Source organism: Pseudomonas fluorescens (assembly GCF_004683905.1).
Lineage (GTDB): Bacteria > Pseudomonadota > Gammaproteobacteria > Pseudomonadales > Pseudomonadaceae > Aquipseudomonas > Aquipseudomonas putida_A.
The window spans coordinates 2,180,113-2,237,783 of sequence record NZ_CP038438.1; the positions used below are offsets into that span (position 1 = coordinate 2,180,113).

Annotated in this window: 43 protein-coding genes and 1 pseudogene (2 of these 44 only partly in view); 21 read left to right on the top strand and 23 right to left on the bottom strand. The window is 62.2% G+C overall.

Translation table 11 applies throughout. From position 1 onward, the window contains the following. A protein-coding gene (locus E4T63_RS09765) for a patatin-like phospholipase family protein (protein WP_098968033.1) crosses the window boundary here: on the bottom strand, positions 1-735 show its 5' portion. It extends 345 nt beyond the left edge of the window; 735 of the gene's 1,080 nt are visible here — the first part of the coding sequence; it begins with the start codon at positions 733-735; its stop codon lies beyond the left edge, outside the window. A 261-nt stretch (positions 736-996) separates the two neighbouring features. Here E4T63_RS09765 and E4T63_RS09770 point away from each other — a divergent pair, with 261 nt between their 5' ends. Genes E4T63_RS09770 through E4T63_RS09785 form a run of 4 tightly spaced genes read left to right on the top strand, consistent with a single transcriptional unit; the run spans position 997 to position 3,598 of the window. Beyond that, positions 997-1,305 carry a PepSY domain-containing protein gene (locus tag E4T63_RS09770; RefSeq protein WP_027614000.1) on the top strand — a complete coding sequence of 103 codons (309 nt, stop codon included), beginning with the start codon at positions 997-999 and terminating at the stop codon, positions 1,303-1,305. Continuing rightward, positions 1,305-1,616, top strand: coding sequence for a PepSY domain-containing protein (locus E4T63_RS09775; protein ID WP_027613999.1), 312 nt, complete (start codon positions 1,305-1,307; stop codon positions 1,614-1,616). The genes E4T63_RS09770 and E4T63_RS09775 overlap by 1 nt, the downstream gene beginning before the upstream one ends. Before the next feature lie 3 nt (positions 1,617-1,619). Beyond that, positions 1,620-2,288, top strand: a complete 669-nt coding sequence (locus tag E4T63_RS09780) for a response regulator transcription factor (protein WP_003223514.1) — start codon at positions 1,620-1,622, stop codon at positions 2,286-2,288. Further along, on the top strand, positions 2,285-3,598 hold the full coding sequence (locus E4T63_RS09785) for a sensor histidine kinase (RefSeq protein WP_098968034.1): 1,314 nt from the start codon (positions 2,285-2,287) through the stop codon (positions 3,596-3,598). The genes E4T63_RS09780 and E4T63_RS09785 overlap by 4 nt, the downstream gene beginning before the upstream one ends. A 124-nt stretch (positions 3,599-3,722) precedes the next feature. Here E4T63_RS09785 and E4T63_RS28925 read toward each other — a convergent pair whose 3' ends face one another. Together E4T63_RS28925 and E4T63_RS28930 are read right to left on the bottom strand one after the other, a co-directional pair. Continuing rightward, on the bottom strand, positions 3,723-4,478 hold the full coding sequence (locus E4T63_RS28925; RefSeq protein ID WP_432431706.1) for a methyl-accepting chemotaxis protein: 756 nt from the start codon (positions 4,476-4,478) through the stop codon (positions 3,723-3,725). Positions 4,479-4,628: 150 nt separating this feature from the next. Continuing rightward, a pseudogene (locus tag E4T63_RS28930) lies at positions 4,629-5,969 on the bottom strand (cache domain-containing protein); the annotation flags it as partial. Positions 5,970-6,325: 356 nt separating this feature from the next. On the opposite strand from E4T63_RS28930, the gene E4T63_RS09800 reads away from it, so the two are divergent. Further along, on the top strand, positions 6,326-7,645 hold the full coding sequence (locus E4T63_RS09800; protein WP_097087731.1) for a Na+/H+ antiporter family protein: 1,320 nt from the start codon (positions 6,326-6,328) through the stop codon (positions 7,643-7,645). A gap of 195 nt (positions 7,646-7,840) precedes the next feature. Beyond that, positions 7,841-9,523, top strand: coding sequence for a methyl-accepting chemotaxis protein (locus tag E4T63_RS09805; protein ID WP_135295356.1), 1,683 nt, complete (start codon positions 7,841-7,843; stop codon positions 9,521-9,523). 217 nt (positions 9,524-9,740) lie between these two features. On the opposite strand, the gene E4T63_RS09810 is transcribed toward E4T63_RS09805, so the two are convergent. Next, a complete protein-coding gene (locus E4T63_RS09810; protein ID WP_135295357.1) occupies positions 9,741-10,676 on the bottom strand; it encodes a LysR family transcriptional regulator in 936 nt (311 codons plus the stop codon). 113 nt (positions 10,677-10,789) lie between these two features. On the opposite strand from E4T63_RS09810, the gene E4T63_RS09815 reads away from it, so the two are divergent. The 3 genes from E4T63_RS09815 to E4T63_RS09825 all read left to right on the top strand — a co-directional run bounded on the left by E4T63_RS09815 (position 10,790) and on the right by E4T63_RS09825 (position 12,868). Further along, positions 10,790-11,275, top strand: coding sequence for a DMT family transporter (locus E4T63_RS09815; RefSeq protein ID WP_135296912.1), 486 nt, complete (start codon positions 10,790-10,792; stop codon positions 11,273-11,275). Between the two features lie 4 nt (positions 11,276-11,279). Then, entirely contained in the window at positions 11,280-11,735 is a 456-nt protein-coding gene (locus E4T63_RS09820) for a DMT family transporter (RefSeq protein WP_135295358.1), read from the top strand. 965 nt (positions 11,736-12,700) lie between these two features. Beyond that, positions 12,701-12,868 (top strand): metallothionein, encoded by a 168-nt coding sequence (locus E4T63_RS09825; protein ID WP_003223525.1) that lies wholly within the window; start codon positions 12,701-12,703, stop codon positions 12,866-12,868. 22 nt (positions 12,869-12,890) lie between these two features. On the opposite strand, the gene E4T63_RS09830 is transcribed toward E4T63_RS09825, so the two are convergent. Both E4T63_RS09830 and E4T63_RS09835 read right to left on the bottom strand, forming a co-directional pair. Continuing rightward, a complete protein-coding gene (locus tag E4T63_RS09830) occupies positions 12,891-13,163 on the bottom strand; it encodes a hypothetical protein (RefSeq protein WP_135295359.1) in 273 nt (90 codons plus the stop codon). A 40-nt stretch (positions 13,164-13,203) separates the two neighbouring features. Continuing rightward, positions 13,204-13,431 carry a DUF6555 family protein gene (locus tag E4T63_RS09835; protein ID WP_027613849.1) on the bottom strand — a complete coding sequence of 76 codons (228 nt, stop codon included), beginning with the start codon at positions 13,429-13,431 and terminating at the stop codon, positions 13,204-13,206. Positions 13,432-13,567: 136 nt separating this feature from the next. On the opposite strand from E4T63_RS09835, the gene E4T63_RS09840 reads away from it, so the two are divergent. The 3 genes from E4T63_RS09840 to E4T63_RS09850 all read left to right on the top strand — a co-directional run bounded on the left by E4T63_RS09840 (position 13,568) and on the right by E4T63_RS09850 (position 15,716). After that, positions 13,568-14,344 (top strand): AraC family transcriptional regulator, encoded by a 777-nt coding sequence (locus E4T63_RS09840; protein ID WP_135295360.1) that lies wholly within the window; start codon positions 13,568-13,570, stop codon positions 14,342-14,344. Between the two features lie 212 nt (positions 14,345-14,556). After that, complete coding sequence (locus E4T63_RS09845; RefSeq protein WP_007969534.1) at positions 14,557-14,730, top strand: DUF1427 family protein; 174 nt, start codon at positions 14,557-14,559, stop codon at positions 14,728-14,730. Between the two features lie 29 nt (positions 14,731-14,759). Beyond that, positions 14,760-15,716 carry a quinone oxidoreductase family protein gene (locus E4T63_RS09850; RefSeq protein WP_135295361.1) on the top strand — a complete coding sequence of 319 codons (957 nt, stop codon included), beginning with the start codon at positions 14,760-14,762 and terminating at the stop codon, positions 15,714-15,716. Between the two features lie 120 nt (positions 15,717-15,836). Here the strand turns inward: E4T63_RS09850 and E4T63_RS09855 are convergent, their stop codons facing one another. Both E4T63_RS09855 and E4T63_RS09860 read right to left on the bottom strand, forming a co-directional pair. After that, positions 15,837-16,859 carry a purine-nucleoside phosphorylase gene (locus E4T63_RS09855; protein ID WP_135295362.1) on the bottom strand — a complete coding sequence of 341 codons (1,023 nt, stop codon included), beginning with the start codon at positions 16,857-16,859 and terminating at the stop codon, positions 15,837-15,839. A gap of 15 nt (positions 16,860-16,874) precedes the next feature. After that, positions 16,875-17,834 carry a nucleoside-specific channel-forming protein Tsx gene (locus E4T63_RS09860; RefSeq protein ID WP_135295363.1) on the bottom strand — a complete coding sequence of 320 codons (960 nt, stop codon included), beginning with the start codon at positions 17,832-17,834 and terminating at the stop codon, positions 16,875-16,877. Positions 17,835-18,288: 454 nt separating this feature from the next. Here E4T63_RS09860 and E4T63_RS09865 point away from each other — a divergent pair, with 454 nt between their 5' ends. The 4 genes from E4T63_RS09865 to mnmH all read left to right on the top strand — a co-directional run bounded on the left by E4T63_RS09865 (position 18,289) and on the right by mnmH (position 31,607). After that, entirely contained in the window at positions 18,289-28,809 is a 10,521-nt protein-coding gene (locus E4T63_RS09865; RefSeq protein WP_135295364.1) for an autotransporter-associated beta strand repeat-containing protein, read from the top strand. A gap of 98 nt (positions 28,810-28,907) precedes the next feature. Further along, positions 28,908-29,294: a DUF4440 domain-containing protein gene (locus tag E4T63_RS09870; protein WP_135295365.1), complete on the top strand. Its 387-nt coding sequence runs from the start codon at positions 28,908-28,910 to the stop codon at positions 29,292-29,294. A 175-nt stretch (positions 29,295-29,469) separates the two neighbouring features. Beyond that, a complete protein-coding gene (gene selD, locus E4T63_RS09875) occupies positions 29,470-30,504 on the top strand; it encodes a selenide, water dikinase SelD (RefSeq protein WP_096797393.1) in 1,035 nt (344 codons plus the stop codon). After that, on the top strand, positions 30,504-31,607 hold the full coding sequence (gene mnmH / locus E4T63_RS09880) for a tRNA 2-selenouridine(34) synthase MnmH (protein WP_135295366.1): 1,104 nt from the start codon (positions 30,504-30,506) through the stop codon (positions 31,605-31,607). The genes selD and mnmH overlap by 1 nt, the downstream gene beginning before the upstream one ends. Before the next feature lie 136 nt (positions 31,608-31,743). Here the strand turns inward: mnmH and E4T63_RS09885 are convergent, their stop codons facing one another. Then, entirely contained in the window at positions 31,744-32,418 is a 675-nt protein-coding gene (locus E4T63_RS09885) for a histidine phosphatase family protein (RefSeq protein WP_135295367.1), read from the bottom strand. A gap of 223 nt (positions 32,419-32,641) precedes the next feature. Between E4T63_RS09885 and E4T63_RS09890 the strand changes: the two genes are divergently transcribed. Both E4T63_RS09890 and hemB read left to right on the top strand, forming a co-directional pair. Next, positions 32,642-33,340, top strand: a complete 699-nt coding sequence (locus tag E4T63_RS09890; RefSeq protein WP_098968051.1) for a glutathione S-transferase family protein — start codon at positions 32,642-32,644, stop codon at positions 33,338-33,340. Positions 33,341-33,583: 243 nt separating this feature from the next. Continuing rightward, positions 33,584-34,558 carry a porphobilinogen synthase gene (gene hemB, locus E4T63_RS09895; protein WP_135295368.1) on the top strand — a complete coding sequence of 325 codons (975 nt, stop codon included), beginning with the start codon at positions 33,584-33,586 and terminating at the stop codon, positions 34,556-34,558. A 122-nt stretch (positions 34,559-34,680) separates the two neighbouring features. On the opposite strand, the gene E4T63_RS09900 is transcribed toward hemB, so the two are convergent. Together E4T63_RS09900 and E4T63_RS09905 are read right to left on the bottom strand one after the other, a co-directional pair. Beyond that, positions 34,681-36,216: an FAD-dependent oxidoreductase gene (locus E4T63_RS09900; protein ID WP_135295369.1), complete on the bottom strand. Its 1,536-nt coding sequence runs from the start codon at positions 36,214-36,216 to the stop codon at positions 34,681-34,683. A gap of 339 nt (positions 36,217-36,555) precedes the next feature. Further along, on the bottom strand, positions 36,556-38,760 hold the full coding sequence (locus E4T63_RS09905) for a TonB-dependent receptor (protein ID WP_135295370.1): 2,205 nt from the start codon (positions 38,758-38,760) through the stop codon (positions 36,556-36,558). Between the two features lie 324 nt (positions 38,761-39,084). On the opposite strand from E4T63_RS09905, the gene E4T63_RS09910 reads away from it, so the two are divergent. Continuing rightward, positions 39,085-40,176 carry a DUF1615 domain-containing protein gene (locus E4T63_RS09910; RefSeq protein WP_135295371.1) on the top strand — a complete coding sequence of 364 codons (1,092 nt, stop codon included), beginning with the start codon at positions 39,085-39,087 and terminating at the stop codon, positions 40,174-40,176. 7 nt (positions 40,177-40,183) lie between these two features. Here E4T63_RS09910 and E4T63_RS09915 read toward each other — a convergent pair whose 3' ends face one another. The 11 genes from E4T63_RS09915 to E4T63_RS09965 all read right to left on the bottom strand — a co-directional run bounded on the left by E4T63_RS09915 (position 40,184) and on the right by E4T63_RS09965 (position 53,062). Further along, a complete protein-coding gene (locus E4T63_RS09915; RefSeq protein ID WP_135295372.1) occupies positions 40,184-40,885 on the bottom strand; it encodes an anti-sigma factor in 702 nt (233 codons plus the stop codon). Next, complete coding sequence (locus tag E4T63_RS09920) at positions 40,882-41,415, bottom strand: sigma-70 family RNA polymerase sigma factor (protein WP_135295373.1); 534 nt, start codon at positions 41,413-41,415, stop codon at positions 40,882-40,884. The genes E4T63_RS09915 and E4T63_RS09920 overlap by 4 nt, the downstream gene beginning before the upstream one ends. Before the next feature lie 228 nt (positions 41,416-41,643). Continuing rightward, positions 41,644-42,165, bottom strand: coding sequence for a DUF3455 domain-containing protein (locus E4T63_RS09925; RefSeq protein ID WP_027613866.1), 522 nt, complete (start codon positions 42,163-42,165; stop codon positions 41,644-41,646). Between the two features lie 168 nt (positions 42,166-42,333). Then, positions 42,334-43,968, bottom strand: a complete 1,635-nt coding sequence (locus tag E4T63_RS09930) for an ABC transporter ATP-binding protein (RefSeq protein ID WP_135295374.1) — start codon at positions 43,966-43,968, stop codon at positions 42,334-42,336. A gap of 14 nt (positions 43,969-43,982) precedes the next feature. Then, positions 43,983-45,005, bottom strand: coding sequence for an ABC transporter permease (locus E4T63_RS09935; protein WP_134785930.1), 1,023 nt, complete (start codon positions 45,003-45,005; stop codon positions 43,983-43,985). Further along, positions 45,005-46,069 (bottom strand): microcin C ABC transporter permease YejB, encoded by a 1,065-nt coding sequence (locus E4T63_RS09940; protein WP_135295375.1) that lies wholly within the window; start codon positions 46,067-46,069, stop codon positions 45,005-45,007. Before E4T63_RS09940 ends, E4T63_RS09935 begins: the two co-directional genes overlap by 1 nt. Position 46,070: 1 nt before the next feature. After that, positions 46,071-47,936, bottom strand: a complete 1,866-nt coding sequence (locus tag E4T63_RS09945; RefSeq protein ID WP_135295376.1) for an extracellular solute-binding protein — start codon at positions 47,934-47,936, stop codon at positions 46,071-46,073. A 229-nt stretch (positions 47,937-48,165) separates the two neighbouring features. Next, positions 48,166-50,877, bottom strand: coding sequence for a TonB-dependent receptor (locus E4T63_RS09950; RefSeq protein WP_167797068.1), 2,712 nt, complete (start codon positions 50,875-50,877; stop codon positions 48,166-48,168). A gap of 206 nt (positions 50,878-51,083) precedes the next feature. After that, entirely contained in the window at positions 51,084-51,485 is a 402-nt protein-coding gene (locus tag E4T63_RS09955; RefSeq protein ID WP_003223575.1) for an ExbD/TolR family protein, read from the bottom strand. Further along, positions 51,485-52,192, bottom strand: a complete 708-nt coding sequence (locus tag E4T63_RS09960) for a MotA/TolQ/ExbB proton channel family protein (RefSeq protein ID WP_007966644.1) — start codon at positions 52,190-52,192, stop codon at positions 51,485-51,487. Before E4T63_RS09960 ends, E4T63_RS09955 begins: the two co-directional genes overlap by 1 nt. A gap of 51 nt (positions 52,193-52,243) precedes the next feature. Then, positions 52,244-53,062, bottom strand: a complete 819-nt coding sequence (locus E4T63_RS09965; RefSeq protein WP_135295377.1) for an energy transducer TonB — start codon at positions 53,060-53,062, stop codon at positions 52,244-52,246. Between the two features lie 1,093 nt (positions 53,063-54,155). Between E4T63_RS09965 and E4T63_RS09970 the strand changes: the two genes are divergently transcribed. Next, on the top strand, positions 54,156-54,779 hold the full coding sequence (locus tag E4T63_RS09970) for a glutathione S-transferase N-terminal domain-containing protein (protein WP_096797379.1): 624 nt from the start codon (positions 54,156-54,158) through the stop codon (positions 54,777-54,779). Between the two features lie 133 nt (positions 54,780-54,912). Here the strand turns inward: E4T63_RS09970 and E4T63_RS09975 are convergent, their stop codons facing one another. Then, positions 54,913-55,353: a CBS domain-containing protein gene (locus E4T63_RS09975; RefSeq protein WP_027613875.1), complete on the bottom strand. Its 441-nt coding sequence runs from the start codon at positions 55,351-55,353 to the stop codon at positions 54,913-54,915. A 329-nt stretch (positions 55,354-55,682) separates the two neighbouring features. Here E4T63_RS09975 and E4T63_RS09980 point away from each other — a divergent pair, with 329 nt between their 5' ends. After that, positions 55,683-57,671: the 5' portion of a DNA polymerase II gene (locus tag E4T63_RS09980; protein WP_167797069.1), read on the top strand. Its footprint extends 372 nt past the window's final position; 1,989 of the gene's 2,361 nt are visible here — the first part of the coding sequence; the start codon lies at positions 55,683-55,685; its stop codon lies beyond the right edge, outside the window.

The following is a 57,671-nucleotide window of genomic DNA, read 5'->3' on the forward strand; positions in this document are numbered from 1 at the left end:
CAGCCCGCCATCGCGGAACGTGCCGGCACCGGCACCCGGCAGGTCACGCACGCCTTCCATGACCATCGGGATCGATCCCGAGGCCAGCAGCGCCTGGCGCAGATTGCCGGCGTCGAGGGCGACGAAGCGCGACGGAAAGTCATTCAGCGCATTCAACGGCGGGGCAAGGCGCGGGTCGTGAATGATCAGGCGTTCGAAGTGCCGCGACAGCCGCGCGCGACCGCGCAGGTTATCGGCAATCACCGAGCCCAGCGCCAGACCGAGGCGGCCACGATGATCGTCGGCCAGGCGTCCGTGGCTTTTCACCACCATGATGTTCAGGCGGTAGTCGGCGTTGTTGAGGATGCTGGCGTCGCGGCCGTCGAGCAGGTCATTGAGCATGCGCTGCGAGCTCTGGCTGATCTCGGCCATGGTCACGCCTTTGTTGAAGTTCTGCTCGGCGTACAACTGACCGAGGCGGCGGATGCCTTCAGCGGCGTCCGGCAGACAGGCGCTGGCGAAGCGCCAGGAACCGACCGACGCACCGATCAGCGAGCGCTCACGCGGCGCGCTCGGCAGCCACTCACCGAACAACGCCAGATCCAGCCCTTGAATCCCCAATGCCTTCGGCCCGCCGGCCGCACCGGGCAGGGTGCCGACGTCAGCGGCGTTCAGGCCTTGGGCACGAATGCGCGCCATGGCCCGAGGGCCGGCCTTGAGGGTAAGGGCAGGGAACTTGATGTGGATGGCAGTCATACCGGTCTCGATCGTTAGCAAGCTTTGGATTATAGGCGCACTACTTGACCCTGTGGGAGCGGGCTTGCTCGCGAAAGCGGTGTGTCAGTCGCCATCATTATTGCTGACCAGCCGCCTTCGCGAGCAAGCCCGCTCCCACAGGGTTTTGCATGAATCTGCAAATGAGGTTGGTGTCAGGCGCAATGATGGCAATTCAGTTTCAGTTAAGTTCGCACCGCTATGGTGCAGACCGTAGCTGCACATAAAAACACGGAGACACCCATGAAAACCCTGACTGCCCTGTCCATTGCCTCGATCATCGGCCTGACCGCCAGCCTCGCCCACGCCCGCGATCTTGGCCCCGATGAAGCCCTGCGCCTGCGCGACGCTGGTACTATCGTCTCCTTCGAGAAGCTCAACGCCACGGCGCTGGCCAGACACCCGGGCTCGACCATCACCGAAACCGAGCTGGAAGAGGAGTACGGCAAGTATGTCTACCAGGTCGAAATGCGTGATCCGCAAGGGCTGGAGTGGGATCTGGAATTAGACGCGGTCACTGGGCAGGTTCTCAAGGATCATCAGGATACGTAATGAAGGTTAATGTTCGCGCCACCAGCCGCACGGCGTTGGCGCTTGTAATCGTTTGCTCGGCGGCGATGGCCCGCGACCTCGATCAGGACGAAGCGCTGAAGCTGCGTCAGCAGGGCGTGATCCTGCCGCTGGAGCAGGTGCTGCAACAGGCGCTGGATCGCTATCCGGGGGCCAAACTGCTGGAGGTCGAGCTGGAGGAAAAGCACGACGTTTATGTTTATGAAGTCGAGCTGCTGACGGTCGAGGGCGTGGCGCGCGAGCTGCACCTGAAAGCCGATACCGGCCAATTACTCAAAGACAAGGAAGATTGACCGATGCGTTTGCTTCTGGTGGAAGACCACGTGCCGCTCGCCGACGAACTGATCGCCGGCCTGCAGCGCCAAGGCTACGCGGTGGACTGGCTGGCGGACGGACGCGATGCGGTCTATCAGGGTAGCAGCGAGCCCTATGACCTGATCATTCTCGACCTCGGCCTGCCCGGCGTTCCCGGGCTGGAGGTGCTGGCGCAATGGCGTGCCGGTGGCCTGTCGACCCCGGTGCTGATCCTCACCGCCCGCGATTCCTGGGCCGAGCGCATCGAAGGCCTGAAGGCCGGCGCCGACGATTACCTGACCAAACCGTTTCATCCCGAAGAGCTGCATTTGCGGGTGCAGTCGTTGCTGCGTCGCTCCAAGGGCCAGGCCAATCAGCCGACGCTCAAGGCGGCCGGCCTGCATCTGGATGAAGGTCGCCAGTGCGTGATCCGCGACGGCAGCGAGATTCAGCTGACTGCCGCCGAATTCCGTCTGCTGCGTTATTTCATGCTGCACCCGGAACAGATCCTGTCGAAAACCCACCTCGCCGAGCACCTCTACGACGGCGAAACCGAGCGCGATTCCAACGTCCTCGAAGTTCACGTCAACCACCTGCGGCGCAAGCTGGGTAAAGCGGTGATCGAAACCCGTCGCGGCCAGGGTTACCTGTTCGGCGGGCAAGCTTCGTGAGGTCGATCCAGCGCCGTTTGAGCCTGGGCTTGATCAGTGTGATGGTGATCGTCGGTCTGGTGCTGGCGCAAACCAGTCTGTGGTTGTTCGAAGTCGGGTTGCAGCGTTATCTCGAGGCCGGTCTGCGCAACGACAGCGAAAGCCTGCTGGTCGCGCTGGTGCGTGGCCCGCAAGGTTTGCAACTGGATGAGCGGCATCTGTCACCGGCCTATCAGCGACCGTTTTCCGGGCATTACTTCCGCATCGATTTTGCCGACAGCCACTGGCGCTCGCGTTCGCTGTGGGATCAGGATCTGCCGCTGCTGGAGCACCCGGGTTTGCACAGCAACCTGCAACTGGGCCCGGACGGTCAGCAGTTGCTGGTATTGCGCTCGGACTATCGACGTCTGGGGCAGTCGATCTCGATCAGCGTCGCCCAGGATTACACCCCGGTGCGCGAGAGTTTCCAGCGCATGCGCCAGATCGGCCTCGGGCTGGGCCTGGCCGGTTTGCTGCTGATTCTGCTGCTGCAACGGCTGACGGTGCGCCGCGCGTTGAAGCCGCTGGAACGGGCGCGCGAGCAGATCGCCCAGTTGCAGCAGGGCCAGCGCTCGCAACTGGACGATCAGGTGCCGGTCGAGCTGGAGCCGCTGGTGGCGCAGATCAACCATCTGCTGGCGCACACCGAGGACAGCCTCAAGCGTTCACGCAATGCGCTGGGCAATCTGGGACATGCGCTGAAGACGCCGTTGGCGGTGCTTTTGAGTCTGGCGTCGAGCGAAAAACTCGATGCCCACCCGGAGCTGCGCAAGATCCTCAAGGAACAGTTGGAGCAGGTGCAACAGCGGCTCAATCGCGAGCTTAATCGCGCGCGGTTGTCAGGTGATGCGCTGCCCGGCGCGCTGTTTGATTGTGACGCGGAACTGCCGGGATTGCTGGCAACGCTGAACATGATCCACGGCGAGCATCTGGCGTTGAGTTACGTCGCGCCGCCGGGGCTGCAACTGCCGTGGGACCGCGAGGACTTGCTGGAACTGCTCGGCAACTTGCTGGACAACGCCTGCAAATGGGCGGACGCCGAGGTGCGTCTGAGTGTGATCGAAAGAACAGATGGCTACGCCCTGAGCGTTGAAGATGACGGGCCAGGGATTCCTGAGGAGCAACGCACTCAGGTGTTCAGTCGTGGCACGCGGCTCGACGAGCAGACTGACGGGCATGGCCTGGGGCTGGGAATTGTGCGTGATATCGTCGAGACGTGGGGCGGGTTGCTGGTGCTGGGCGAGAGTGAGTGGGGCGGGTTGAAGGTGGTGATCGAGTTGCCTAAACGCTAACCCCTGCCTGCCAAAGAACTGTAGGAGTGAGCCTGCTCGCGATTGCGCCGATACATTCGAAATCAATGTGTCTGACAAACCGCTATCGCGAGCAGGCTCACTCCTACAGGGACGGTGATGGTTTTCAGACCCGGAACTGATCCATCAGACTCTGCTGTTGATTCGCCAGGCTGTTCAGCGACTGGCTCACCCGCGCCGACTCATTGGCCTGTCCGGACAGCGATTCGGTCACGTCACGAATGGTCGCGACGTTGTTGTTGATCTCCTCGGCCACCGCGCTCTGTTCTTCCGCCGCGCTGGCGATCTGCAGGTTCATGTCGCTGATCACTGTCACCGCGTCGCCGATCTGGCGCAGTGCGGTCACCGCTTGCCCGACCTGTTCGACATTGCCCTGCGCCTGACGATGGCTGTTGCCCATCGACCCGACCACATCCTGGGTACCGGTCTGCAATTGCTCGATGACCTGACGGGTTTCTTCCACCGACTCTTGGGTGCGACGGGCGAGGTTGCGCACTTCGTCGGCGACCACGGCAAAACCACGCCCGGCTTCACCGGCACGCGCTGCTTCGATCGCCGCGTTGAGCGCCAACAGGTTGGTCTGTTCGGCGATGGCGCGGATGGTTTCCAGCACGGTGCCGATCTTCTCGCTGTTGGCAGCCAGGCCTTCGACCTGAACCATCGCCGCGCTCATGTCGGCGGCGAGGGTGTCGATGCTCGCGGTGGTGCGGTCGATCACGGTCAGGCCCTGACGGGTGGCGCGGTCGGCGTCCTTGGCGGCTTCGGCGGCTTGCGCGGCGCTGCGTGCGACGTCCTGCGCGGTGGCGCTCATTTCGTGGGAGGCGGTGGCGACCTGATCGACCTGACGGTATTGCTGCTCCATGCCGGCGCTGGTCTGGGTGGCGATAGCCGAAGACTGGTCGGCGGTGTTGCGCGCATCCTGCACCGAGTGCTTCACCTCGGCGATGATCGGCTGCAACTTGTCGAGGAACTTGTTGAACCAGCCGGCCAGTTGACCGAGTTCATCTTTCTTGTCATACGCCAGACGCCGGGTCAGATCACCTTCGCCACTGGCAATGTCTTCGAGCATGTGGGCCACGCCGAGGATCGGTTTGGTCACGCTGCGCGCCATCAGCCACACCAGCAGCAGGCCGACCAATGCCGCCAGCACGCCGAGGCTCAGCTCGATCAGGGTGCCGGAGTTGTTGCTCGCATCCAGTTGCTGCTTGAGCGCTTCGGCGCGGCTGACCAGCACCTTTTCCGGCACGTCGAGCAACACGCCCCACGACGGGCCGCCGGGGATCGGCTGGAACGGCGACAGCACTTTCAACTGGCCGTTGCTGTGCAGGCTGCTGACGCTGCTGCTGGCGGCGAGTTGACGCAGCAGTTCAGCGCCGCTGACGGTATCCACGGCATCCAGGCGCTTGTTCAGTTTGCTGGCGTCCGGGCTGTAGCCGGCGAGCAGGCCGGTGGGGCTGATGATGCTCACGGCGGTCTGGCCGTCGTAGAGCTTTTTGCTCGCGCCCTGGCTGATCGCCTGCAGGCTGTTGAGATTGATGTCCACCGACAGCGAGGCGATGACTTTGCCGTTGACCATCAGCGGGAAGACGATGCTGGTCATCAGCACGTTCTGGCCGTCGATCACATAGAAGTACGGTTCGATCACGCATGGCTTGAGCGTGGTGCGCGGACAGGTGAACCAGGCGTTGGCCGCCTGACCGCTGGGGCCGGTGCTGGTGTCGGCCATGTCGCTTTCCGGCAGGGCCATCGAGGTGACTTTGCCGGGAGTCGGCTGCGACCAGTACAGGGCGAAGCGGCCCTTGTCGTTGCTGCCCAGCTCGGCCTGACCGGCGAACAGCTCATCTTTGCCGTCCAGCGCATTGGCTTCGAACACCAGCGACAGACCGAGCAGATCCGGGTTGGCTTGCAGCGCGGACTTGACCTGACGGGTCATGTCTTCGCGCAGATCGAAGGCGTCGAGGAAGCGCTTCTCGGCCTGTTCACGCAGGAACAGCACCTGACGCGAGAAGCCGTGGCCGTACTGATAGGCATCCATGAACTGCTGGCGAATGCCGGCAGCCTGCACCTCACCCTGCGACTCAATGCGCGCCTGGGCCGACTCGGTCAGCATCTCCATGCTCGAAGCCTTCACCAGCTCGGAGCTGTGCTCCATGCGATACAGCGAAAGACCCACCAGCAGGGTCACGATGCCCGCCAGGCACAGGCCGGCGAGCAGGGTGATTTTCCATTGAATGGAAAGTTGTCTGAGCGACATGGAGACGTCCTTATTCGATAAATATCTGAGACTTTGCACTGTAACGGCCGCGTTTCGGCTTTCTTTATTGTTCAAGCGCAATATGACCAATTGCCGCATGCTGGCGATCAGATACCTGTGGTGAGGGGATTTATCCCCGATGGGGGGGCGAAGCCGCCCTCACAATCGTTCAGAGAAATTGCATAGTCAGGTTTGGCGACTGCTGCGCAGCCGATCGGGGATAAATCCCCTCGCCACACGGTTCTCCATTGCCCGTTACATTGATCTCCTTACCGCAGGGTTCTCCATTGCCCGTTACATTTCAGTTCAGCCGCTCGCTTTGACACCGCCGCCACTCTGCGGCACAGTGCGCGCCCTTCTAATAAGACCCTCTTTGCAAATCCGCCGGTTAACCGTTGGCGGACTCATCCTGTCTGGCGGTGATGATTTCATCGCAGTGTTTTTGAGGTAGTGAAATGAATGCAGTGATTGCTGCGGTCGGCGTCATGCTGATCCTCAGCCTGTCCCGTGTGCACGTGGTGATCGCCCTGATCGTCGGTGCGCTGGTTGGTGGCCTGACCGGTGGTCTGGGCATCGACGCCACGCTCAAGGCGTTCAACAGCGGCCTGGGTGGCGGGGCGACGGTGGCGTTGTCCTACGCATTGCTCGGCGCTTTCGCCGTGGCGATTGCCAAGTCCGGCCTGGCCCATGCGCTGGCCGACAAGGCCCTGGCGATGGTTGACCGCCAGCATTCGACCGGCGGCGGCAGCGTCAAGTGGCTGCTGATCGGTCTGCTGTGGGTGGTGGCGATTGCCTCGCAGAACATCCTGCCGATCCACATTGCGTTCATTCCGCTGCTGGTGCCGCCACTGTTATATGTGCTGACCAAGTTGCAGCTGGATCGCCGGTTGATCGCCTGCGTCATGACCTTCGGCCTGATCACCCCGTACATGGTGTTCCCGGTGGGGTTCGGCAACATTTTCCTCAACCAGATCCTGCTGGCCAACGTCAGCAAGGCCGGGGTCGATATCAGCCAGATCAACGTCATGCACGCCATGGCGATTCCGGCGCTGGGCATGGTCTTCGGCCTGTTGCTGGCGGTGTTTTTCAGCTATCGCAAGAAGCGCGTTTACGATCTGCAGAAGATCGAACAAGTCGAGCAAGTCAGCGTGGCGTACAACCCGAAGACCATCGCCATAGCCGGTCTGGCGATTGCCGCCGCGTTCATCATTCAGTTGCTGCTGGACTCGATGATTATCGGCGCACTGGCCGGGTTCCTGATCTTCTCGGCGTCGGGCATCGTCAAATGGCGTGAGACTGACGACCTGTTCACCGAAGGCATGAAGATGATGGCGATGATCGGCTTCATCATGATCTCCGCCTCGGGTTTCGCCGAAGTGCTCAAGGCCACCGGCGAAGTGCGCTCGCTGGTCGAAAGCGCGGCGGCGTGGATCGATCACAGTCAGGCGATCGGCGCGCTGTTGATGCTGCTGGTGGGCCTGATGGTGACCATCGGTATCGGCTCGTCGTTCTCCACGGTGCCGATTCTGGCGGCGATTTTCGTGCCGCTGTGCGTGCAGCTGGGCTTCAGCCCGATGGCCATCGTGTGCATCGTCGGCACCGCCGGGGCGCTGGGCGACACCGGCTCGCCGGCCTCGGACTCGACGCTGGGCCCGACCTCCGGTCTGAATGTCGATGGCCAGCATCACCACATCTGGGACACCGTGGTCCCGACCTTCCTGCACTACAACCTGCCGCTGCTGGCGTTCGGTTGGGTGGCCGCGATGGTCCTCTAAACCCGCCAATCCTCTGTGGGAGCGGGCTTGCTCGCGAAAGCGGTGTATCAGAAACATAAATGTTGACTGACACGACGCCTTCGCGAGCAAGCCCGCTCCCACAGAGGAATGCGGTGAACCCCCGCTCAACTTTTGCTTTCGCGTGCCGTTAACGCCTTTAACCACGCCAATAAAACCAAAAGAGTGAGCCCCCCCATGCGCTTGAGTCTCAAGGCCAAAGTCCTGTCCCTTGCCGTCCTGCCGGTGCTGCTCTTTGCGCTGGTCATCAGCCTGACCACGCTATTCATCCTCCAGCAGCAGGCGCACACCGAGGTCGAACAGACCCGCGAGCGCTTGCTCGCCGATGCCAAGGCCACCCTGCAAAGTTACGTCGCCGTGGCCATGACCACGATCAAACCGCTGTACGACGCAGCCGCCCCCGGTGACAACGCGGCGCGGGCGCAGGCGATCAAGCTGCTGTCGGGCATCCGCTACGGCAAGGACGGCTACTTCTTCGGCTACGACTCCGAGACCGTGCGCCTGTTCAAGGCCAACGACCCCGAAGGCGTGGGCAAAAGCTTCAAGGACAACCGCGATCCGAATGGCGTCTACGTCAACCTCGGCCTGGTGAAAGTGGCGAAGGACGGCACCCACTATCTGCAATACAACTCACCGCTGCCGGGCAATGCCAGCGTGCTGGTGCCGAAACTCGGCTACACCGAGTACCTGGCGAAGTGGGATATGGCGGTCGGTACCTCGGTCAACCTCGACGGCATTGAAGCGCAAGTGGCGGTGGTCGAGGCGCAAGTGCAGGAGCGCATGCAAGGCGTGATCCTCAGTATCGTCGGCGTGGCGGTGGTGGTGTTGCTGGTGATTGCCATCGCGGGGATGCTGTTGGCCAACACCATTCTGCGGCCGTTGAACCTGATGAAAGCCAACCTCGACGACATCGCGGCGGGCGAGGGCGATCTCACGCGCCGGTTGAACATCACCAGCCAGGACGAACTCGGCGAACTGGCCGGCTCGTTCAACCGCTTCGTCGACAAGATTCACGGCCTGGTGCGGCAGATCACCGAGATGACCACGCAACTCACCGGCCTGGTGACCCAGGTGTCGGATCAGGCCCAGCGTTCCGATCAGGCGATGGAGCGTCAGCGCCACGAAACCGATCAGGTCGCCACGGCGATCAACGAGATGTCCGCCGCCGCCCAGGAAGTCGCCAAGAGCGCGCAGAACGCCGCGGTCGCCGCGCAACAGACTGATGAAGAAGGCCAGAGCGCCAAACGCGTGGTGGCCGGCAGCATCAAGCAGATTCATGCGCTGGTGGATGACATTCGCAGCAGCGGCGTGTCGCTCGACAGCCTGCAGCAGGACGTGTCGTCGATTGTCGGCGTGCTCGGGGTGATTCGTTCGATTGCCGAGCAGACCAATCTGCTGGCACTGAACGCGGCGATTGAAGCGGCGCGCGCCGGGGAGGCCGGGCGCGGCTTTGCAGTGGTGGCGGACGAAGTGCGGGCACTGGCCAGCCGCACGCAGATCAGCACTCAGGAAATTCAGGGCATGATCGATCGCCTGCAGGCCGGCACGCAGTCGGCGGTCGAGGCGATGCGCCGTTCCAGTGAAGCGGGCGATGGCACTTCGGCGCAGGCCAATCAGGCCGGGGCGTCGCTGGATGCCATGGCTGACCTGATCGCGACGATCAACTCGATGAACGCGCAGATCGCCAGCGCAGCCGAGGAACAAACCGCGGTGGCCGAAGAGATCAACCGCAGCGTGCATCAGATCGCGGTGGCGGTGGACAGCGTGGCGGATGAGACCCAGTTGGGCGCGCAGACTTCGCGCAGCCTGGCCGAACTTGGCCAGCGATTGGGCAAGCTGGTGGGCCAGTTCCGCATCTGATAATTGTGTGAATCCTCAAGCGGGCCCTCAACCTAGCCCTCTCCCGGGGGGAGAGGGAACCGACCGCAGCGTCTCGCGTCATACATCGACCTGAAAAAACCAGTCGATTATGGATTCAAAGCCGATCGCTCATGTCAGCGTATCTCTTGACTATCCCCCGATCAGTCCCCTCTCCCTCTGGGAGAGGGCTAGGGTGAGGGGCTTTTGATTTTCAGCTTCAAGGTCTGTCCCAGTACGGCACTTCGCCGAAGCACTCAACAAAGAAATCAATCACCGTCCGCACCTTCACCGACAACCTTCGACTCCCCGGCCACAGCACTGCGATCTGCTGCGGCTCCAGGCTGTTCGACACCTGATACTCGCGCAACACCGGCACCAGCGTGCCTTCGCGCACCGCTTCACCAATCAACCAGGACGGAAACATCACCAGCCCCAAGCCTTGTTCGGCGGCCTGGGTGAGGGTGTCGGCGTGGTTGCCAGTGATCGGGCCTTTGACCGAGTAAGGCGTCCAGTCGTCCTGATCCTGACGGAAAAACCAGCGTTGCTGACCGGTCGCACCTTTGTAGGCCAGGCACTGGTGTTGCGCGAGTTCGTCGGGATGCTGCGGCGTGCCGTGACGCTTCAGGTAAGCCGGGCTGGCCGCGACCTGAAAGCGGTGCGGCGCCAGAATCCGCGCCTGCATGCTCGAGTCGTGCAGCGGGCCGATGCGGAACAGCAGGTCGGCGCCTTCCTGCAACGGGTCGACGTAATGGTCGGTCTGCTGGATGTCCAGTTGCAGCTTCGGATAGCGCGCGCACAACTGACCGAGCCACGGCGTCAGATGCCGTTGGCCGAACACCACCGGCGCGTTGATCCGCACCAGCCCGGTGGGTTCGCTTTGCTGCTCCTGCAACGCCTGCTCGGCCTCTTCCAGTTGCACCAGCACCAGCCGCGCATGGTGGCCGAGCATGCGCCCGGCCTCGGTCGGCGTCACGGCGCGGGTGTGGCGGTAGAGCAATTGCTGGTTCAGCGCCTGCTCCATCAACTGGATCTGCCGTGAAATTGAAGAGGGCGCCACGCCCTCGCGCCGGGCGACTTCGGAAAAACGGCCGTGGTCGAGCACCGCCACAAACAGCCTGAGTGCCTTGAAGCCCAGTTCGTTAAGCCCGTGCATTAATCGTCCTGCTGTGCGAGTTGCGCAAAAGTGTTGTCAGGATGCTCCCATTTATCGCACAGATACGCCAGCCGATAATCCGCGCCATCGTTTACTTGCGTGGGTTTTGGATGATGCAGACATTGGATGAAGTGAGTGTGCCGGCGCCGGCGACCCGGTCGTGGTTGCGCCTGTTGTTGCTGCCGCTGGTGATTCTGGCCGGCATGGGCCTGTCGGTGGAGGCCGGATTACTGGGGCCGCTGGGGGAGCAGGTCGGGCATCTGTGGGCGACCTTGAGCATCTTCGGCGTGGGTTCGGCGATTCTGTTTTTGCTGCTGTTGTTCGCCGGCCCGCAGAAAGGCCCGGCGCTGACTGATCTGCCGCGTTGGCAATTGATCGGCGGGTTTCTGGGGCCGATGTACGTGGTGGTGCTGACCCTGGCGACGCCGCATATCGGGATTGCGATGACGATGATCGCGATTTTGTCCGGGCAGGTCGGCAATAGTGTGCTGATTGACCATTTCGGCTGGTTCGGCGCGACGCGCAAGAAGGTCAATGCCGAGCGCTGGCTGGCGTTGGGGTTGATTGTGGTGGCACTGGTTCTGATTGCGCGGGGTTGAGAATATGAGTCTGGTTATTTTGTTGGCGGTGGTGGTGTTGGCTGGCGCGGTGTTGAGTGTGCAGGCGGCGATCAATGGGCGCCTTGGTGAAAGCGTCGGGGTGTTGCGCAGCAGTTTGCTGACGTTTTTCGTCGGGGCTGTGGTCACCGGGTTGTTGATCGTGTTTTTTGAACCGGCGCATGCGGTGAGTTTGCTCGATGTGCCGAAGTGGCAGGTCTGCGGGGCGCTGTTTGGCGTGGTTTACATGATGGTCATGGTTGGCGCGGTGCCTGTTGTGGGGACTGCGGTGGCGACTGTTGCGGTGATTGTTGGCCAACTTGGGATGGGGATGTTGATCGATAATTTTGGCTGGCTGGGGAATCCGGCGATCGAGCTTTCATCCTCGCGGGTGTTGGCGATGGTGTGTCTGGGGTTGGCTTTGGTTTTTATGTATCGGAGCAGTATTCGTCGTTCTGATTGAGATTGGGTGTATATCCGTTGCTGCGGTAACGGCCACTTAGGGTTTCGCCCTTACGGCGACTCACTTTTTTTACAAACGCCTAAAAAAAGTAAGCAAAAAAACGCTTGCTCCTACGTTCGGCCCGCTCGCTGGGGCTCGGGGTCCCTTCGCTCCGGGCTTCATCCGGGCGCAGCGCCTACGGTTTGCTTCGCTGCACCTCCTCTCGCTGTGTTTGGCTGCGCCAAACGGTCGCTGCGCTCCCACCCCCGGATGAATCCCTCCACTCAGCCTTCCGACGTCGCCCGTGGATCAAGATCAAAAGCTGCAGCCGAGCTTGCGCTCATCCTGTTGAGTGGTGGAAAAGCATGCGGTCGGCTTGTGTTCTGTGTTGGATCTACCCCTCACCCCAGCCCTCTCCCGAGGGAGAGGGAGCCGATTTTTGAGCCTTTCAGAACCTGAGTTCGACTGGGTGTTTCACGTCGGCGCACCTCTCCCAAACACCGCGATCAGTTCCCTCTCCCTCCGGGAGAGGGCTAGGGGGAGGGGCTCTTGATCTGGCTTTTGATGTGGCTTTTGCTTTTGATTTTTTGCCCCTTCGGCAGGCCGAGCGGAGGTGTCCATCCGGGGGTTAGGCGCGCAGCGCCATGCGGCGAAGCCGCATACATCGAGAGGAGGTGCAGCGAAGCAAACCGGAGGCGATGCCCCCGGATGGACACCGTAGCGAGGGAACACTGAGCCTAAGCGAAGTGCCGTACGCCGGGGCAAAGCCTTTTGGGTTACCTTTTCGGCGTTTGGAAAAGGTGACTCGCTGTAAGAGCGAAACCATAGGAGGCCGTTACCGCAGCAACGGATATACACCCAATCCCCCCAAAAAACCCAGATCAAAAGATCGTCCGAACGCGGCCCGAGCCTTCGTCAGCTCCTACACTGGTATTTACGGCTTATCCCAAAAGCCCAGACAACCACCCAAAAAGGAGTCTGCCCCCATGCCCGATAGAAAATGCGACTGCCCCAACTGCAAATGCACCATCAAAGAAGGCGACCACTCTTACGCCGTACACGGCAAACACTATTGCTGTGAAGCCTGCGCTCACCACCACAAGGGCGGTGAAGAGTGTTCAAGCAAAGGCTGCCATTGCGCCCACCCCAAATAACCGCGCGCAAAAAAAGTGGAGCCTAATCAGGCTCCACTTGCAGTTTCAGGCTTTCATCATCCAGCCGTTCGGTACGGCGCACCGTGCCTTGCAGTCGTCGCCCGTCAACCCTGACCACCACGGTTTTCGCCTGGTCGAGGTCTTCCGGTAACGGCGCCGGCACACGCAGGGCGAAGCTATACGGGTCGTCTTCGACAGCCTCAAGACCCACCCGACAGTCCACGATTTTGGTGATACGTCCGAACAGGGTGTCCAGTCCGTAATCCAGATGCGCCGGGCTGAAGATGCTGGTCATTGTGTACGCCCCCCAAGAGTCCCCATCGCCTGACGAGAGTCTAGCTCGCCGGTCGCCATGTGACGTTTTCCACGCCGAATTTCTCCGCCATCGGTTTGCTGGTCTTTTGCACTTTTTCCCGGCCGAAACGCGGGATGCGACCCACACCGGCGTCGCAGCTTGCCCAGTGCCACGCCTCGGCGTTGTCCATTCTGTCCGAGCGGATAATGAACGACTTAGGCGTGCCGTGAAGGGTGTAATCGATGACAAACAGTTTTGCGTTGTTCATAAAGCCCGTAATCCTCCCTGTGGTATTAGAAGGATCGCGGCGCGTCGGGAAAATTCACTCGGATTGTCCGACGGTATCTATCGTTGTCGACGCTGTGACCGACTGGTTACCATGCGCCTTCCGCCAACCCCAATGAATGCTCGCCATGGCCCTCGCCGCACCCCCCGATCTCACGGATACCGATGTGCCGGTGCAACCGCTGGCGCGTACCTATCCGCGTGGTTTGTTCATCGAGCCGCACGAGCATGTCTGGGGGCAGTTGCTGTATGCAATGAGCGGGGTGATGTGGGTTGAAACCCCGCATGAGGCACTGGTGGTGCCGCCGCAGCGCGCGGTGTGGTTGCCACCCGGGGTGCCGCATGGAATTCGCGTGGTCTCGGACTTGCAAATGCGCAATATCTACCTGCGCCCGGTGCTGGCGGCAACGCTGGATCCGACGGTGCAGGTGATCGAGGTCGGTGGGCTGTTGCGCGAGTTGATCGTCGGGCTGGTGGAGCAGGGCGACAGCGGTGAGCCGGCTTATTACGACGCCTTGGTCGGGCTGGCGTTGCTGGAGCTCAAGCGTGCCCGGCGCTCACAATTGAAGATCCCGCTGCCGGACGATTCCGACCGGCGCCTGATGAATTTGTGCCAGGCGGTGATGGCGGCACCGTCGCTGGACATTCCGTTCGAACAGCACGCGGAAAACGCCGGGGCGAGTGTGCGCACGCTGGCGCGGTTGTTCAAGGACAGCCTGGGCATGGGCTTCGCCGAATGGCGGCGGCAGGTGCAACTGGCGACGGCGGTGGCCGAGTTGATTCAGGGCGTGCCGGTGAGCGCGATCGCTCGCGAGCTGGGGTATTCGCCGAGCAGTTTCAGTGACATGTTCCGGCGCGAACTGGGCGTGGCGCCTTCGCAATTTACGGCCACCTGAACGCAATCCCTGTGGGAGCGGGCTTGCTCGCGAAAGCGGTTTGTCTGTGAAGCATAAAGTGACTGACCCGCCGCCTTCGCGAGCAAGCCCGCTCCCACAGGGGACGGCAGTGAACGCGGGGAGTTGGCCGAAATTCAGAAGTCCTTGGCCGACACCTCTGCCGATCCTTCCCTAGACTCTGCCCATTCCTTTCACGCGGCGGAGTTTCCTCCATGAACTACCTGATTTCGCTGGCCATCGGTCTCGGTGTCGGCCTGCTCTATGGCGCGCTGGATTTTCGTTCCCCGGCACCTCCGGCCATCGCGCTGGTGGGGCTGCTGGGCATGCTCGCGGGTGAGCAGCTGTGGCCGATGGGCCGGCAACTGGTCGCCGGTTGGCTGTCCTGAATTCCTTTTTCCCTTTGATGGATGTCCTCATGAAAGCACTGCAATTCGATAAAACCGGCGATCTGTCTTCCCTGCATTTCGTCGACGTACCGACCCCGGTGCCCGGCGCTGATGAAGTGCTGGTCGAGATCAAGGCGGCCGGTCTGAACCCCAGCGATGTGAAGAACGTGCTCGGGCGATTTCCGTACACCACGTTGCCACGGATTCCCGGGCGTGATTTTGCCGGTGTCGTGGTCGAAGGCCCGCAGGCGTTGCTCGGTCAGGAAGTCTGGGGCACCGGGCGTGAACTGGGCTTTTTCGCCGATGGCTCGCACGCGCAGTTCGTCAAACTGCCAGCCAATGGCGTGGCGCACAAACCGTCGCACTTGAGTTTCGCCCAGGCGGCCAGCCTCGGCGTGCCGTACACCACGGCGTGGGATGCGCTGGAGCGTAGCTTGGTGACGGCTGAAACCCGTTTGCTGGTGATCGGTGGCGGCGCGGTGGCCACGGCGGCGTTGGCGCTGGCCAAGGTGCGCGGCGCGCAGATACTGGCAGCGGCGCGGCGGCCGGAGCAGGTCAAGGAGTTGCAGGCGCAGGGCTTCCAGACGATTCAGCTGGATAAACCCGAAGACCTCGGCGCGCAGGTCAACGCGGTGTACAGCGGTGGCGCTGACGTGATCTTCGACACCACCGGCTTCTGGCTGCCGGCCTCGGTGGCGGCACTGGCAGCGTTCGGCCGCATCGCGATCATCGCCGCACCGGTCGACGGCCATGTGCAGTTGCCGGCGCTGGCGTTGTACCGCAAGGGCGGTTCGGTGGTCGGGATCAACTCGCTGCTGTACGGCGTGCAAGCCTGTGCGGCGATGCTCGAGCAGTTTGGGCGGTTCTTTGATGAGGATCTGTTGCCGTTGCCGCAGGGGTTGGTGCAGGTGCCATTGGCGGAGGGGGTGGACAGCTACGCGCAGGTGAATCAGGGCAGTGGCGACAAGGTCATCCTGATTCCCTGACACCGCAAAACAACTGTGGGAGCGGGCTTGCTCGCGAAAGCGGTATGTCAGCGAAGCAAGTATTGGCTGATACACCGCATTCGCGAGCAAGCCCGCTCCCACATTTTTACCGTGTTGTACTCAGGATTGCGGAACGCCGTTTTCCCACGCCGACCAGTGTTTCAGAATGTCCTGCACCAGCGGATTACCCGCGCGATAGAGATTTTCCAGCGCCGGCACGAACCCGCCCTGATCGGCGTACTTGAGCAGATTGTCCACTTCACTGCCGCCCGGTGCCGGCCGATCAAAGTCAGAGCCGGCACGCACCACGGCCAGACGCTGCACGTCCACCAGACCTTCGCGACTGGCACGCAGCAGCGCTTCATAGGTGGAGTTGTCTTCCTGTTGTGTGGTGCAGTATTCACCCTTGTTATCGGTCAGCAGTTTGGTCCAGACCTCGGCGCGTTCGCTCAGGCGTGTACCGGAGAACCAGGTGTTGCCCGCCAGCGTGTCGCAGCGCGTGACCACGGGCGGCTGATTGGCCGGGGCCGACGGGTATTTCCGGCGCCACGCCGCCGACTCCTTGCTCTCGCTCAGTTCGACCTTGTGGCTCAGGGCGAAGGCTTTGGCCTGCAGTGTCGGGTTGAGTTCGAAGACTTCGGTCTTGTAGTCCAGCGGCGGTTTTTCGTTGGGCCCCTTGGTGTTGATGCCCAGGTAGCCAGTCGGCCAGCTCGCCGGCGCGTCGCGCGAATCCAGCTCCCATTGCGTGCCGAATTCCACCAGGTAATGCGCCCACGCGGCGGTGCCGATGGTCCCGTGTTTCGGGCTGATGCCGGCGATCCCGGCGATCAGAAACCAGCTTTTGCGCAGGTCGAATTTCGGCGACAGGGCCAGGGCCAGGGTCGAGGCGGCAGCGTTGGTCTGGCCCATGCCGGTGGTCAGCAGACACACCTGCTGGCTGTTGCAGCGAATGCTCGGGTACTCGGCGGACAGCCCCGGCACGCGGATTTCCTGTTTCAGGTCGAGGCGCTCGATCCAGTTCTGCGCCTCGGGGGCGAACATGGTGATCAGCACGACTTTCGGCTGGATCGGCGCTTCAGCCGCCCACGCCGTGGAAGAGAGCAGGGCCGCAGCGGCCAGGGTCAGACGCGTCATTGCTTGCATGAAAATCTCCTGATTTCAGAACTGGTAGCCGATGCCGGCGTAGTAACCCCAACCATTGGAGCGTGCGCGGAAATTGCCGTCGCCGAAGTTCAGCTCACTGCCGTCCTCCCAGTTGCCGCCGTTGTGGAAATAACGGCCGACCAGGGTGAAGCGCAGGTGGGTGAACGAATACAGCAACACGTTGGTCGCCACCGTGGCATTGGCGGTACGTGCCGGGTTGTCCTTGTGGATGTCCGAGCCGAAGTCGAAGTTGGTGAAACCGATGTAGGTCAGCGACGCGCCGTTGCTGAATTTGTCGATGGGCACGATGTACTTGAGCTGCGCGCGGTAGCCGTCCCACGAATACTCATTGCTCGCGCCGTAGTTTTCCCACTGGTAGCGCCCGTACAGGTTGGCCGACAGGTTGACCCGCGAATGGGTGTCGATGTCGGTGCCGAAGCCGCTGTACAGGGTGTTGGCGCGGTTCTCTTTACGGCTGCCGTGATCGTAGATCCAGTCGAACGCCACGTACCATTCCTTGAACGGGCCGATGGCCAGGCTGCGGCCGGCGAGGTAGTCGATGGAGATGCGCGGCTCGTGTTCCATGAACACCGGTGAGCCGTGATCCCACACGCCTTTGTCGTGGCTGTTGCCGATGTTGAAGATCTTCGGAATGTCGACGTAGCCGTACAGCTCGAACGGACCCTTGCGCCCGAAGTACTCGTATTCCAGATAGATATCGTCGGCTGGTTGCGGCCCGAAACTGATGTCCTTGCTGCCGATCAGTGTCAGGTCCTGGTTGTACCAGTCCGACAGGTAAGCGCCTTTTTTCGGCGGGGCAGCTTCCGGGCTGAGGGCTTCGCCCTGAGCGGATTCGTCGGGCAGCGCCGGTTGCGCCAATGCGCTGTGGCTGAGAACTCCGGTAACGCCGGTCAGTAGCAGGGAAACAGCAAACGTGCGCGCAAACGGGGCGCGAAGACGGGAAGCAGCGTGCATTCAAAGTCCTTTTTTTGCGGATCGAGGCCCGGATTCTGCGGGTCTGTACGGTTTTGTTACGAAAAAGCCGTTATCGGCAGGTCGCAAACGTTTGCACAAGGCGTACCAGTTTCTTTTAAACGCTGAAATTCTCCTGTGGGAGCGGGCTTGCTCGCGAAGGCGTCGGGTCAGGTGACACATCCTTCTCAGATACACCGCTTTCGCGAGCAAGCCCGCTCCCACAGGGGGAGTCAGCTGCCGTCGACTCCAGTGTTTACTGGCCGAAACCCGCGTTCTAGACGGTTCTAGTATTAAAGTATTAACACCATTTAATCAGTGCCCCATTGCGGGGCGTCTACTAGCTTGTCAGCCAAGACGCGGTTTTGTGATGACCGTCGCAGTCTTGATTCGCGTGTGGAATAAGCACGTCTCCCACGCCTTCAAGGAAGAATTTGGCCACGACAAGGAGTAGCCCGTGGAAGCAAGGTTTGGTGTCGCCCTCGTTTCGCGTTTTTCCCCACTTTCCCTTGCTGTGCACCTGAGCGTCGCCGGACTGTTGTTCGGCGGCGTCAGCGAGCAGGCGCTCGCGACCTGCTCGGCGGCAGGTTCGACGATTACCTGTTCGGGCGTCCCGACGCTGCCGCTGTTTCTCAATGACTACAGCAGTGCCACCAGCGGCCTGACGGTCAACGTCACCAACGGAGCGCAGATGAACGCCACCCTGGGCGGCAAGGTGCTCAACCTGACCGGGGCCAACATCAACCTGAACAACTCCGGCACCCTCGACCCGGCCTTGCTGGGCCTGGTGTCGATCCTCAGTGGCGGTGCGTTCATCGGTACTGGCGCGACCAGCACGGTGAGCATCGTCAACAACGCCACCGGGCTGATTCGCGGCACCGGCATGTTGCTCGGGCTCAACCTGACCAGCATCGACGGGCTGGGGATTGCCGTGAACAACTCGGTGTCGGGCACCACGACCATCACCAACGACGGCACCATCACCTCCACCGGGCTGTCGGTCGGCGGCATCACCCTGGCCGATACCCCGGTGGTCGGGGTGTATGGCGGTTCGCAAGTCAACATGACCAACAGTGCCAGCGGCACCATCAATGGCCGGATTGCGTTCGAAACGTCAGTGGCGGGCAACACCTTCACCAACGCCGGCAACATCACCGGCGGTGTGTCGATGGGGGCGGGCAGCACCAACACCTTCTACGCGATCACCGGTTCCAGCGTTAACGTCGGCGACGGTGTGCAAGTCTCCGTCGGCCTCGGTGGCCTGATCGGCATCAACCTGACCTTCGCCCCGACCGGAACGATCGATGGCGGCGCGGCGGGTACCAACACGCTGATTCTGCAAAACCCGATCGGCCTTGGCGGCGGCACCACCGGGACGGGCACGGCGTCCAGCGCCACCTACGTCAACTTCAACAACCTGACCCTCAACAGCGGCACGTGGACCTTGCAGGGGCCGTTGGTCAGCGGTGCGACCACGCTCAATGGCGGTGTGGCGCAGTTCAATGACAACGCGGCGTTCGGCAGCGGCGTGCTGACGTCCAACGGCGGGATCCTGCAGGCCAGCAATGCCGGTTTGACGCTGGCCAACCAGATCAACCTGGGCGCCGGCGGCCTGACCCTGCAGGGCATCAACGGCACGACCCTCAACGGGGTGATTTCCGGCACGGGCGGCCTGACCAAGATCGGCAGCGGCCAGCTCAACCTCAACGGCATCAACACTTACACCGGCAACACCGTGCTCAATGGCGGTGTGGTGCTGGTGGGCAACAACCAGTCGTTCAGTACCGGTGGCATCACGGTTGGCGGCTCTTCGAGCATTTCAGCGACGGCACCGATTTCACTGGCTAACGCGATCACGCTCAACAGCACCCTCACCGCAACCGGCACCGGTGCGTTGACCTTGGGCGGGGTAATCAGCGGCGCCGCCAACCTGACCAAGACCGGCAGCGGCAGCCTGACCCTCAACGGCATCAACACCTACACCGGGATCACCAGTCTCAGTGCCGGGGCCTTGCGCGTCGGCAACAACAACGCACTGGGTACCGGTGTGCTCAACACCAGCAACGGCACCAGCCTCGACAGCACCGGCAACGTGACACTGGGCAACAACGTCGGCATCACCGGTGCGCTGAACGTGCTCGGCAGCAATGCGCTGACCCTGGGCGGCATCGTCTCCGGCACCGGTGCGATCACCAAGAGCGGCAGCGCCAGCCTGACCCTGACCGGCAACAACACCAACAGCGGCACCACCGCACTCAATGGCGGCAGCTTGCTCGTTGGCAGCAACACCGCCCTCGGCACGGGCGCATTGAACGCGGCGGCCGGCACCACGCTGGATGCGACCGCCGCCGTGACGTTAGCCAATGCCGTCGCGCTGGCAGGCGGGCTGACCATCGGTGGCACTCAGGCGCTTGGTTTGAGTGGTGTCATCAGCGGCGCCGGCAACCTGATCAAGGGCGGCACTGCGAACCTGACCCTCAGCGGCAACAACACGTTCTCCGGTGGCACCGCGCTGAATAATGGCACGCTGATCGTCGGCTCCAACACCGCGCTGGGCACCGGCGCACTGACCACGGCGGCGGGCACCACCCTCGACGCCAGCACCACCGTGGCGCTGAGCAACGCGGTCGCCCTCGGCGGCAACCTGAACATCGCCGGCAACGCCAATCTGACTCTCGGCGGCATAGTCAGCGGCAGTGGCGGGCTGACCAAGAACGGCGCGGCCAACCTGATTCTCAACGGCGCCAACACCTTCAGTGGCGGAACCACGCTGAATGCCGGCACCCTGACCGTTGGCAACGCCGCCGCATTGGGCAGCGGCGACCTGACCGTCGCGAACGCCGCGACCCTCGACAGCAACACCTCGGTCATCCTCAACAACAACGTCGCCCTCAACGGCAACCTGGCCATCGGCGGCAGCAACGGCATGATCCTCGGCGGCGTGCTAAGCGGCGCCAGCCAGTTGATCAAGAACGGCACGGCCAACCTGACCCTCAACGGCGCCAACACCTTCACCGGTGGCACCGCGCTCAACGCCGGCAGCCTGACCGTCGGCAACGGCGCGGCACTCGGCACCGGCACGTTGACCGTGGGCGGTGCGGGCGCAACGCTTAACAGCAGCGCCAACGTGACGCTGAACAACGCGATTGCCCTGAACGCCAACCTGACTGCCGGCGGTGCCAACCCGCTGACCCTCGGCGGCGTGATCAGCGGCAGCAGCAACCTGATCAAGACTGGCGCTTCGACCCTGACCCTCACCGGCGCCAATACCTACACCGGCTCTACGTCGCTGAACGCCGGGACACTGATCGTCGGCTCCAACACCGCGCTCGGCACCGGCGTGCTCAACGCTGGCAACAACACCACGCTGGACGCCAGCACCGCGACCAGCCTGGCGAACAACGTCAACCTCGGCGGCAACGTGACCATCGGCGGCAGCAATGCGCTGACGCTTGCAGGGGTGGTTTCCGGAGTTGGCGGCCTGACCAAAAGTGGCCCCGCTGATTTGATTCTCAACGGCGCCAACACCTACTTCGGCAACACCGCACTCAACGTCGGCAAGCTGATCGTCGGCAGCAATACCGCGCTGGGCAGCGGTGCGCTGAACGCGGCAGCCGGCACCACGCTGGACACCAACACTGCCGTCACGCTGGGCAATCAGGTCAACCTGGCCGGTGCGATGAACATCGGTGGCAGCGCAGACCTGACCCTCACCGGCACTGTCGCCGGAGCCGGCAGCCTGGTGAAAAACGGCGCGGCCAATCTCAACCTCAACGGCACCAACACCTACGCCGGCGGCACCACGCTGAACGCCGGTACGGTGACCGCCGGCAACAGTTCGGCGCTCGGCACCGGTGCGTTGACCGTTGGCGGCGCGGCAACGCTCGACAGCAGTTCGCCGCTGGTCAGCCTGGCCAACACGGTCGTGCTCAATGCGGCGCTGAGCGTCGGCGGCACCCAGGACCTGACCCTCGGCGGCGTGATCAGCGGCGCCGGCCAACTGGTCAAGAACGGTAGCGCCAACCTGACCGTCAACGGCACCAACACCTTCAGCGGTGGCAGCACGCTCAACGCGGGTACGCTGACACTGGGCTCGGCCGCTGCGTTGGGCAGTGGCGGCCTGACCGTCGGTGGCGCTTCGACGCTGGACACCAGCACCGGCATGAGCGTCGGCAACAACATCACCCTCAACGCCGGCCTGACCCTGGCCGGCAGCAACACCCTGAACCTCAGCGGCGTGATCGATGGCGCCGGCAGCCTGACCAAGGACGGCTTTGGCGATCTGACGCTCAGCGGCAACAACACCTTCACTGGTGCGCTGAACATCGCCTCCGGCAGCGTCACCACCGTGAGCAGCGGGGCGCTGGGCAACACCTCCGGCGCCAACATCAGCGCCGGTGCCAATCTCTATCTCAACAGCAGCGCCAGCCTCAACGGCTTGAGCGGCAGCGGCAGTGTGCAGATCGCCGGCGGCAATACCTTGACCGTGGGGGGGCTGAGCAACACCAGCACCTTTGACGGTGACCTCGGTGGCAGCGGTGCGCTGACCAAAGTCGGTACCGGGACGCTGAACCTCACCGGCAGCAACGGCCTTACCGGCAACACCAATGTCAACGGCGGTACGCTGAATCTCACCGGTTCGCTGGCCAGCACCCAGCTCAATATCAACAACGGCGCCACGCTCACAGGTACCGGTTCGGCGCTTGGCTTCATCACCATTAACAGCGGCGGTCATCTGGCGTTGTCCTCGGGCAACACCTTGTCCACCTCGTCGCTGATTCTCACTGCCAACAGCAATGTCGACGCGAGCCTCGCCACGCCATCGACCTCCTCGCTGATGAACATCGGCGGCAACCTGACCCTCGACGGTAACCTCAACGTCACCGATGCCGGCGGCTTTGGCGTCGGTGTCTATCGCTTGTTCAACTACATCGGCGCACTGACCGACAACGGCCTGACCGTGGCCGGTGTGCCGGTGGGTTATGGCCTCGGTGACATCCTTGTGCAGACCCTTGGCAATCAGGTGAACCTGGTGGTGTCGGCACCGAACACCAACCTGCGTTTCTGGGACGGCAGCCAGACCATCCCGAACGGTAATGTGGACGGCGGCACCGGTACATGGACTGCCGGCGGCACCAACTGGACCAATTCCAACGGCACGCTGAACCAGACCTGGGCCGGCGATTTTGCGGTGTTCCAGGGCACGGCCGGCACAGTGTCGGTCAACGGCACGCAACTGTTCACCGGGATGCAATTCCTCACCGATGGCTACAACGTGGTCAACGGCACGTCGGGTCTGCTGACCGCCGTCAATGGCACCGGCGGCACCACGGCGATGCGGGTCGATCCGGGCGTGACCGCCACGGTCGGCGTGGACATCAACGGCAGCGGCATCCTCAACAAACTCGATGCCGGCACCCTGGTACTCAACGGTGCCAACAGCTACACCGGCGGCACGCAACTGGACGGCGGCAAGATCATCGTCGGCAGCAACACCGCGCTGGGCAGCGGCACGCTGACCGCCAACGCTGGCACACAACTCGATAGCAACACAGCGGTCACTTTGGCGAACGCGGCAACGCTCAATGGCAATCTGACGGTGGTCGGCAGTAATGCGCTGACCCTCAACGGCGTGATCGGCGGGACTGGTGGCCTGATCAAAAATGGCGCGGCCAGCCTGACCCTCGGCGGCAACAACGCTTTCCTCGGGCCGGTGGCGCTGAATGCGGGCGGCTTGATTCTGGCGTCGAACAGCGCGCTGGGCTCGGCCACTCTGAACGCGGCGAGCGGCACCACACTGGATGCCAGCGGCGCCTTTACGGCGGGTAACGCGATCAATCTGGCGGGCAACCTTGGTGTTGTCGGCAGCAACGATCTGACACTGAGCGGCGCGATCAATGGCGCCGGCAGCCTGACCAAGAATGGCGCGGCCAACCTGATCCTGAGCGGGGCCAACAATTTCCTCGGCGGCGTCACTCTCAACGCCGGCACACTGACCACCGGCAGCAACGGCGCACTCGGTCTGGGCAACCTGACCGTGGCCGGTGCCTCGGCGCTGGACAGCAACACCTCGGTGTCGCTGGGCAACAACGTGGTGCTCAATGCCAATCTGACCAATACCGGCAGCAGCGACGTAGCGCTCAGCGGCGTGGTCAGCGGCACCGGCGGTCTGATCAAGAACGGCGCGTCGAACCTGACGCTCAACGGCATTAACACTTACAGCGGCGGCACCACACTGAACGCCGGCACCGTGACCCTTGGCACCTCGGCGGGCCTGGGCTCCGGCGCGGTAACCGTGGCGGGTGCGTCGACCCTCGACACCACCGCGCCGCTGGTGCTGGCCAACAACGTCAACGTCAATGCCAACCTGAGCGTGGCTGGCAACAACAACCTGACGCTCGGTGGCGTAATCGCCGGGGCGGGCACCCTGACCAAGAATGGTCTGGCCGACCTGACGCTGTCCGGCAACAACACCTTCAGCGGCACCTTTGATGTGCAGTCGGGCAGCCTCACGACACTGGGCAACTCGGCATTGGGCAGCAATGCCGGAGTCAATCTCGGCGCTGCGGCGACGCTGAACCTCGGCGGCTCCGGCAGTCTCGCCAGCCTGACCGGTAGCGGTACAGCGCTGATCGGCGGCGGCAACACCCTGAGCATCGGCGGCAACAACGCCAGCAGCCTTTTTGACGGCGTGCTCACCGGCACCGGCGAGTTGAGCAAACTCGGCACTGGTACGCTGACCCTGACCGGCCTCAACAGCCTGACCGGCAACACCACGGTCAACGCCGGCACCTTGAACGTCAGTGGCGCGCTGGACAGCGCCAGCGTACTGGTCAACAGCGGCGGCACCCTGACCGGCGGCGGCTCGCTCGGCGGGGCGGTAACCGTGGCGGATGGCGGTCATCTGGCCGGCGCCACCGGCAGCACCTTGTCGGTCAACTCGCTGGTGTTCAACGCCAACTCCAATTTCGATGTCGGACTGGGCACGCCGGTCTCCGGTGGCGGCAACGCGCTGGTCAACGTCGGCGGCAACCTGACCCTCGACGGCAACCTCAATGTCAGCGACATCGGTGGTTTCGGCAGCGGTGTGTACCGGTTGATCAACTACACCGGCGGCCTGACCGACAACGGCATGCTGATCGGCACGGTGCCGGGCAGCGTCACTCCGGGCGATCTGACCCTGCAAACCGCGCTGGCCAACCAGATCAACCTGCTGGTTACCGCACCGGGCGTCACCGTGCAGTTCTGGGACGGCAATCAACTCGTCGCCAACGGTTCGGTGGATGGCGGCAGCGGTACCTGGGGCGCCGGCACCACCAACTGGACCGACGTCAACGGCACCACCAATCAGGCCTGGACCAACAACTTCGCGGTGTTCCAGGGCACGGCGGGCACGGTCACCGTGAACGGCGCACAAACCATCACCGGCATGCAGTTCGTCACCGATGGCTACAGCCTGCAGGACGGCACCGCGGGTTCGCTGAATCTGGTCAACGGTTCGTTGGGTAACGCCACGGTTCGAGTCGATCCGAACGCCACCGCGACCGTCGGCGTTGCGCTTAACGGCAGCGGCACCCTCGGCAAATACGACACCGGCACGCTGGTGCTCAACGCCGCCAACGGCTACACCGGCGGCACCGCGCTCAATGGCGGCAAGATCGTCGTGGGCAACAACGCAGCGCTCGGCAGCGGTGTGTTGACCGCTGCGGACGGCACCGCGCTGGACAGCAACGCGGCCGTCACGCTGGGCAACGATGTGGTGGTGAACGGTGGCCTGACTGTCGCTGGCAGTAACGCCTTGACCCTCGACGGTGTAGTCAGTGGGGCGGGCAGCCTGATCAAGTCCGGCGCTTCGAGCCTGACCCTCAACGGCAGCAACACCTACAGCGGTGGTACTCAGCTCGCTGGCGGTACGCTGGTGCTGGGCAACAACAGCGCAATCAGCAGCGGTGCACTGAGCGTGACCGGCAACGGCAGCCTCGACAGCACCTCGGCGCTGCAACTGGCCAACGCGATCAATCTGGGGTCGCAACTGACCCTGGCCGGCAACCAGAACACCACGCTGCTCGGCGCCATCACCGGCACCGGCAGTCTGGTGAAAAACGGCAACGGTGACCTCGTGCTTAGCGGCGCCAACACCTACAGCGGCGGCACCACGCTGAACGCTGGCACTACCACCGGCGACACCAGCAGCCTGCAAGGCGCCATCGTCAACAACGCGGCGCTGACCTTCGCGCAGAACGCCGACGGCAGCTACACCGGCAACTTGACGGGCGCCGGCACGCTGAACAAAACCGGCACCGGCCAATTGCTCCTGACCGGCAACAACACCTTCACCGGTGATACCTCGGTGCAGGCCGGCAACCTGATCGTTAACGGCGTGCTCAACAGTGCCAACGTCAACGTCGCCAGTGGTGCGAAAGTCGGTGGCAGCGGGCAACTGGGCGGCAACGTGCAACTGGCCAGCGGTGCGACGCTGACCGGTGGCGGCACGGCTACACCGTTGTCGGTCGGCTCGCTGGCGCTGTCCTCGGGCACCAACCTGGACTTCAGCCTCGGCTCGGCCGCCAGCTCCACCACGGTGGTCAACGTCGCCGGTAACCTGACCCTCGACGGCACGCTGAATATCAGCAACGCCGGCGGTTTCGGCACCGGGGTCTATCAACTGTTCCGCTACGGTGGCAGCCTGACCGACAACGGGCTGGTCTACGGCAGCCTGCCGGTGTCGGCGGCCAACCTGACCCTGCAAACCGCGATCGCCAATCAGGTCAACCTGTTGGTACAAGGCACGCCGGGTGAGGTGCAGTTCTGGAACGGCGGCACTACCAACCCTGATGGCAGCATCGGTGGCGGCAGTGGCGTGTGGGGCCCGGGCACCAACTGGACCGATCCGAGCGGTACGCAGGCGCTGGCGTCCAATGGTCAATTCGCAGTGTTTGGTGGCCAGGCCGGTACCGTCACTGTGCAGGGCAATCAGAACTTCACCGGTCTGCAGTTCCTCACCGGCGGCTACAGCCTGGTGCCGGGCGCTGGCGGTACGCTGACGCCAGTCAACGGTGCGGACGGCAGCCTGGCGCCGGTGCGGGTCAATGCCGGGGCCAGTGCTGAAATCGACGTGCCGCTGATCGGCACCGGCGGCATCGAGAAACTCGATTCCGGCACCCTCGTGCTGACTGGCGCCAATACCTACAGCGGTGGCACCACCGTCAGTGGCGGTACGCTGATCGGTAACACCACGAGTCTGCAAGGCAACATCACCGACAACGCCACGCTGGTGTTCCAGCAAAACACCGATGGCCAGTTCAATGGTGTGCTCAACGGCACCGGCGCGCTGTTCAAACGCGGCGTGAGTCGCCTGTTGATGGTCGGCAATCAACCGTTCAGCGGTACCGTTTCGGTCGATCAAGGCCTGCTGCAAGTCGGCAGCCGTGCGGCCCGGGCTTCGTTGGGCGCACAAGTCATGGTCGCCAACGGCGCAGGCCTGAGCGGTAACGGCAGCGTCGGTTCGGTGGTCAACCACGGTGTGGTGGCTTCCGGTGGCGCTGACGGCACCTTGAGCGTGGCCGGCAACCTGACCAACAGCAGCGATGGTGTGCTGGCGCTGACCGTCAGCTCGCCAACCGCGACACCGTTGGCGGTGGGTGGTACGGCGGCATTGGGCGGCGGTCTGGTGGTCAACAGCCTGGCGCCGTTCACCGGCAACACCACTTACTCGCTGATCACTGCGGGCGGTGGGGTGACCGGCACCTTCAGTGCCACAGATCTGCCGCAGTACGCGTTCCTCGACAGCTCGCTGATCTACGGTGCCGATTCGGTGACCCTGGCCGTGAGCCGCAACGGCAACTCGTTCGCCGACGTCGCTGCCACGGGCAACCAGCGCGGCACCGCCACGGCACTATCCAATAACGGAGCGGCCGGTGCGGCGTTGCAGAACCAGATCGTCAACCTCAGCGTCGCCGGTGCGCGCAATGCGTTCGACAGCCTGTCGGGTGAAATCCACGCCAGCACTGCCAGCGCCATGCTTGAGGATTCGCGCTTCATCCGTGAGGCGGTTAATGACCGTATGCGCCAGCCGTCGTGCAGCGCTGCGGATGATCCACGCAAAACCCTGGCACCGAGCGACACGCAACTGAGCAGCAACGGCTGCCACGGGGAAATGGTCGGCTGGATCCGGGCTATCGGTGCCTGGGGCGACATGGGCGGCGACAGCAACACGGCAAAAGTTGATCGCAACCTCGGCGGTTTTATGCTCGGCACCGACAAGGCGCTGGATGACACCTGGCGTGCCGGGATGGCGGCCGGCTACACCCGCAGCAACCTCAATGCGCGCGATCGCAACTCGGATGCCAAGGTCGACAGCTACCACTTGGCCGGTTATCTGAACTCGCAATTCGATGCACTGGCGGTGCGCCTCGGCGCGGCTTACAGCTGGCACAGCATCGAGACCAAACGCGATGTCAGCGTCGGTACTTACAACGATCGCCTGAAGGCCGATTACGACGCGCGCAGTGCGCAGGTGTTCGGTGAAGTGGGTTACGCGATCAGCGCAGCAGGCGTTGCCATCGAACCGTTCGCCGGGCTTGCCTACGTCAACTACGACAGCGACACCGGCAAGGAAAAAGGTGGAGTGGGGCGCCTGAAGGCCGACGCCGATCAGGACATCACCTACTCGACCCTCGGTGTGCGTGTCGGCAAATTGGTGACCCTGGCCAACGGCAGCCAACTGACGCCACGCGCGGCCATCGGCTGGCGGCATGCCTACGGCGACACCAAACCTGACGCCGACCTGACCTTCATCGACGGCGGCGCCTCGTTCAGCACCCAGGGCGTACCCATCGCCAAGGACAGCGCATTGCTCGAAGCCGGCATCGACTTCCAGGTGACCCCGACCGGCAAGCTGGGCATCGGCTACTCAGGCCAGGTGTCGAGCGACAACAACGACAGCGCGTTCAACATCAGCTTCAGTCAAAGCTTCTGAATCATGGTCGAAGTACTTTAGCCGCCCGAAAGGGCGGTTTTTTTTGCACAATCGAAAGCCTTTGTGGCGAGTGATTTCTGCACTGAGGTAGGAACGAGATGGATCTGTCGAAGCATTTGTTACATCTGGAAAACCGCTTGCTGTCGCGCGCCGTGCGCGAGGATGCCGCAGAACTGGCGAGATTGATCGCGGACGACTTTGTCGAATTCGGCGCCAGCGGCGGCATCTGGAATAAATCCGATGTACTGGAAGCATTACCGCAGCAAGTGTTCGCACAACGTACCGTCAGTCAGTTCACGCTCAAGCAATTGTCGGAAGATTCGGCTCTGGTGACGTATCACTGCCATACCGTAGCTGGCGGCCAGCGGGTGCCGGCGGACAGTTTGCGCAGTTCGGTATGGCGGCGGCAGGGTGAGCAGTGGCAGATGGTTTTTCATCAGGGCACTTTTGTGCCCGGCCGTGAAACCGTGGAGACCCGTCGATAGCTTTCGCGAGCAAGCCCGCTCCCACACTGGATCTTCAGTGAACACAGGATTTGTGGATGACAGCGATCCCCTGTGGGAGCGAGCTTGCTCGCGAAGGGGGCCGAACATTCAGCGCAAAAATCAGCCGGCCCGCGCTCTGCTAGAATCCGCCCCATCAACTGCCAGAGACTCTCCCATGAGCGAGCCGATTCGCCTGACCCAATACAGCCACGGTGCCGGTTGTGGCTGCAAGATTTCCCCGCAGGTGCTGGAAGTGATTCTGGCCGGCAGCGGTGCGCAGAACCTTGACCCGAAACTGTGGGTCGGCAATGCCTCGCGTGATGATGCGGCGGTGTACGAGATCGACGCCGAGCGCGGTGTGGTGTCGACCACCGACTTCTTCATGCCGATTGTCGACGATCCGTTCGACTTCGGCCGTATCGCCGCGACCAACGCGATCAGCGACATCTATGCGATGGGCGGCGATCCGTTGATGGCGATTGCGATCCTCGGCTGGCCGGTGAATGTGCTGGCGCCGGAAGTGGCGCGGGAAGTGATTCGCGGCGGGCGCGCGGTGTGTGACGCCGCCGGCATTCCGCTAGCCGGTGGGCATTCGATCGATGCGCCGGAGCCGATTTTCGGCCTGGCCGTGACCGGTCTGGTGGAAAAGCGCCACATGAAGCGCAACGACACCGCCACCGCCGGTTGCCTGCTGTACCTGACCAAGCCGTTGGGCATCGGCATCCTCACCACCGCCGAGAAGAAAGGCAAATTGCGTTCCAGCGACATTGGCGTGGCCCGTGACTGGATGTGCACCCTGAACAAACCCGGCAGCCGTTTTGGCAAACTGGCCGGCGTCACCGCGATGACCGACGTTACCGGTTTCGGCCTGCTCGGGCATCTGGTGGAAATGGCCGACGGCAGCCACCTGACCGCACGTATCGGCTACAACCACGTGCCGCGTCTGGACAGCGTCGAGTACTACCTCGAACAGGGCTGTGTGCCCGGTGGCACCTTGCGTAACTTTGACAGCTATTCGAGCAAGCTCGGCCGTCTGCAGGAGTTGCACAAGCGCGTGCTGTGCGACCCGCAGACCAGCGGCGGTCTGTTGATTGCAGTTACACCGGAAGGCAACGCCGAATTCCTCGCCGTGGCTGCCGAACTGGGCCTGAACCTGGCGCCGATCGGCGAGCTGGTCGAGCGACAGACCCACGCAGTCGAGGTGAACTGATGTCACGCGACTGCACCGATTACCGCGATATTTTCCTCAACGACCGGCCGATGATGGATGCCCGTGCGCCGATCGAGTTTGCCCACGGCGCGTTTCCGGGCGTGGTCAACCTGCCGCTGATGAACGACCGCGAGCGCGAGCAGGTGGGCACCTGCTACAAGCAGCATGGGCAACAAGCCGCCATCGCCCTGGGTGAGCGGCTGGTGTCTGCCGAAGTGCGGGAGCAGCGCATTCAAGGCTGGGTCGAGTTTGCCCGGGCACACCCCGACGGCTATCTGTATTGCTTTCGCGGCGGCTTGCGTTCGCAGATCGTCCAGCAATGGATCAAGGAAGAGGGCGGGATCGATTACCCGCGTGTCGGCGGTGGCTATAAGGCGATGCGTACGTTCCTGCTGGAGACGATCGATCAGGCCGTGGCCGAGTGCGATATGGTGCTGCTGGGCGGCATGACCGGCACCGGCAAGACCGAATTGCTGGTGCAGTTGCGCAACGGACTGGATCTGGAAGGCCACGCCAATCATCGGGGCTCGAGTTTCGGCAAGCGCGCCACCGGCCAACCGACCAACATCGATTTTGAAAACCGTCTGGCCGTTGATCTGCTGAAAAAGCGCGCCGGCGGGATCCAGCAGTTTGTGCTGGAAGACGAGAGCCGGGTAGTCGGCAGTTGTGCCTTGCCATTGCCGCTGTACCGAGGCATGCAAGTGGCGCCGATGGTCTGGCTCGAAGACAGCCTGGAGCAGCGGGTCGAGCGGATTCTGCAGGATTACGTGATCAACCTGCACGCCGAGTTTGTCGCGGTGCATGGCGAGCAGGGCTTTGCGCTGTATGCCGAGCGGCTGATTGCGAGTTTGAACAATATCCAGCGCCGGCTGGGCGGCGAACGCCATCAGCGGATGTTCCTGCAGATGGAAGAGGCCTTGGCGGAGCAGGCGCGCAGCGGTTCGGTCGAGCAGTTCCGTGACTGGATCAGCGTGTTGCTGCGCGAATATTACGACCCGATGTATGCGTTCCAGCGTGAGAAGAAGGGCGGGCGGATCGAGTTTGCCGGGGAGCGCGGGGCGGTGCTGGAGTATTTGCGTGAGCGGGTGAATCAGCGGGTTTGAGGGTGCTCTTGCGGGCCTCTTCGCGAGCAAGCCCGCTCCCACATTGGGTCTCCACTGGGCAGAAATTTCTGCCTGACGCAGATCCCCTGTGGGAGCGGGCTTGCTCGCGAAAGGGCCGGTACAGGCAGCGCAAAACTCAAGTCGGACAAGTCACCTTGCCGTTATCCAGCCCCTGCTTGTAGCTGTGGCTCTGCAGGCTGGCCTTGCCGTTGTGCCAGGTCAGGGTCAGCACGTACAGCGAATCGAAATCGCCAGCCGCCCAGTCATCGGTGATGGTCTGCTTTTCGCCGACTGCCTTGCCGGCAACCTTGTTGATCAGTTCCGGCAAATAGCCGTGCGACCATGCGGTGTAGATCGTCGCGTTGTGGTACTTGTCCTCGGTCAGCTCGCGCGCCAGATCACTGGTGTCGTTGGCGGAGAACTCGATGTTCACCGGCAGGCCGAGCTTGATCGCTGCGGGACTGATGGTCATCAACGGGCGGATGTAGCTGTAGGAGTTGTCTTGTTCGCCTTCCTCGACATTGCGTGTCGGGTTGGCGGCGAACACGTAATCGGCCTTGCCGAATTTTTCCGGCAGCAGGGTCGACAGCTCGATCGCCCGGTTCAGACCCTGACAGTTGAGCTGACCGAGACCGCCCTCGGGTTTTTCCGCGTGGCGCAGGAAGATCAGCGTCTGCGTACCGTCCACCGGTTGCGCGCGAATCTGGCTCGATTCGAGCGACAAAGTCAGCGCACTGACTGCCAGCAGGGAGGGCAGGGCCACATAGGCGCGATGTTTGAAGCGTTTGGCGAAACTCATGAGGTTCGTCATTGAATATAGGATTCTTCAGCAAATTCGGTTGGGGCTGACCAACCCTTACACCGCGGGCTCCCAGCACCGGGTGTTGTCCATGTCGTGTCGTACTTCCCTTGCAAAGACATAGCTCAGAGTCCACTGAGGCCGCTTGGTTCGATCCTGGCTTCTGCACACTAGCTGCAGAATGTTACGGTTCCTGGATTATGATCAGCGCTTTCCATGTGACTGGATGTTTCCCATGACCGATCTGTCCGCGTTCCCCATCACCCAGAAATGGCCGGCGCAGTACCCTGACTGGATTCAGCTCTATTCCCTGCCGACCCCCAACGGCGTCAAGGTCTCGATCATGCTCGAAGAGATCGGCCTGCCCTACGAGCCGCACCGCGTGGGCTTCGACACGCAGGATCAGCTGTCTCCCGAGTTCCTGTCGCTGAACCCCAACAACAAGATTCCGGCGATCCTCGACCCCCACGGCCCGCAAGACCAGCCGCTGCCGCTGTTCGAATCCGGCGCGATCCTGATCTACCTCGCCGACAAGAGCGGCCAGTTGCTCGCCCAGGAGGGCGCGCTGCGCTACGAGACGATTCAGTGGCTGATGTTCCAGATGGGCGGTATCGGCCCGATGTTCGGTCAGCTCGGTTTCTTCAACAAATTCGCCGGCAAGGACTACGAGGACAAGCGTCCGCGTGACCGCTATGTCGAGGAGAGCAGACGCCTGCTCAACGTGCTCGACAAACGCCTGGAAGGTCGTGACTGGATCATGGGCGAGCGCTACACCATCGCCGACATCGCCACGTTCCCGTGGGTGCGTAACCTGATCGGGTTCTATGAGGCGGGGGATCTAGTGGGCATCAGCAACTTCCCGAACGTGACCCGGGTGCTGGAGCGATTTCTGGCTCGCCCGGCTGTGGTGCGCGGGTTGACCATTCCTTCCTGAGGCCACACATAACCCTGTGGGAGCGGGCTTGCTCGCGAAGGCGTCGTGTCAGTCAACACGTCTTTTTCTGATACACCTCCTTCGCGAGCAAACCCGCTCCCACAGGAATAGTGATGACGCCCGCAGATTATTGCGTCCTCGGTAACGCACTGTTGATTGATCCAGGTTTGTACCTGCGCCCACCGAAGGCATAAGCTTCGCCCCCTACGACTTTCGTCTCATCTGCCGTTTTCAGGAAGATCCATGTCCAGCCAGTTCCCCGAAGCACGTCCCCGCCGTCTGCGCCGCAATGCGAGCCTGCGCAGCCTGTTCCAGGAAACCGAGTTCAGCCTGAATGATCTGGTGCTGCCGATTTTCGTCGAAGAAGAGATTGACGACTTCGTGCCGATCAAGAGCATGCCGGGGGTGATGCGCATTCCCGAGCGCAAGCTGGCCAGTGAAATCGAGCGTTATGCCCGTGCCGGGATCAAGTCGGTGATGACCTTTGGCGTGTCCCATCACCTGGACGCCAACGGCAGCGACACCTGGCGCGAAGAGGGACTGGTTTCGCGCATGTCGCGGATTGCCAAGGACGCGGTGCCGGAAATGATCGTGATGTCCGACACCTGCTTCTGCGAATACACCGATCACGGCCACTGCGGCGTGATGCACAACCACGAAGTCGACAATGACCAGACCCTGATCAACCTTGGTAAACAGGCGGTGGCCGCGGCGCGTGCCGGTGCTGACGTGATCGCCCCGTCGGCGGCGATGGACGGTCAGGTGCGGGCAATTCGCCGGGCACTGGATGACGCCGGTTTCACCCAGATTCCGATCATGGCCTACTCGACCAAATTCGCCTCGGCGCTGTACGGCCCGTTCCGCGAAGCCGGTGGCAGCGCGCTGAAGGGCGACCGCAAAAGTTATCAGATGAACCCGATGAACCGCCGCGAAGCCCTGCGCGAATCGCTGCTCGACGAGCAGGAAGGCGCCGATGCGCTGATGGTCAAGCCGGCCGGTGCGTACCTCGACATCATCCGCGACATTCGTGAAGCCTCGAACCTGCCGCTGTCGGCGTATCAGGTCAGCGGCGAGTACGCGATGATCAAGTTCGGCGCCCAGGCCGGTGCAATCGACGAGGATCGCGTGGTGCGCGAAAGCCTGGGCGCGATCAAGCGCGCGGGGGCGGACCTGATCTTCACCTACTTTGCGATGGATCTGGCGCTGGCCGGGATCTGAACCCCAGCGCATAGCCCCTGTAGGAGTGAGCCTGCTCGCGATAGCGGTGTATCAGTCACAGCATCTTTGACTGACACACCGCTATCGCGAGCAGGCTCACTCCTACAGTTTTTTGTGCTGTGTCAGGGGCAGTTGAAGTAGGGTCGGATCCCGTGATCCCGGAAATACCGCTCGATCACCTTCGGATCCGCGCTGTTATCGGCTATCGCCACATAGGTATCCGGGCGCAACAGGTAAAAACCGTTACGCCCCAACCCCGCCGTGTCAAACGCCGGCCGCCAGTCGAACACGTGCAGCGGCAGATGGTGTTCATTGCACCAGGCGATCATCTCGTCGCTGGTGTCGCCGTACACGTGCACCTGCCAGCAGGGCTGGCGCAGTGGCTCGAAATTATCCCCCTCGCCATCATGCGCCCACGGCAAGCGGTCGCCGCCATGCACATGGCCGGCCGTGCCTTGGCTCAGCGGCATGCCGCGATAGTTGAGGGTGACCTGTGAGACGGTGCGAAAGAGGAACTCGCGGCTGGCCTCGAACGTGGCCATTTTCGGGATCAAAAAGGGTGCCAGGCGCGTACGCAGCAGATCGGCGATGCGCCCTTCGGCGGTGACGAAGCTGAACACCTTGTCGGTGGTTGACACCAGCCGCCGGGCGAAGGCGATGCGTTCGGTTTCGTAAGTGTCGAGCAGCTTCGCCGTGGCGCTGCCGTTGAGCACGGCGGCGAGTTTCCAGGCCAGGTTGATCGCATCGCCAATGCCGGTGTTCATGCCCTGGCCGCCGGCAGGGCTGTGCACATGCGCGGCGTCGCCGAGGAGAAACGCCCGACCGCTGCGAAAGTGCTCGGCCACGCGGTGATGCACGCGGTAGGTGGAGAACCAGTTGACCTCGTCGATGTGAACTTTCAGGTGCTCGATGGCGCGGCTGCTGACGTCGGCAAATTGCAGGGTTTCGGCGCGGTCGGCACGTTCGTCACGCACGGTGCCGATCAGTCGGGCACGGCCTTCACCGGCCAGCGGGAACACCGCGAGAAAATCCGCTTCGTCCAGATCCAGGTGCAGCTCGCCATTCAGCGCCGGGCCGCTGGCCTGCACATCCGCCACGTAGAAAATCTGCTGATAGGTGCCGCCCGGGAACCCGGTGTCGAGGGTTTTTCGCACCACCGAGCGCGCGCCGTCGCAGCCTGCCAGAAAGCACGCCTGACAGATTTCCTGCTGCCCGTCCGGTAAGCGCAGATGCGCGCTGAGGCCGTCGCCGGTTTCTTCGAAACTCACAAGCTCGGTGTTGCGCTCAACCGTCACGTCATAGTCTTCGAGGCGTTCGAGCAGGAGCCGTTCGTGCAGGTCCTGGGGGAAGATTTCGATGAACGAGTAGGGCGTCAGGCCTTCGCCGATGCGCTGCAACGGCAACTGCGCGACCGGTTTGCCCTTGACCCAGAAATTCGCCGCCGCGACCTTGTGGCCGTTGCGCACCACGGTGTCGGCCAGGTCCAGCTGGCGATACAACTCCAGGGTGCGCGCCTGCACCGCCAGTGCTCGTGAGGTGGTGCCGGGCGCGGAGGTCTTGTCGATGATGCGCACGCGCACGCCCAGTTTGCTCAGCCACAGGGCCAGCACCAGACCGGTCGGGCCGGCACCGATGATCAGTACGTCGCTGCGGTTCATGGGCCTGTCCTCCGTTGGCTGCGCAGCAAGTATGGATCAGATGGAAAGGGTGGCCAGTTGATCGGTCAGACGGAAAAAGGCCCCGCAGCGGTGGGGCTGTGGGGCCTTTTTTCGGGTGTTTGGCAGGAGATTTGGTGACAGTGAAATTTGCCCCCTCACCCCAGCCCTCTCCCCCAAAGGGGGCGAGGGGGAAAGGGAGCCGATTTGGGTGCCTTTCAAAACCTTAGTTCGACTCGGTGGCACACGTCGGCGTGACTCGAAAGAACACCGCGGTCAGTCCCCTCTCCCTACGGGAGAGGGCTAGGGTGAGGGGCTTTTGAGGGTGAGGGCTTCTCAGCTTTAAAAATCGATAGTGCCCGACAGCTTCGCCACCCGCGGCTCACCCTGGGTCAGATAGCCGCCCTGCGCCGATTCCCAATACTTCTTGTTGGCCAGGTTTTCGACGCCCAGACGCAGGGTCACGTCTTTCTGCGAGACCTTGAACGCATAACGCGCACCCGCGTCGAAGCGATTCCAGGTTGGCAGGCTGAGGTTGTTGGCCGCGTCGGCGTACTGGCCGCCGGTGCGCAGCATCCGCGCATTCAGCGCCACGCCTTGCAGGCCCGGTACATCCCAATCGGCGCCGGCGTTGAACTGGAAGCTCGGCACGCCGATGGCACGGTTGCCGTCGTTGGCGCCGTTCTGGGTGTTGCGCAGTTCGGTGTCCATCAGCGTCAGGCCGCTGATCAGGCGCAGGCCATTGATCGGCTCGCCGAACACGTTCATCTCTACGCCTTTGTTGATCTGCTCGCCTTCACGCACGTAAGTGCAGGTGGTGGCGCTGTTGATTTCACAGTAGCCATCGCTCGGCTGCTCGATGCGATAGACGCCCAGGCTCGCGCCGTAAGTGCCCATGTCGACCTTGACCCCGGCCTCGGTCTGCTTGGAGCGGGCCGGTGCGTAGACTTCGTTGCCGTTGGTCACGCGCAAGCCGCCGGTGCTGGCTGGCGAGGTCGGCCCCTGGGCCAGGCCTTCGATGTGGTTGGCGTAGAACGACACGTGTTCCCACGGCTTGAACACGATGCCGTAGACCGGCGTGGTGATCGATTCGTCGTAGCTCGACTTGCGGCTGCCGCTGCCGTAACTGGCGTAGTTGTAGCCTTGCACCACCAGTTGCTGGCGACGCAGGCCAGCGGTGATCAGCAGGCGATCATCGAAGAAACCGAGGGTGTCGGAGAGCGCGAGGCTGCGGTTGAAGGTCTTGCCGACGATGCCCGGGTCATTGAGATCGCCGCCGGAAAAATTGCCGACCGGCGACGGCGTTTCCACCGGGTGGTAGATGTTGTTGGCGTACTTGGTCAGGTCGAAATCATAGGCACTGCGCTGTTCGGCCCACAGACCGCTGAGGCCGAAATTGAGCTTGTGGCTGACGGCGCCGGTGTTGAACTTGCCGTTGAGACCGGCCATCAGGCTGGTGTTGTCCTCATCGTGGGGGATGAACGAGCCGGTGGTGTAGGAGGCGCCGTTGTTGCCCACCAGCGTGGTCGAATTGTAGCGCCCGACCTCGCGGGTGTGCTTGGCGCCGCCAGCGACGTACGCGGTCCAGTTGTCGTTCAGGTCGTACTCGGCGCGGAGCATGCCGAAGGTGTCTTCGATGTCGGTGTAGCCCCACTTCGGCGCGTAGTTGGTGTCGGCCGACGGCGCGTCCGGAATGTGCGTGGCGGTGCCGAGGTTGACCGAGTTGCGGCCACCGTTGACGCGTTCCTTCTGGTAGGCGAAGTCGCCGGAAATACGCAGCGCGTCACCACGATAGTCGAGGCCGATGCTGAACAGTTTCGAGCGCTGGTTTTCGTGATCGATGCCGGTGTCGCCTTCGCGCTGGGACAGGTTGATCCGCGCGCCGAAGCGGTTGTCTTCGCCGAATCGCTGGCCGATATCAAAGTGCTGACCGATGCGACCTTCGCTGTTGATATCGGTGGTGTAGCGGCGCAGCGGCTCGTCGCCGGCACGTTTGGGTTGCAGGTTGACGCCGCCACCGATGCCGGAGCCGGTCGGGGTCACGCCGTTGATGAAAGCGTTGGGACCTTTGAACACTTCCACGCGCTCCAGGGCGTCAGTGGAAATGATCTGCCGCGGCAGCACGCCGTACAGGCCGTTATAGGAAATGTCGTCGCCGTTTAGCGGCAAGCCGCGGATCATGAACACCTGCGCCTGGTTGGAGAAGCCCGAGGCCTGACGCACCGACGAATCATTGAGCAACACGTCGGCAACGTTTTCCGCTTGCTGGTCCTGAATCAGCTGTTCGGTGTACGACGCGGCGCTGAACGGCGCGTCCATCATGTCCTGATTGCCGAGCACGCCGAGCTGACCGCCACGGGCGACCTGACCACCGGCGTAGACCGGGGGCAGGGCGTTGGACGTTGGCGTTTGGGCGTTGATGTTGACGTTGTCGAGCACCAGCTCCTTGCCGTTTTCGTCGGCAGCGTGAGCGGTGACAGTCAGGGAGCACAGCAGGGCAAGAAGCGTCGGGCGAAACGGGACGGCGAGTCGAGCTGAAACGGGCATGTCGATACCTGGAGGCGTGCGGCTGGTGAGAAAATTAGAACGGCGCGGGGAACTCCTTGCGCAAATACGACTCCAGGCGCAAATGATAGGAGTTCGCAGTAACGTTTTGCAATCAGTTTATCTTGCTGAATTTCCCGATCCGAATGGAAACCTGTAGTGAGGGGATTTATCCCCGATGGCGCGCGGAGCGGGTCGCTTTGATATTGGAAGGCTGCTGCGAAGTCCATCGGGGATAAATCACCTCACCACAAAGGTCACAGTCCTAGCCTGCGTCACACTTTTGATCGTATGGTGAACCCGCCTCAATGCACGCCAAGGAGCGCCATGCACACCCCTCGATTACTCGTTACCCTCGCCGCGCTGTTGGTGCTCGCCGGTTGCGCCGGCCAGCGCAGTCAGGAGCCTGTTCCGCGCGCACCCGCCGAAGTGAAAGCCGAAATAGTGCGGCTGATGCCGGCGAAAGTGCCCGACCGTCAAGGCTGGGCCACCGACATCTACGCCGCGTTCGCCGCGCAGAACATCAGCCCGACCACGCAAAACCTGTGTTCGGTGCTGGCCGTGGCCGAGCAGGAATCCACCTTCCAGGCCGACCCCACGGTGCCGGGCCTGGGCAAGATCGCCCGCGACGAAATCGACCGTCGTGCCGCCAAAGTGCATATTCCCAGTCTGTTGGTCAGTGGCGCTCTGCAAGTGCGCTCCACCAACGGCAAGACCTACAGCGAACGCCTGAACGCGGCACGCAGTGAAAAAGAACTCAGCGCCATTTTTGACGACTTCATCGGCAGAGTGCCGATGGGCCGCACCTTGTTCGGCGGCTTCAACCCGGTACACACCGCCGGACCGATGCAGGTCAGCATCGAATTCGCCGAGCAGCACGCCAAGGAGTATCCGTACCCGGTAGACGGCACGATCCGCCACGAAGTGTTCACCCGCCGTGGCGGCATGTACTTCGGCATCGCGCATTTACTTGGCTACCCGGTGAGTTACCGCGAGCCGCTGTACCGCTTCGCCGACTTCAATGCCGGCTGGTACGCCAGCCGCAATGCCGCGTTCCAGAACGCCGTCAGCCGAGCTTCGGGCATCCCGCTGGCGCTGGATGGCGACTTGATTCGCTACGACTCGATCATGCCTGGCAGCACCGAACTGGCGGTGCGCACCCTCGGCAAGTCGCTGGGCATGCGCAACCCGACCATTCGCGATCAACTGGAGAAGGGCAAGACCCTGGAGTTCGAAGAGACCAGACTCTATCAGCGGGTGTTCGAACTGGCGGAGCAAGCGGAGGGAAAAAAACTGCCGCGTGCGGTGTTGCCGGGGATCGTGCTGCAGAGCCCGAAAATCACCCGCAAACTGACCACGGCGTGGTTCGCCAAACGCGTGGATGAGCGCTACAAGCGTTGCATGTCCAAGGCCGGTTGACGCGGCTTCAAATCACTTTGACGGCTCGGCCAATGGCCTGAATCGGCCCGGTCGGTTTACCGATCGGCGAGCCATTGGCGCCTTCCAGCGTCAGCTCGAACAGTTGATTCGGTTGCAGCGGCGGCAATTTATCCAGCGGCACCGAGAGCGTCTGCCCCGGTTTGACCAGCCCCAGCGACACCGGCCCTTGCCAGCCGTCAGCCTTGGTCCAGAACTCCAGCGCCTTGTCCGCCGGCACTTCGACCACGCCCAGCGGGATTAACTGGATTTCACGCGGATTACTGGCCTGAATCACCCAGCCTGGCGCCTTGTCCTGCGGCGCGACCAGCACCACCAGATAATTCGGCTTCGGCGTGGTCTGGGTCAGCAGGATCGAGCCCAAAACCAATGTGGCGGCCAAGCCGGCCGCACTCAAGCCGCGCCACAGCGGCAGCAGATTCCACCACGAGGTTGACGGCGCAGCCGGCGCTTTTTGCGCGAACCGCTCGACACTGCGCTCGATGCGCGGCCACAAGTGCGGCGAAGGCTGCTGCGTGCCGGCAAATTCGGTCAGGTCGAGCAAGCGTCGCTCCCAGGCATCCACCGCCGCTTGCAGTTCGGGGTCGTATGGCAAGCGCTGTTGCAGCGCTTCACGCTCCGGCGCCGACAGGGTGCCGAGCACGTACTCACTGGCCAGTTCATCACGTTCCTGCGCCGATTCAGTGGTCATCCCATGCACTCCCGCAAAGCGTTGAGGCTGCGTTTGATCCAGGCTTTGACCGTGCCCAGCGGCGTGCCCAGGCGCGCGGAAATCTGTGCATGACTGTAGCCGTCGACATAGGCGTGGAGAATGCAGCTTCGCCGCTGCGGGTCGAGTTGTTCCAGACAACGATGGATCCGCGCCGAATGGTCCTGCACATCGAAGGCGTCCTCGTCAGGCTCGGCATCGTGTTCTTCGTTGAACGGCGCCTCCCGGCTTTGATCACGCAGCTGGTTCAACGCCAGATGCCGGGTCACGCTGAACATCCAGCCGCGCGCTGAACCGCGCGCCGGATCAAATTGCGCCGCACCGTTCCAGATCTTGATAAACGCCTCATGCACGATGTCTTCGGCCAGCGCCGCGTCACGTATCAGTCGTTTTGCAACGCCGAGCAGGCGCGGGCCTTCCTGCACGTACAAATCGCGCAGGGCCGACTGCTCGCCGCGGGCACAGGCAGCGAGACGGGCTTCGTAATCAAACAGCGGTTCAGGCAAAGACATGGGGTGCAATCTAGCTCACATTCTTCAAACATCCAGACAACACAGTCTTCTACTGTGGGAGCGAGCCTTTGTGGTGAGGGGATTCATCCCCGACCGGCTGCACAGCAGCCGTAACCGTTGGTTGCGGTGAATGCCTGACTCCGCAGTTGCCGGATTTTGGGGCGCTTCGCGCCCCATCGGGGATGAATCCCCTCGCCACAAGTTCGCTCCCATAGGGACATCAAGGAACTAGTTCGCCGCCCAGAAAATGTAGTCGGCCTGATACTTCACCACTTCCTGCTTGCCCTTGTTCGCTGCTGTGCATTCACTGCCCGGTGCCACGCCGCCCTTGAGCGCGACACGCTGGATATAACTCACGCCGCTCATCGCGCCTTTGCCTTCAGCCGGGTTGGCCTTGACCAGTTGATAGGGCAGGTTGCCCGGGCTCGACGGAGCGACGGCCAATTGCGTGCCGGTGACTTTCGATCCGTCCTTGGCCTGCCAGGTGGCTGGCGGGCCGAAGTAGGTGCCGACCTGCTTGCCGCTGCGATCATTGAGCACCGCTTTCGGGCCGACGAAGGTCCATTCGGTCTGCCCCGCGGCATTGGGCTTGTCGCGGCATTCGTAAGTGATCTCGCCGACGCCGGTGGTTTCCATGGCGATCTTGTGGCCTTCCGGGACTTTGATCGCATCGGGATAGCTGCTTTGGGCGAAGGTTGTCGAGGACAGGGCGAGCAAACCGGTGAGGCCAATCAGTTGGGTGATGTTCATCAGTGTTATCTCCGAAAGGGGTAGACCGCTGACAGCCGAAGAGGGCTGTTACAGGGACTACCCGTGGCGGAGGCGTTTGGATGCAGTGCCCGAAAAATATTTTCCACCTCCTCCGATCTCCCCCTGTGGGAGCGGGCTTGCTCGCGAAGGCGTCCTGTCAGTCGATATTCATGTCACAGGCATATCGCATTCGCGAGCAAGCCCGCTTCCACAGGGATTTGCGTCGGGCTTGAGGCCGGAGGCTTTCAGCAGTTCCTGGGTGTAGGGGTGGGCTGGCGCGGCAAAAATCTCCCGCGACGAACCCTGTTCCACCACCTTGCCATCCTTGATCACCAGCAAGTCATGGGCCAGCGCATGCACCACCGCCAGGTCATGGCTGATGAACAGATAGGTCAGCCCATGCTTGATCTGCAGTTGCCGCAACAGCTCCACCACTTGTTTCTGCACCGTGCGATCCAGCGCCGAGGTTGGTTCGTCGAGCAGGATCAGCGCCGGCTCCAGCACCAGCGCGCGGGCAATGGAGATGCGCTGACGCTGGCCGCCGGAAAATTCGTGGGGGTAGCGATGACGGCTCTTGGGGTCAAGGCCGACTTCTTCGAGTACGCGAATCACTGCTGCTTCGCGCTCGGCCTCGGTGCCGATGCCGTGGGTCAGCAACCCTTCGGCAATGATCTGCTGCACCGACATCCTTGGACTCAGGCTGCCGAACGGATCCTGGAACACCACCTGAATCTGTCGCCGCAAGGGGCGCATCAAGCGTTGATTGAGCAGGCTCAGTTGCTTGTTGCCGAAGCGGATATCGCCCTCGGATTCCACCAGCCGCAGGATCGCCTGGCCCAGCGTCGATTTGCCCGAACCGGACTCGCCGACAATCCCCAGGGTCTTGCCGCGTTGCAGGCGGAAACTGACTCCGTCCACCGCTTTGATGTACGCCTGCGAACGACTGAACAAGCCCTTGGGCAGAGGAAACCAGACCTTCAGATCATCGACTTCCAGCAGGTTGTGCTGGTACGGACTCGGCACCGGCGCACCGCTCGGTTCAGCCTCGATCAGCAAGCGGCTGTAAGGGTGCTGCGGCGCGCGAAACAGCGTCTCGCAGTCGGCCTGTTCGACGATTTCGCCGTGGCGCATCACGCACACCCGTTGCGCGATGCGCCGCACCAGATTGAGATCGTGACTGATCAGCAGCATCGACATGCCGAGCCGCTGTTGCAGCTCGATCAGCAGCTCGAGAATCTTCTGCTGCACGGTGACGTCCAGCGCCGTGGTCGGCTCATCGGCGATCAGCAGTTCCGGCTCATTGGCCAGCGCCATCGCAATCATCACCCGTTGCCGCTGACCGCCGGAGAGCTGATGCGGGTAGGCTTTCAAGCGCTGTAGAGGTTGGCGAATGCCCACCAGTTCGAGCAATTCCAAAGTGCGCTCACGGGCGGCGCGGCCCTTGAGGCCTTTGTGAATCTCCAGCACTTCGCTGACCTGTCGTTCCACGGTGTGCAGTGGATTGAGCGAGGTCATCGGCTCCTGGAAAATCATCGCAATCCGGTTACCGCGCAAACCGCGCATCTGCTGCTCGCTGGCGTCCAGCAAGTTCACCCCGTTGTAAGCAATCGAACCGCTGCTGCTGACGGTTTTACCCGGCAGCAGACGCAAAATCGAATGCGCCGTCACCGACTTGCCCGAGCCGGACTCGCCGACCAGCGCCAGGCATTCGCCACGACGAATGTCGAGGTTCAGACCGTGCACCACTTCCTGCCCGGCGAAGGCGACACGCAGGTCGCGGATTTCAATCAGGTTGTCGCTCATGTCAGCTCCTCGGATCAAGATCGTGGATCAAACGCATCACGGCAAGCCTCGCCGATGAACACCAACAACGACAGAATCAGCGCCAAGGCAAAAAATGCCGTCAGCCCCAGCCATGGCGCTTGCAGATTGCGCTTGGCCTGGCCAATCAGTTCGCCCAGCGAGGCGGTCCCGGCGGGCATGCCGAAACCGAGGAAATCCAGCGCGGTGAGGGTGGCGATGGCGCCGGTCAGAATGAACGGCAGGTAGGTCAGGGTGGAAGTCATCGCATTGGGCAGAATGTGCCGCAACATCAGTTCGCTGTCGGTCAGCCCCAGCGCCCGCGCGGCTTTGACGTATTCCAGATTGCGTCCACGCAGGAACTCGGCGCGCACCACATCCACCAAAGCGAGCCAGGAAAACAGTGCCATGATCCCCAGCAGCCACCAGAAACTCGGCGAGACAAACCCGGACAGAATGATCAGCAGATACAGCACCGGTAGCCCCGACCAGATCTCCAGCACCCGTTGCCCGAGCAAATCGACCCAGCCGCCGTAATAACCCTGCAAGGCCCCGGCAACGATGCCGACCAGCGCACTGATGCCGGTGAGGATCAGCGCAAACAGAATTGAAATCCGTGTGCCGAAAATCACCCGTGCCAATACGTCCCGCGCCTGATCATCGGTGCCCAGCCAATTGCTGGAAGAGGGTGGGCTGGGTGCCGGTTCAGTCAGGTCGTAATTGACCGTGTCGTAGCTGAACGGGATCGGCGGAAACAGCATCCAGCCGCCCTGATCCTCGATCAGCCCGTGCACGTAAGCGCTGGCGTAATCCGGCTGGAACGGCAGTTCGCCGCCGAAATCGGTTTCCAGGTATTCGCTGAGGATCGGGAAGTAGTAGGCGCCGTGGTAGCGGATCACCAACGGTTTGTCGTTGGCAATCAGTTCGCCGCCGAGGCAGATCAGGCACAGCCCGAGGAACAGCCACAACGACCAGCGCCCACGGCGATTGGCCTTGAACTGCGCGACCCGGCGCTGACCCAGAGGAGAAAGTGTGAACATCAGGCAGTCCTCGCCGAGAAGTCGATGCGCGGGTCGAGCAGGGTGTAGCAGAGGTCACCGATCAGCTTGATCAACAGGCCGAACAGGGTGAACAGGAACAACGCGCCGAACACCATCGGGTAGTCACGCGACACCGCCGCTTCGTAACTCATGCGCCCGAGGCCGTCGAGGTTGAAGATGGTTTCGATCAGCAAGGAACCGGCGAAAAACACCTCGATCAGCGCCGAGGGCACCCCGGCCACCACCAGCAGCATCGCGTTGCGAAACACGTGGCCGTAGAGCACGCGGCGTTCGGTCAGACCCTTGGCCCGCGCGGTGATCACGTACTGGCGGCTGATCTCGTTGAGGAAGCTGTTTTTGGTGAGGATGGTCAGGGTGGCGAAACCGCCGATCACCAGTGCTGTAACCGGCAACACCAGGTGCCAGAGGTAGTCGCCGACCTTGCCCAAGGTGCTGAGGCTGTCGAAGTTATCCGACACCAGCCCCTGCACCGGGAACCAGTTGACGTAGCTGCCGCCGGCGAACACCACGATCAGCAGCATCGCAAACAGAAACGCCGGCATCGCGTAGCCGATGATGATCGCCGTGCTGCTCCAGACATCGAACGCGCTGCCGTTGCTGATCGCTTTGCGGATGCCCAGCGGGATTGAAATCAGGTAGGTGATCAGCGTTGCCCACAGGCCGAGCGACAACGACACCGGCAGTTTCTGCACGATCAGATCGGTGACCTTGGCGCCGCGAAAGAAACTGCTGCCCAGATCCAGCTGGGCGTAGTTTTTCAGCATCAGCCACAAGCGTTCGTGCATCGGCTTGTCGAAGCCGTAGTGGTGTTTGATTTCCTCGATCAGCGCCGGGTCCAGCCCGCGACTGCTGCGCCCGGCACCACCCGTCGCGGCGACTTCGCCACCACCGCCCATGCCGTGCCCGCCGAAACCTTGCAGGCGGGCAATGGCTTGCTCCACCGGGCCGCCCGGTGCGGCCTGCACAATCACGAAGTTGACCACCAGAATGCACAGCAGCGTGGGGATGATCAGCAGCAAACGTCGACTCAGATAACGCAGCATGTCACTGGCCCCCCGCGAGCTGGGTGTGCATCTGTTGCGTGGTCAACGGCTTGGTCGAGACCTCCCACCAGGTGTTGAGGCCTTCGTCGTACGCCGGTTGCACCGGCGGCATGCCGAAGCGGTTCTGATACACCGTCGGCGTGCCCTTGGAGTAGTAGTTGGGAATCATGTAGTAACCCCATTGCAGCACCCGGTCGAGGGCGCGGGCGTAATGCACCATGGCGTCGCGGGTGTCGGCCTTGACCAGCCCGTCGATCAGTTGATCGACCGCCGGGTTGGCCAGCACCATCGAGTTCGAACTGCCGACTTGCGTGGCACTTTGTGAGGCATACAGGCTGTACAACTCGCGGCCGGGAGAGACGATCGGATCGCCGCTGCGCGGGAAACTGGTGACGATCATGTCGTAGTCCCGGGCGTTGAGCCGATTGACGTATTGCGCCGAGTCGATCCGCCGTAGATTGAGGGTGATGCCGATCTGCGCGAGGGTGCGTTTGAACGGCAGCAGCATGCGATCAAAACCGCCCTGACCGTCGAGGAAGGTGAACTCCAGAGGCTCACCGGCGGCGTTGACCAGTCGGCTGTGTTGCGGCGTCCAGCCGGCCTCGGCGAGCAGCTTCAGGGCTTGCAACTGCTTGTCGCGGATGTAGCCGCTGCCGTCGGTTTTCGGCGCCTGATACACCGTGGTGAACACCTCGTCGGGAATCTGTCCGCGCAACGGTTCGAGGATCTTCAGTTCCTCGGCGTCAGGCAGGGCGGTGGCGGCCATTTCACTCTTCGGCCAGAAGCTGTTCTGGCGCACGTAGAAGCCGCGCATCATCTGCTTGTTGGTCCATTCGAAATCCCACAGCAGGCTGATCGCCTGACGCACGCGGCGATCCTGAAAAATCGGGTTTTGCAGGTTGAACACGAAACCTTGGGCGGCGGTGGGTTTCTGCGGAGCGAGGATCGCCTGCTGCAAGCGACCGTCACGCAGCGCCGGACTGTCGTAACCCACCACATAACCGGACGAGGAAAACTCGCGGTTGTAGTCGAACGCCCCGGCCTGCAACAGTTGCCGGGCGACGTCGGTGTCGCCATAGAAATTCACCGTGAGCGTGTCGAAGTTGTACATCCCGCGACTGACCGGCAGGTCTTTGCCCCACCAGTCCGGGTCGCGCTGGAAACTGATGCTGCGCCCGGCATCGACCTTGCTCACGCGGTACGGGCCGCTGCCCAGCGGTGGCTCGAAGCCGCCGCCGTTGGCGAAATCGCGAGTTTTCCACCAGTGTTCGGGCACCACGCGCAGGGTCGCCAGGTCCAGCGCCAGGGTGCGGTTGAGGTTGTTCTTGAAAGTGAAACGCACCTGCCGTGGGCCTTCGATCAGCACGTCCTGCACGTCGGCGTATTGCTGGCGATAACTGAGGCTGCCCTTGGTCATCAGCAGGTTGAAGGTGTAGCGCACGTCCTCGGCGGTGATCGGCGTGCCATCGGCGAAGCGAGCCTTGGGGTTCAGAGTGAAGCGCACCCAGAGGCCATCGGGATCGCGTTCCATCTGTTGCGCGACCAGCCCGTAAACGGTGTACGGCTCGTCGAGCGAACGGAACGCCAGTGGCGCATACACCCAGTCGTTGACCTGCACCACAGAAATGCCCTGATCGGCATACGGGGTGATGTAGTTGTACTGGCCGATTTCCATCGACGCACGACTGAGCGAACCGCCCTTGGGCGCGTGCGGATCGACGAAATCGAAATGCTCGAAACCCGCCGGATACTTCGGAGCCTCGCCGTATACCGTCAGTGCGTAGCTGCCGGCGGCCATTGCCGGCACGGCGGCGCAGAGCAAAACGCCGCCGAGCAGCAGGCCTGCCATGTTGCGCATGAATCTCATGAAGTTTTTCCTCTAAGCCCGAAAACTCACTGGCAACGCTGAAAACTGTGGGAGTGCCCTGTGGTGAGGGGATTTATCCCCGACCGGCTGCGAAGCAGTCGCAAACCCATTGCATGCGGTGATTCTGGTCATCCGCAGTTCAGGTTTTGGGGGCGCTTCGCACCCCATCGGGGATGAATCCCCTCACCACAAAAGCTCAGTCACACAAAGGATGTGTCCAGCCCTGGGGTCAGAAGTGATACGTCATGCGCGCAAACAGCGTGCGGCCCAGCGGGTCGGTGTAGCGCGGGTCATAGCCGCTCTGGAAGTTGTAGGCCTGGTTGGTGAACGGCGGGTTGCGGTCGAACATGTTCTTCATCCCCGCATCCACGTCCAGCACCTTGTTGAAGGTGTAGCCGGCCGACAGGTCCCACACCGAATACGACGCGACGCGCGCATGGGTATCGCGGTCGTAGTCGTTGTAGCCGGTGGTGAAGCGGTTGGTCAGCGACGCACGAGCCGCGCCGAAGGTCCAGCTGCCGGTGAGGTTGTGTTTCCAGCGCGCGATCACCCCGTCCCCTTCGAAGTCGCCGACCTTGTCGGTAAACGGACCCTTGATGGTGCTCTGGAAGTCGTAACTGTCGACGTAGGTGCCTTGCAGCCCCAGACCGAACTGGCCGTAAGGGGTGTTCGGGAAGCGGTAATCCAGCGACACATCGACACCGTTGGTTTCGACGATGCCGAGGTTGGCGTTGCCGGTGACGATGTAGTTGAGCGTGCCGTCGGCGTTGCGCACGAAGCGATCCGGGTAGCTGCCGGCCTGATCGAACACGGTGGATTCAGGGAACGGCTGGATCTGGTTGGAAATGTGAATCCACCAGAAATCCAGACCCACCGACAGGTTGCTGACCGGCTGATAGACGAAGCCCAGCGTCACGTTGCGCGCCTTCTCCGGAGCCAGATCTTCATTGCCGCCGATCTGATTGAGGAACTGCTGGCCGCAATCGCGCCCGCCGTTGCCGCCCGGTTGCACCACGCCACCGGTACACAGCACCGGGTCGTTGTAGTAGCCCTGGGTGTAGGTGATGCTGCGCGGCGAATACAGCTCGTAGAGCGATGGTGCACGGAACCCTTCGCTGTACGCGCCGCGCACCACCAGCTCCTTGAGCGGCTGATAACGGAACGAATATTTCGGGTTGGTGGTGCTGCCGAAGTCGCTGTATTTGTCGTGACGCACGGCGGCGGACAGTTCGAGGCTGTCGAGCACCGGCACGTTGATTTCGGCGTACGCGGCTTTCACGCTGCGGTCACCTTCGACGCTGCCGGCCGGGTCGATGCCGAGGCTCTGGATATCACCGGCAAACTGTTCGAAGTCCTGGTGGAATTTCTCTTTGCGGTACTCTCCACCCAGCGCCAGACCGGCGGGGCCGGCACCGAACCAGTCACCGATCTCGCGGCTGATCCGCCCGTCGAAACCGGCCACGCGGCCGACAGCCGTGGAGTAGGCGCCGTGGTACATGGCCTGGTCGATGTACTGCTGACCGGCGGCGGATTGCGGGCCAAACGGGTTGAGCAGACCGCTGGCCAGACCGTTGATCATCGCCTGATCGCTGACATATCCGCTGGTGACGCTGGAGACGATTTTGTTCTGGTTGTACGAGGCGCCGACGTTGTAATCCCAGCCGCCGACCAGACCGTCGAAGCTCAGCAGAAAGCGCTGGCTGGTGTTCTGGTCTTTCGATTCACGCGGGCCGGCAGCGGTCTCGCGCCAGTTGACATCGACCGGTTGCGTCGGGTCGAGGGCGAAACCAGTCGGGCCGGGGGTGATGCCGTTGCCGGGGTAATAGGGCGACGAGGAATCCAGGCTCAAGCCGGTGAGCGGCGCCGGGCCGACCGCCGTGGCGTTGTTGTTGCGCGACCAGAAGTATTCGAGGTTGACGTTGTGGTCATCCGCCAGCTTGCCGGTGGTCTTGCCGAAGAACGACGTCTTTTCGGTTTGCGGAATCAGGTCGATGTATTCGCGGGTGCTGAAGCGGCACAGGCCATCGCGCGCCACCAGATTGGGGCCGTTGCAATTGCTGTTGGCCAACGGGTTGGTGGCGTTGCCGTTCTGGCTGTAGTTGCCGGGGAACGCGGTGCCGGAGGTCTGATCCAGACCGCGGCCGGGCACATAGTCGCGGGCGAAGGAGCGGTCGTTGGCGTCGAGGTTCTGCTGCTTGTTGTAGTTGAACACGCCGAGCACGTTGAAGCGGTCTTGTTCAAGATCACCGTAGCCCCAACTGGCGCTCATGTCTTTGGTGGCACCGCCGCCGCTGTGGGTCGGGGTTTCGCCACCGAGGGTGAGCTGGCCGTCGGTCATGGATTTCTTGGTGATGAAGTTGATCACGCCGCCGATGGCGTCGGTGCCGTAGAGGGCCGACGCGCCGTCGCGCAGGACCTCAACGCGCTCGATGGCGGCAAACGGGATCATGTTCAGATCCACCGCGCCGCCGGCCGAGTTGGTGCCGGACAAGGCGTTGTTCGCCAGGCGTCGACCGTTGAGCAGCACCAGGGTCTTGTTCGCGCCGATGCCGCGCATGTCGGCAAACGAAGCTCCACCGGTGGCGGCGCCGACCGAGCCGGCGCTGTTGTTGATCGACTGGCTGCCGGTGATCCGCTGCACCAGTTCGGCGGTGGTGGTCACGCCCTGTTTGCGCAACTCATCGGCCTTGAGAATGGTGATCGGCACCGCCGTTTCCGCATCGACCCGGCGAATCGCCGAACCGGTCACTTCCACCCGTTGCAGTTGCGTGGTCGGCGCCACCACCGCTGCCGCGGCGGGCACGGTGGCGCTGTCATCCTCGGCGGCTTGCACAGTCCCGGCGCCCATCCCCATGGCCACCAGATACAACGGGACAAAACGGTGACGAGAGATCGTTGCCACCAAAGGTTTGAGCGTGAAGCGTGGAGTGTTCATCAGCATGGTTGTTTCCGACTTGTCAGACGTTATCGAATTGGCCTTGTGAGCCCCTCATTGCTCCGCTATCGGTGATACCGCGTGCGGAAAACCACTTTCTTCAAGCAAGCCGATCCCCTCCGAAGACGCCTGGCGTTTTTTCGGTCGGCTGATTGCGACGGGATGCTTCAGCGGTGCCGGGCGCGCTTCTCAACGTGCGGCCGGCACCGCACTCAGTGGGTGGTCATCACCGAAATCTTGCTGATGCCCGAACGTTCGATGGAGGCCATGGCCTTGGCCACCTGGCCGTAGTTGACGTTGGCGTCGGCCTGCAGCTGCACGCGCACTTCGGCGTCCTTGGCCTTGACCTCCTTGAGGCTGGCTTCCAAAGACTCCGGCGCCAGTTCGGTTTTTGCCAGGTAGAACTTGCCGTCCTGATCGACGCTGACCACCACCGGGTCTTTCTTCTCGGCGGGAGCGACGGCATCGGTTTTCGGCAGATTGACCTTGATCGCATTGGTCATCAGCGGCGCGGTGACGATGAACACCACCAGCAGCACGAGCATCACATCCACCAGCGGCGTGACGTTCATTTCGCTGAGCACTTCATCGCTGTCTTGCGTGGAGAACGACATCAGCTGGCCTCCCGCACGGCGGCTGTGGTTTTGCTGGCGATGGCCTGGCGGCTGATGGAGAACGCACTGCGCGAGGCGAGGGCGTCGAAGTCGTGGGCGAAGTCATCCATGTCCGCCGAGGCGAGTTTCAGGCGGCGCAGGAAGAAGTTGTAAATCAGCACTGCCGGGACCGCGACAGCGATCCCCACGCCAGTGGCGATCAGTGCATGACCGATCGGGCCGGCGACCGCTTCAAGGCTGGCCGAACCGGTTTCGCCAATGCTTTGCAGGGCTTCCATGATTCCCCACACGGTACCGAACAGGCCAATGAACGGCGCGGTGCTGCCGATACTGGCGAGAATCGCCTGACCGTTTTCCAGCGAGCGGCGTTCCTTCTGAATCTGCTGGCGCAGGTTGCGCTCCAGGCGATCGGAACGGTTGATGGTGTGCGCCAGTTGTTGCGTGGTGCGCGGCGACTCTTCCACCAGCAAGGCTTCGAAGCCGCTGCTGGCGATGCGCGCCAGCGAGCCCGGATACTGGCTGGCGTGTTCGGCAGCGGTGAGCAGATCCGGCGCGCCCCAGAAGGCTTTGCTGAACTGTTTGTTCTGGGCTTTCTGGCGCAGGTATTGCGCCGACTTGACCAGCAGGATCGCCCAGCTGACCACGGAAAACAGCACCAGGCCCCAGAGCACACCGGGGACAATCATCGAAGACAGTGAATTGTTCATCGCTACACCTCGCTTGCATTAAGTCGGTTGTGAGTTCGTCGGGTTGTGCCGTTATTGCGGCAATTTGAAATCGATGGTCTGGGTGGCGAAGCCGTCAATCGGCGTGTCACCGCGTTTGGCCGGAATGAACTTCCAGTTCTTTACCGCCGCGACGGCGGCGTCATCCAGTTGCGGCTTGCCGCTGGACTTGGTCACTGTCACCGAGCCGGCGCGACCGTTGGCCAGCACCTGAATGCGCAGCACCACGCTGCCTTCCCAATTGCGCCGCAGCGCCAGCGACGGGTATTCCGGCGGCGGGTTGCCAAGGCTGGCGAGACCGGAAATCGCTGCCGATTCCTTGACCGGGGCAGGCGCTGCGGCCGGGGCCGGTGGCGCGCTCGGTGTCGCCGGCGCAGCGGGAGCGGCCGGTTGTGCCGGGGCGGGCGGAGCTTTCGGCGGCTCGACTTTCTTCACCGGTTTGGGCTTCTCGACCGGTTTCGGTTTTTCGATCGGCTTGGGTTTCTCTACCGGTTTTGGCGGTGGCTTGACCGCGTCTTCGTCTTCCACCGGTTGTTCAGGTTCCGGAGGGGGCGGCGGTGGGGGTGGCGGTTCCGGTGTGGGCGGTGCCGGCGGCGTCGGGCTGCTCAGCTCGACGGTCATTTCCGGAATCTGCGGCGGAGTCGGCAGTGGCTCGGGCCGGGTCTGCTGGAAAAACCACCAGGCGCCGCCGTGTATCAGCGCCGATACCGCCACCAGCAACAGCATTTGCTGTTTGTTCAACCCGCCGGGTTGCGAGGTATTGGCCGTGAAGGCTGGCCTGTCCGGTGACAGCGGGATTGGCGCTTCCCGTAACGACCCCGGCAGGGTTCTGTGCTTTACCGCATCGTTCATTAAAGCTCCCTCGGGTTGATGAAGGGCAATAAGGTGCCGTCCGAACATAGGGGTGATGTTCGAGTGGGTGGGTGTAACTTTCTTCAAGGTGTACGCAGGCCGATAGTTGAACTATCTATAGAACAGGGCTTGCTTACAGTTACTGGCTTAGAGCCATCGACTTCGAGTGTTCATTGGCCATTCCCTGGTTGTTCTTCTATCGCTTGAGATCAGTGTTGTTGTCTCATGCTTGTGCTTTTTGCATGTAGCAACCGCTGTGCCAGATGTTGCCGAAATGTATAGGTCTTATTTCATCAGTGTTACCCATGTCGCATTTATATAAGTTTTGCCTTGGTCGTGTATTTCTCCGGCCAAGAGTTTCCCGAAACTCCATTGAGTGGAGTTTTTTCAGAGGCGAGTCAGGCTCTACGCGGTATCACGCTGATCGGCGGGATAGAGCGGCGGCTTGGCTAACGGCCCGGGCACTTGCTGGTGCGCGGCGGACTGATTTGGTGCGGGTCTGTGTTTTAGCGGGTCACGGCGTATGTTCCTTGTTCTTGTTTAAATGAAATCAATGTTTCCAGTGCTGAATAATCCAACTCACTGGAGCCGTTTTGGTGCACTTGCAAAGTCGCTGAAAGTTATTGTCCGACAATCCCGCCTGCGTTCATTTAATACGGCGCAGGTGCAGGAATTTTTGCAGTTGTATTTAAAAAATAAATAACACGCCGTTGTCGGCGAAGCGTCATCGCCAATCACGGTGTGTGGTCATGGAGTCAGGTAATAAAGTAGAGGCACTGGCCGCCGGGACTGTTCGAATGAACTCGGCGTTGTTGATAAACAAGCAAGCAGAGGCTGATGCGGCAGAGCGTTTGAAGATTCACGCGGTGAACTCCTTGTTGCCAGCTCGGATACGCGAACTTTTGGTTCGGTATCGCACCTTACAAGAACGCGGATAGCGTTCGATGATTGCTCTTGGTGCGGGATGGGCACCGCCAGCGCTGTTTTGCGAGGTTTGAATTCGCAAGTCGCCAATGCATGGGAAAAACGTGCCCAAGCGGATACACCCGCTATAAATAGGGCTACACAGATCTGTCGAGATCGAGGAGGGGGCATGTATCAACTGTACGGACATCGCAATTCAGGTGCCGCAGCCATCGAGGCAGCGCTGGAGTTATGCCAGATCGCCTATCGCTTTATCGATATCGAAGCCTCAAGCGAAGCCGCCGAGGCACTGGCGCGCCTCAATCCACTGAAGCAGGTGCCGACCCTGCAATTGCCCGATGGCAGTGCGATCACCGAGAGTGTAGCGATTCTGATTCATCTGGGCCTGAGTTTTCCCGAGTCCGGTCTGTTGCCGGCCAAGGCGGCTGATCGTGATCAGGCGATTCGCGGCATGGTCTACATCGCCAGCAATTGCTATGCAGCCATCGGCGTCATCGATTACCCCGAGCGCTGGCTGGTGATGCCCGACGAAGCCTCACGGCAGAACCTGATGGCCGGCGCACGTGAGCGCCTGCACTGGAGCTGGGAAGTGTTTGCCGATCAGTTTTCCGCCGAGTTGTACCTGGACGACGAAACGCCCGGCGCGCTGGACGTGCTGGCGGCCGTGGTGACGCGTTGGGCGGGGAGCCGCGAGCACTTGCGCCAGACACGTCCGGGGTTTTATGCGTGGTTGCAGCGTATTGACAGGCATCCGGTGCTGGCGCCGGTGTTTGCCCGGCATTGGCCGTCCTGAACACCCTGTTAACCAATGTGGGAGCGGGCTTGCTCGCGAATGCGGTGTGTCAGTCGAAATATCTCTGATTGACACACCGCATTCGCGAGCAAGCCCGCTCCCACAGGGGGGGTAGTGCCTGGACGAGAGTAGATCACTCCCCGCGAATGTACTGCTCCAGCTGCTTGATCAGTTCCGCCTGCTCGGCAATCGCCTCTTTCACCAGGTCGCCGATCGACAGCAAACCGATCAACTTGCCGTTCTCCACCACCGGCAAGTGGCGCAGGCGTTTGTCGGACATGATGCCCAGGCAGGTGTCGACGGTCTGGTGGGTGTCCACGGTGATGACGTCCTTGACCATGATGTCGCGCACCGGTGTTCCCACTGACGAGCGCCCGTGCAGTACCAGTTTGCGTGCGTAATCACGCTCACTGATGATGCCGACCACTTTGTCATCTTCCATCACCACCAAGGCCCCGACGTTTTTCTCGGCCATTTTCATCAGCGCTTCGAGCACCATGTGACCGGGATCGATATGGTGCACTTCCTGATTTTTCTGATCTTTGAGCTTGAGCAGTTGTGCGACGGTCTTCATGGCGGTTACTCAGGTGTTGTCGTTGTTACTCAAGCATCGTAGACCCTTGCGCGCAGGGCAAGGTGGCAAAGCGGCAGATAGCACGCAAAAAACGTCATTTGCCGGTTTTTCCGGCTCACCTCTAACCCTGTGGCGAGGGAGCTTGCTCCCGCTGGACTGCGTAGCAGGCCCAAACCCTGAGAATTCGGTTTGCCTGATGCACCGCATTGCCTGGTTTTACGACTGCTGCGCAGGCGAGCGGGAGCAAGCTCCCTCGCCACAGGGAATGGGGTTATCCCTTGAAGGGCAGCGTAGAATGCCCCTCTGATTCAATTCCTGAGGTTGCAGTGGTGGATTTACAGCAGGGCTTCGTCCTGACCCGGCATTGGCGCGATACCCCGGCCGGCACCGAAGTCGAGTTCTGGCTGGCGACCGACGCCGGGCCGCGCCGTGTGCGTCTGGCGCCGCAGACGTCAGTGGCGTTTATCCCCGCTGCACAACGCGAAGCGGCCGAACGTCTGCTGCACGATGAAAAGAATGTCGAGCTGCGCCCGCTGGCCCTGCAGGATTTCGAGCATCGCCCGGTGCTCGGACTGTATTGCCAGCAACATGGCCAGTTGATGCGCCTGGAAACCGCGCTGTCCCGCGCCGGTGTCGATGTCTTCGAAGCCGACGTGCGTCCGCCCGAGCGCTACCTGATGGAGCGCTTCATCACCGCACCAGTGCTGTTCGGCGGTAGCGCCGACGCTGACGGCGTATTGCTCAACGCTCAACTCAAACCTGATCCGAAATACCGACCGCAACTACGGCTGGTCTCGCTGGATATCGAAACCACCGAAACCGGCGAGCTGTATTCCATCGCCCTCGAAGGTTGCGGCCAGCGTCAGGTGTACATGCTCGGCGCGCCCAACGGTGACGCGAGCATCATCGACTTCGATCTGGAATATTGCGACTCGCGCACCGTGATCCTGAAGAAGCTCAACGACTGGTTCGCCCTCCACGACCCCGACGCGATCATCGGCTGGAACGTCGTGCAGTTCGACCTGCGCATCCTTCACGAACACGCGCGACGCCTCGGTGTGCCGCTGAAAATCGGCCGTGGCGGTGAGGAGATGCAGTGGCGCGAACACGGTAGCCGCACGCACTACTTTGCCTCGGCAGCGGGGCGCTTGATCATCGACGGCATCGAATCGCTGCGCTCGGCGACCTGGAGTTTTCCCTCGTTCAGCCTGGAGAATGTCGCGCAGACCCTGCTCGGCGAGGGCAAGGCGATCGACAACCCGTACCAGCGCATGGACGAAATCAACCGCATGTTCGCCGAGGACAAACCGGCGCTGGCCAAGTACAACCTCAAGGACTGCGAACTGGTCACGCGGATCTTCGCCAAGACCGAACTGCTGACGTTTCTCCTCGAACGCGCCAGCGTTACCGGCCTGCCTGCGGATCGCAGCGGCGGCTCGGTGGCGGCGTTCACCCATTTGTACATGCCGTTGATGCACCGTCAGGGTTTCGTTGCGCCGAACCTGGGCACCAATCCGCCACAGGCCAGCCCCGGCGGCTTCGTCATGGATTCGCAGCCGGGGCTGTACGAGTCGGTGCTGGTGCTGGATTACAAGAGCCTGTACCCGTCGATCATCCGCACCTTTCTGATCGACCCGGTGGGCCTGATCGAAGGCTTACAACACCCGGACGACGCCGATTCGGTGCCGGGGTTTCGCGGTGCACGTTTCTCGCGCACCCGGCATTGCCTGCCGTCGATTGTCGCGCGGGTCGCCGAGGGCCGCGAGACCGCCAAGCGCGAGCACAACGCACCGCTGTCGCAAGCGCTGAAAATCATCATGAACGCCTTCTACGGCGTGCTCGGCTCCAGTGGTTGCCGATTTTTCGATACGCGTCTGGCATCGTCGATTACCTTGCGCGGCCACGAGATCATGCTGCGCACCCGTCAGCTGATCGAAGCGCAGGGCCACGCGGTGATCTACGGCGACACCGATTCGACCTTCGTCTGGCTGCGTCGCGCGCACGGTCAGGAGGAAGCGGCACAGATCGGTCAGGCGCTGGTCAAGCACGTCAACGACTGGTGGCGCGAGCATGTGCGTGAGGAATACGGCCTGCAAAGTGCTCTCGAATTGCAGTACGAAACCCACTACAAACGTTTTCTGATGCCGACCATTCGCGGTGCCGAGGAGGGCAGCAAAAAGCGCTACGCCGGACTGGTGACGCGCGCCGATGGCAGTGACGAAATGGTCTACAAGGGCCTGGAAACCGTGCGCACCGACTGGTCGCTGCTGGCTCGGCAGTTCCAGCAGGAACTCTACGAGCGGATCTTCCAGCGCAAG

Excerpts from the sequence above, each read along its gene's own strand:
- E4T63_RS09770 (WP_027614000.1), top strand. The coding sequence starts at position 997 with ATGAAAACCCTGACTGCCCTGTCCATTGCCTCGATCATCGGCCTGACC.
- E4T63_RS09775 (WP_027613999.1), top strand. The coding sequence starts at position 1,305 with ATGAAGGTTAATGTTCGCGCCACCAGCCGCACGGCGTTGGCGCTTGTA.
- E4T63_RS09780 (WP_003223514.1), top strand. The coding sequence starts at position 1,620 with ATGCGTTTGCTTCTGGTGGAAGACCACGTGCCGCTCGCCGACGAACTG.
- E4T63_RS28925 (WP_432431706.1), bottom strand. The coding sequence starts at position 4,478 with ATGGAGCAGCAATACCGTCAGGTCGATCAGGTCGCCACCGCCTCCCAC.
- E4T63_RS09800 (WP_097087731.1), top strand. The coding sequence starts at position 6,326 with ATGAATGCAGTGATTGCTGCGGTCGGCGTCATGCTGATCCTCAGCCTG.
- E4T63_RS09805 (WP_135295356.1), top strand. The coding sequence starts at position 7,841 with ATGCGCTTGAGTCTCAAGGCCAAAGTCCTGTCCCTTGCCGTCCTGCCG.
- E4T63_RS09810 (WP_135295357.1), bottom strand. The coding sequence starts at position 10,676 with ATGCACGGGCTTAACGAACTGGGCTTCAAGGCACTCAGGCTGTTTGTG.
- E4T63_RS09815 (WP_135296912.1), top strand. The coding sequence starts at position 10,790 with ATGCAGACATTGGATGAAGTGAGTGTGCCGGCGCCGGCGACCCGGTCG.
- E4T63_RS09820 (WP_135295358.1), top strand. The coding sequence starts at position 11,280 with ATGAGTCTGGTTATTTTGTTGGCGGTGGTGGTGTTGGCTGGCGCGGTG.
- E4T63_RS09825 (WP_003223525.1), top strand. The coding sequence starts at position 12,701 with ATGCCCGATAGAAAATGCGACTGCCCCAACTGCAAATGCACCATCAAA.
- E4T63_RS09830 (WP_135295359.1), bottom strand. The coding sequence starts at position 13,163 with ATGACCAGCATCTTCAGCCCGGCGCATCTGGATTACGGACTGGACACC.
- E4T63_RS09835 (WP_027613849.1), bottom strand. The coding sequence starts at position 13,431 with ATGAACAACGCAAAACTGTTTGTCATCGATTACACCCTTCACGGCACG.
- E4T63_RS09840 (WP_135295360.1), top strand. The coding sequence starts at position 13,568 with ATGCTCGCCATGGCCCTCGCCGCACCCCCCGATCTCACGGATACCGAT.
- E4T63_RS09845 (WP_007969534.1), top strand. The coding sequence starts at position 14,557 with ATGAACTACCTGATTTCGCTGGCCATCGGTCTCGGTGTCGGCCTGCTC.
- E4T63_RS09850 (WP_135295361.1), top strand. The coding sequence starts at position 14,760 with ATGAAAGCACTGCAATTCGATAAAACCGGCGATCTGTCTTCCCTGCAT.
- E4T63_RS09855 (WP_135295362.1), bottom strand. The coding sequence starts at position 16,859 with ATGCAAGCAATGACGCGTCTGACCCTGGCCGCTGCGGCCCTGCTCTCT.
- E4T63_RS09860 (WP_135295363.1), bottom strand. The coding sequence starts at position 17,834 with ATGCACGCTGCTTCCCGTCTTCGCGCCCCGTTTGCGCGCACGTTTGCT.
- E4T63_RS09870 (WP_135295365.1), top strand. The coding sequence starts at position 28,908 with ATGGATCTGTCGAAGCATTTGTTACATCTGGAAAACCGCTTGCTGTCG.
- selD (WP_096797393.1), top strand. The coding sequence starts at position 29,470 with ATGAGCGAGCCGATTCGCCTGACCCAATACAGCCACGGTGCCGGTTGT.
- mnmH (WP_135295366.1), top strand. The coding sequence starts at position 30,504 with ATGTCACGCGACTGCACCGATTACCGCGATATTTTCCTCAACGACCGG.
- E4T63_RS09885 (WP_135295367.1), bottom strand. The coding sequence starts at position 32,418 with ATGACGAACCTCATGAGTTTCGCCAAACGCTTCAAACATCGCGCCTAT.
- E4T63_RS09890 (WP_098968051.1), top strand. The coding sequence starts at position 32,642 with ATGACCGATCTGTCCGCGTTCCCCATCACCCAGAAATGGCCGGCGCAG.
- hemB (WP_135295368.1), top strand. The coding sequence starts at position 33,584 with ATGTCCAGCCAGTTCCCCGAAGCACGTCCCCGCCGTCTGCGCCGCAAT.
- E4T63_RS09900 (WP_135295369.1), bottom strand. The coding sequence starts at position 36,216 with ATGAACCGCAGCGACGTACTGATCATCGGTGCCGGCCCGACCGGTCTG.
- E4T63_RS09905 (WP_135295370.1), bottom strand. The coding sequence starts at position 38,760 with ATGCCCGTTTCAGCTCGACTCGCCGTCCCGTTTCGCCCGACGCTTCTT.
- E4T63_RS09910 (WP_135295371.1), top strand. The coding sequence starts at position 39,085 with ATGCACACCCCTCGATTACTCGTTACCCTCGCCGCGCTGTTGGTGCTC.
- E4T63_RS09915 (WP_135295372.1), bottom strand. The coding sequence starts at position 40,885 with ATGACCACTGAATCGGCGCAGGAACGTGATGAACTGGCCAGTGAGTAC.
- E4T63_RS09920 (WP_135295373.1), bottom strand. The coding sequence starts at position 41,415 with ATGTCTTTGCCTGAACCGCTGTTTGATTACGAAGCCCGTCTCGCTGCC.
- E4T63_RS09925 (WP_027613866.1), bottom strand. The coding sequence starts at position 42,165 with ATGAACATCACCCAACTGATTGGCCTCACCGGTTTGCTCGCCCTGTCC.
- E4T63_RS09930 (WP_135295374.1), bottom strand. The coding sequence starts at position 43,968 with ATGAGCGACAACCTGATTGAAATCCGCGACCTGCGTGTCGCCTTCGCC.
- E4T63_RS09935 (WP_134785930.1), bottom strand. The coding sequence starts at position 45,005 with ATGTTCACACTTTCTCCTCTGGGTCAGCGCCGGGTCGCGCAGTTCAAG.
- E4T63_RS09940 (WP_135295375.1), bottom strand. The coding sequence starts at position 46,069 with ATGCTGCGTTATCTGAGTCGACGTTTGCTGCTGATCATCCCCACGCTG.
- E4T63_RS09945 (WP_135295376.1), bottom strand. The coding sequence starts at position 47,936 with ATGAGATTCATGCGCAACATGGCAGGCCTGCTGCTCGGCGGCGTTTTG.
- E4T63_RS09950 (WP_167797068.1), bottom strand. The coding sequence starts at position 50,877 with ATGCTGATGAACACTCCACGCTTCACGCTCAAACCTTTGGTGGCAACG.
- E4T63_RS09955 (WP_003223575.1), bottom strand. The coding sequence starts at position 51,485 with ATGTCGTTCTCCACGCAAGACAGCGATGAAGTGCTCAGCGAAATGAAC.
- E4T63_RS09960 (WP_007966644.1), bottom strand. The coding sequence starts at position 52,192 with ATGAACAATTCACTGTCTTCGATGATTGTCCCCGGTGTGCTCTGGGGC.
- E4T63_RS09965 (WP_135295377.1), bottom strand. The coding sequence starts at position 53,062 with ATGAACGATGCGGTAAAGCACAGAACCCTGCCGGGGTCGTTACGGGAA.
- E4T63_RS09970 (WP_096797379.1), top strand. The coding sequence starts at position 54,156 with ATGTATCAACTGTACGGACATCGCAATTCAGGTGCCGCAGCCATCGAG.
- E4T63_RS09975 (WP_027613875.1), bottom strand. The coding sequence starts at position 55,353 with ATGAAGACCGTCGCACAACTGCTCAAGCTCAAAGATCAGAAAAATCAG.